The sequence below is a fragment of the Streptomyces sp. NPDC046915 genome (genome assembly GCF_040644935.1).
Classification (GTDB): domain Bacteria; phylum Actinomycetota; class Actinomycetes; order Streptomycetales; family Streptomycetaceae; genus Streptomyces.
The window spans coordinates 226185-274949 of sequence record NZ_JBEYXB010000013.1 but is presented as its reverse complement, the minus strand read 5'-3'; the positions used below and the strand labels follow the sequence as shown (position 1 = coordinate 274949).

The 48765-nt window shown below is 70.9% G+C and carries 44 protein-coding genes and 1 pseudogene (1 of these 45 cut by a window edge); 24 read left to right on the top strand and 21 right to left on the bottom strand.

The window, feature by feature from the left end:
* The 3 genes from ABZ915_RS31295 to glgB form a co-directional block, all read left to right on the top strand.
* A partial coding sequence (locus tag ABZ915_RS31295) for an alpha-glucosidase C-terminal domain-containing protein (RefSeq protein WP_361810171.1) occupies positions 1 to 237 on the top strand: 237 nt, incomplete at its 5' end.
* 85 nt (positions 238 to 322) lie between these two features.
* A complete protein-coding gene (locus tag ABZ915_RS31290; RefSeq protein WP_361810169.1) occupies positions 323 to 1717 on the top strand; it encodes a maltokinase in 1395 nt (464 codons plus the stop codon).
* A 40-nt stretch (positions 1718 to 1757) separates the two neighbouring features.
* Positions 1758 to 4127, top strand: a complete 2370-nt coding sequence (gene glgB, locus ABZ915_RS31285; RefSeq protein WP_361810167.1) for a 1,4-alpha-glucan branching enzyme — start codon at positions 1758 to 1760, stop codon at positions 4125 to 4127.
* Here glgB and ABZ915_RS31280 read toward each other — a convergent pair.
* The 4 genes from ABZ915_RS31280 to ABZ915_RS31265 all read right to left on the bottom strand — a co-directional run bounded on the left by ABZ915_RS31280 (position 4102) and on the right by ABZ915_RS31265 (position 7761).
* A complete protein-coding gene (locus tag ABZ915_RS31280; protein ID WP_361810165.1) occupies positions 4102 to 6342 on the bottom strand; it encodes a UvrD-helicase domain-containing protein in 2241 nt (746 codons plus the stop codon). The two genes, glgB and ABZ915_RS31280, sit on opposite strands and share 26 nt — an antisense overlap.
* Before the next feature lie 168 nt (positions 6343 to 6510).
* Positions 6511 to 6843, bottom strand: coding sequence for a thioredoxin domain-containing protein (locus ABZ915_RS31275; protein ID WP_361810163.1), 333 nt, complete (start codon positions 6841 to 6843; stop codon positions 6511 to 6513).
* A complete protein-coding gene (locus tag ABZ915_RS31270) occupies positions 6840 to 7268 on the bottom strand; it encodes a MerR family transcriptional regulator (protein WP_361810161.1) in 429 nt (142 codons plus the stop codon). The genes ABZ915_RS31275 and ABZ915_RS31270 overlap by 4 nt, the downstream gene beginning before the upstream one ends.
* 43 nt (positions 7269 to 7311) lie before the next feature.
* Positions 7312 to 7761, bottom strand: a complete 450-nt coding sequence (locus tag ABZ915_RS31265; protein ID WP_361810191.1) for an Lrp/AsnC family transcriptional regulator — start codon at positions 7759 to 7761, stop codon at positions 7312 to 7314.
* A 112-nt stretch (positions 7762 to 7873) separates the two neighbouring features.
* On the opposite strand from ABZ915_RS31265, the gene ABZ915_RS31260 reads away from it, so the two are divergent.
* Together ABZ915_RS31260 and ABZ915_RS31255 are read left to right on the top strand one after the other, a co-directional pair.
* Positions 7874 to 8821 carry an NAD-dependent epimerase/dehydratase family protein gene (locus ABZ915_RS31260; protein ID WP_361810159.1) on the top strand — a complete coding sequence of 316 codons (948 nt, stop codon included), beginning with the start codon at positions 7874 to 7876 and terminating at the stop codon, positions 8819 to 8821.
* Between the two features lies 1 nt (position 8822).
* Complete coding sequence (locus ABZ915_RS31255) at positions 8823 to 9710, top strand: aldo/keto reductase (RefSeq protein WP_361810157.1); 888 nt, start codon at positions 8823 to 8825, stop codon at positions 9708 to 9710.
* Here ABZ915_RS31255 and ABZ915_RS31250 read toward each other — a convergent pair.
* Positions 9707 to 10471, bottom strand: coding sequence for a DUF2127 domain-containing protein (locus tag ABZ915_RS31250; RefSeq protein WP_361810155.1), 765 nt, complete (start codon positions 10469 to 10471; stop codon positions 9707 to 9709). The two genes, ABZ915_RS31255 and ABZ915_RS31250, sit on opposite strands and share 4 nt — an antisense overlap.
* Positions 10472 to 10588: 117 nt before the next feature.
* On the bottom strand, positions 10589 to 12265 hold the full coding sequence (locus tag ABZ915_RS31245; RefSeq protein ID WP_361810153.1) for an MFS transporter: 1677 nt from the start codon (positions 12263 to 12265) through the stop codon (positions 10589 to 10591).
* 115 nt (positions 12266 to 12380) lie between these two features.
* Here ABZ915_RS31245 and ABZ915_RS31240 point away from each other — a divergent pair, with 115 nt between their 5' ends.
* Positions 12381 to 12998: a TetR/AcrR family transcriptional regulator gene (locus ABZ915_RS31240; RefSeq protein ID WP_361810151.1), complete on the top strand. Its 618-nt coding sequence runs from the start codon at positions 12381 to 12383 to the stop codon at positions 12996 to 12998.
* A 227-nt stretch (positions 12999 to 13225) separates the two neighbouring features.
* Here ABZ915_RS31240 and ABZ915_RS31235 read toward each other — a convergent pair whose 3' ends face one another.
* Positions 13226 to 14617, bottom strand: a complete 1392-nt coding sequence (locus tag ABZ915_RS31235; protein WP_361810149.1) for a cation:dicarboxylase symporter family transporter — start codon at positions 14615 to 14617, stop codon at positions 13226 to 13228.
* A gap of 153 nt (positions 14618 to 14770) precedes the next feature.
* Between ABZ915_RS31235 and ABZ915_RS31230 the strand changes: the two genes are divergently transcribed.
* The 6 genes from ABZ915_RS31230 (at position 14771) to ABZ915_RS31205 (ending at position 21294) form a co-directional block, all read left to right on the top strand.
* Positions 14771 to 16423, top strand: a complete 1653-nt coding sequence (locus ABZ915_RS31230) for a sensor histidine kinase (protein ID WP_361810147.1) — start codon at positions 14771 to 14773, stop codon at positions 16421 to 16423.
* Positions 16420 to 17121, top strand: coding sequence for a response regulator (locus tag ABZ915_RS31225; protein WP_361810145.1), 702 nt, complete (start codon positions 16420 to 16422; stop codon positions 17119 to 17121). Before ABZ915_RS31230 ends, ABZ915_RS31225 begins: the two co-directional genes overlap by 4 nt.
* Positions 17122 to 17234: 113 nt before the next feature.
* Positions 17235 to 18608 carry an extracellular solute-binding protein gene (locus tag ABZ915_RS31220; protein WP_361810143.1) on the top strand — a complete coding sequence of 458 codons (1374 nt, stop codon included), beginning with the start codon at positions 17235 to 17237 and terminating at the stop codon, positions 18606 to 18608.
* Complete coding sequence (locus ABZ915_RS31215; RefSeq protein ID WP_361810141.1) at positions 18605 to 19477, top strand: sugar ABC transporter permease; 873 nt, start codon at positions 18605 to 18607, stop codon at positions 19475 to 19477. The genes ABZ915_RS31220 and ABZ915_RS31215 overlap by 4 nt, the downstream gene beginning before the upstream one ends.
* A gap of 1 nt (position 19478) precedes the next feature.
* Entirely contained in the window at positions 19479 to 20321 is an 843-nt protein-coding gene (locus ABZ915_RS31210) for a carbohydrate ABC transporter permease (RefSeq protein ID WP_361810139.1), read from the top strand.
* A 253-nt stretch (positions 20322 to 20574) separates the two neighbouring features.
* Positions 20575 to 21294 (top strand): helix-turn-helix transcriptional regulator, encoded by a 720-nt coding sequence (locus ABZ915_RS31205; RefSeq protein ID WP_361810137.1) that lies wholly within the window; start codon positions 20575 to 20577, stop codon positions 21292 to 21294.
* A 192-nt stretch (positions 21295 to 21486) separates the two neighbouring features.
* Here ABZ915_RS31205 and ABZ915_RS31200 read toward each other — a convergent pair whose 3' ends face one another.
* Positions 21487 to 22512, bottom strand: a complete 1026-nt coding sequence (locus ABZ915_RS31200) for an ATP-dependent 6-phosphofructokinase (RefSeq protein ID WP_361810135.1) — start codon at positions 22510 to 22512, stop codon at positions 21487 to 21489.
* A gap of 216 nt (positions 22513 to 22728) precedes the next feature.
* Here ABZ915_RS31200 and pta point away from each other — a divergent pair, with 216 nt between their 5' ends.
* The 5 genes and pseudogenes from pta (at position 22729) to ABZ915_RS31175 (ending at position 28456) form a co-directional block, all read left to right on the top strand.
* Positions 22729 to 24819 carry a phosphate acetyltransferase gene (gene pta, locus ABZ915_RS31195; RefSeq protein ID WP_361810134.1) on the top strand — a complete coding sequence of 697 codons (2091 nt, stop codon included), beginning with the start codon at positions 22729 to 22731 and terminating at the stop codon, positions 24817 to 24819.
* Positions 24816 to 26027: an acetate kinase gene (locus tag ABZ915_RS31190; protein WP_361810132.1), complete on the top strand. Its 1212-nt coding sequence runs from the start codon at positions 24816 to 24818 to the stop codon at positions 26025 to 26027. Before pta ends, ABZ915_RS31190 begins: the two co-directional genes overlap by 4 nt.
* A gap of 101 nt (positions 26028 to 26128) precedes the next feature.
* The gene (pyk, locus tag ABZ915_RS31185; protein ID WP_361810130.1) at positions 26129 to 27553 is read left to right on the top strand and encodes a pyruvate kinase; all 1425 of its coding nucleotides are present in this window, start codon (positions 26129 to 26131) and stop codon (positions 27551 to 27553) included.
* A gap of 626 nt (positions 27554 to 28179) precedes the next feature.
* Positions 28180 to 28314, top strand: a pseudogene (locus tag ABZ915_RS31180) (XRE family transcriptional regulator); the annotation flags it as partial.
* Positions 28286 to 28456, top strand: coding sequence for a DUF397 domain-containing protein (locus ABZ915_RS31175; RefSeq protein ID WP_361810128.1), 171 nt, complete (start codon positions 28286 to 28288; stop codon positions 28454 to 28456). The pseudogene ABZ915_RS31180 and the gene ABZ915_RS31175, both read left to right, overlap by 29 nt.
* A 119-nt stretch (positions 28457 to 28575) precedes the next feature.
* Here the strand turns inward: ABZ915_RS31175 and ABZ915_RS31170 are convergent, their stop codons facing one another.
* The 4 genes from ABZ915_RS31170 to ABZ915_RS31155 form a co-directional block, all read right to left on the bottom strand.
* Complete coding sequence (locus tag ABZ915_RS31170; protein ID WP_361810126.1) at positions 28576 to 29934, bottom strand: hypothetical protein; 1359 nt, start codon at positions 29932 to 29934, stop codon at positions 28576 to 28578.
* Positions 29924 to 30508, bottom strand: coding sequence for a DUF6114 domain-containing protein (locus ABZ915_RS31165; protein WP_361810124.1), 585 nt, complete (start codon positions 30506 to 30508; stop codon positions 29924 to 29926). The genes ABZ915_RS31170 and ABZ915_RS31165 overlap by 11 nt, the downstream gene beginning before the upstream one ends.
* Before the next feature lie 118 nt (positions 30509 to 30626).
* On the bottom strand, positions 30627 to 31259 hold the full coding sequence (locus tag ABZ915_RS31160; protein WP_361810122.1) for a DUF6230 family protein: 633 nt from the start codon (positions 31257 to 31259) through the stop codon (positions 30627 to 30629).
* 637 nt (positions 31260 to 31896) lie between these two features.
* Positions 31897 to 32877, bottom strand: coding sequence for a tetratricopeptide repeat protein (locus tag ABZ915_RS31155; protein ID WP_361810120.1), 981 nt, complete (start codon positions 32875 to 32877; stop codon positions 31897 to 31899).
* 223 nt (positions 32878 to 33100) lie between these two features.
* On the opposite strand from ABZ915_RS31155, the gene ABZ915_RS31150 reads away from it, so the two are divergent.
* Entirely contained in the window at positions 33101 to 33739 is a 639-nt protein-coding gene (locus ABZ915_RS31150) for a TetR/AcrR family transcriptional regulator (RefSeq protein ID WP_361810118.1), read from the top strand.
* An 822-nt stretch (positions 33740 to 34561) separates the two neighbouring features.
* Here ABZ915_RS31150 and ABZ915_RS31145 read toward each other — a convergent pair.
* The 7 genes from ABZ915_RS31145 to ABZ915_RS31115 all read right to left on the bottom strand — a co-directional run bounded on the left by ABZ915_RS31145 (position 34562) and on the right by ABZ915_RS31115 (position 39431).
* A complete protein-coding gene (locus ABZ915_RS31145; protein ID WP_361810116.1) occupies positions 34562 to 36262 on the bottom strand; it encodes a methylmalonyl-CoA mutase family protein in 1701 nt (566 codons plus the stop codon).
* 97 nt (positions 36263 to 36359) lie between these two features.
* Positions 36360 to 36698 carry a DUF3817 domain-containing protein gene (locus tag ABZ915_RS31140; protein ID WP_361810114.1) on the bottom strand — a complete coding sequence of 113 codons (339 nt, stop codon included), beginning with the start codon at positions 36696 to 36698 and terminating at the stop codon, positions 36360 to 36362.
* 88 nt (positions 36699 to 36786) lie between these two features.
* The gene (locus ABZ915_RS31135; RefSeq protein WP_361810112.1) at positions 36787 to 37296 is read right to left on the bottom strand and encodes a MarR family transcriptional regulator; all 510 of its coding nucleotides are present in this window, start codon (positions 37294 to 37296) and stop codon (positions 36787 to 36789) included.
* Between the two features lie 11 nt (positions 37297 to 37307).
* Positions 37308 to 38033, bottom strand: a complete 726-nt coding sequence (locus tag ABZ915_RS31130; protein WP_361810110.1) for a TetR/AcrR family transcriptional regulator — start codon at positions 38031 to 38033, stop codon at positions 37308 to 37310.
* A complete protein-coding gene (locus ABZ915_RS31125; protein ID WP_361810108.1) occupies positions 38030 to 38629 on the bottom strand; it encodes a hypothetical protein in 600 nt (199 codons plus the stop codon). The genes ABZ915_RS31130 and ABZ915_RS31125 overlap by 4 nt, the downstream gene beginning before the upstream one ends.
* A gap of 161 nt (positions 38630 to 38790) precedes the next feature.
* Positions 38791 to 39084, bottom strand: coding sequence for an MTH1187 family thiamine-binding protein (locus ABZ915_RS31120; RefSeq protein WP_361810106.1), 294 nt, complete (start codon positions 39082 to 39084; stop codon positions 38791 to 38793).
* Complete coding sequence (locus tag ABZ915_RS31115) at positions 39081 to 39431, bottom strand: DUF3817 domain-containing protein (RefSeq protein WP_361810104.1); 351 nt, start codon at positions 39429 to 39431, stop codon at positions 39081 to 39083. Before ABZ915_RS31115 ends, ABZ915_RS31120 begins: the two co-directional genes overlap by 4 nt.
* Before the next feature lie 149 nt (positions 39432 to 39580).
* Between ABZ915_RS31115 and ABZ915_RS31110 the strand changes: the two genes are divergently transcribed.
* The 4 genes from ABZ915_RS31110 to ABZ915_RS31095 all read left to right on the top strand — a co-directional run bounded on the left by ABZ915_RS31110 (position 39581) and on the right by ABZ915_RS31095 (position 42237).
* Positions 39581 to 40213, top strand: coding sequence for an AIM24 family protein (locus tag ABZ915_RS31110; protein ID WP_361810189.1), 633 nt, complete (start codon positions 39581 to 39583; stop codon positions 40211 to 40213).
* Position 40214: 1 nt separating this feature from the next.
* Positions 40215 to 40865, top strand: coding sequence for an AIM24 family protein (locus ABZ915_RS31105; protein ID WP_361810102.1), 651 nt, complete (start codon positions 40215 to 40217; stop codon positions 40863 to 40865).
* A complete protein-coding gene (locus ABZ915_RS31100; RefSeq protein ID WP_361810100.1) occupies positions 40862 to 41668 on the top strand; it encodes an AIM24 family protein in 807 nt (268 codons plus the stop codon). Before ABZ915_RS31105 ends, ABZ915_RS31100 begins: the two co-directional genes overlap by 4 nt.
* 92 nt (positions 41669 to 41760) lie before the next feature.
* The gene (locus ABZ915_RS31095; protein WP_361454448.1) at positions 41761 to 42237 is read left to right on the top strand and encodes a MarR family transcriptional regulator; all 477 of its coding nucleotides are present in this window, start codon (positions 41761 to 41763) and stop codon (positions 42235 to 42237) included.
* Between the two features lie 1044 nt (positions 42238 to 43281).
* Here ABZ915_RS31095 and meaB read toward each other — a convergent pair.
* Complete coding sequence (meaB, locus tag ABZ915_RS31090; RefSeq protein ID WP_361810098.1) at positions 43282 to 44238, bottom strand: methylmalonyl Co-A mutase-associated GTPase MeaB; 957 nt, start codon at positions 44236 to 44238, stop codon at positions 43282 to 43284.
* A 39-nt stretch (positions 44239 to 44277) separates the two neighbouring features.
* Positions 44278 to 45480, bottom strand: a complete 1203-nt coding sequence (locus ABZ915_RS31085; RefSeq protein ID WP_361810096.1) for an acetyl-CoA C-acetyltransferase — start codon at positions 45478 to 45480, stop codon at positions 44278 to 44280.
* Between the two features lie 149 nt (positions 45481 to 45629).
* Between ABZ915_RS31085 and mce the strand changes: the two genes are divergently transcribed.
* Both mce and scy read left to right on the top strand, forming a co-directional pair.
* On the top strand, positions 45630 to 46070 hold the full coding sequence (gene mce / locus ABZ915_RS31080; protein WP_361810094.1) for a methylmalonyl-CoA epimerase: 441 nt from the start codon (positions 45630 to 45632) through the stop codon (positions 46068 to 46070).
* A 232-nt stretch (positions 46071 to 46302) separates the two neighbouring features.
* Positions 46303 to 48765 carry the 5' portion of a polarized growth protein Scy gene (gene scy, locus ABZ915_RS31075; RefSeq protein WP_361810092.1) on the top strand. Its footprint extends 1419 nt past the window's final position, so only the first 2463 of its 3882 coding nucleotides appear in the window; it begins with the start codon at positions 46303 to 46305; its stop codon lies off the right edge, out of view.

Here is a 48765-nt window from a genome sequence, read left to right as displayed (position 1 = left end):
TCCAACCCCGCCGTCATCGCCTTCCTCCGGGAGTACGAGGACGACCTCGTCCTCTGCGTCCACAACTTCTCCCGCTTCGCACAGCCCACCGAACTGGACCTCAGCCGGTTCAACGGGCGGCACCCCGTCGAGCTGTTCGGCGGTGTCCGTTTCCCGGCGGTCGGTGATCTGCCGTACCTGCTGACCCTCGCGGGCCACGGCTTCTACTGGTTCCGGCTCCGCAAGGAAGGCGCATAGAAGCCCGGGTGGGGCGGTTTCCGCCGCCCCGCCCGGGGCACGCAGAAGTAATCACCCCGACGCACCGGGGAAAGGACGTGACGCCATGGCGGAAACGGTCACCTCATCCGGCACCACCACAAGTCCCGGCCAGATCCTCGCGTCGCTCGATCCACTGCTGCGCGAGTGGCTGCCGAGGCAGCGCTGGTTCGCGGGCAAGGGACGCCCGGTCACCGGTTTCACACCGGTCGCGGCCACCGAACTGCTGCCCGCCGACACCCGGCTCGGGCTCCACCACCTGCTGGTCCAGGCACACCAGCCGGCCGCGCTGGGCGCCCCGCCCCAGCCCGGCGACTGCTACCAGCTCCTCATAGGCGTGCGTGAGGCGCTGCCGCCCCGGCTGGCGCCCGCGCTGATCGGACATGTGGCTCAGGGCCCGCTCGCCGGACGCACGGTGTACGACGCCCTGTACGACACCCGGCCCGCCGAGGTGCTCCTGGAGGCGCTGCGCTCCCGGGCCCGCATCGGCGGGCTCCGTTTCGAACGGGACCCGCGCCAGGAGATCCGCGAGGGACTCGTGGCCCGGCTGATGACCGCCGAGCAGTCCAACACCTCGGTGGTCTACGGAGATACGTTCATTCTCAAGCTGCTGCGCCGGGTCGTGCCCGGCGTCAACCCCGATCTGGAGATACCCCTCGCGCTGGCCCGGGAGGGCTGCGCCCGGGTGCCCGCGCCGACGGCATGGCTGCACGCCGAGCTGGACGGCGACTCCTACGTCCTGGGCGTGCTCCAGCCGTTCGTGCGGGGCGCGGGCGACGGCTGGGAGCTGGCGCTGCGCGAGCTCGCCAAGGGCGAGGACTTCACCGCCGAGGCGCGGGCGCTGGGGCGGGCCACCGCCGAGGTGCACACCGCCCTCGCCCGCGCCCTGCCCACCGTCACCCTGGGCCACAGCCAGCTGCGGGTCCTCGTCGACGGCATGGTGGAGCGCCTCACGGCCGCCGTCCAGGCGGTGCCCGCGCTCGGGCCGTACGAGACCGGGCTGCGCTCGGCCTTCGAGGCGCTGGACGACCTGGCCGCCGAGGGCCGCGCCTGGACCGCCCAGCGCATCCACGGCGACCTGCACCTCGGCCAGTGCCTGCGCTCGCCCTCCGGGCAGTGGTCGCTGATCGACTTCGAGGGCGAACCGGCCCGGCCGCTGGCCGAGCGGCGCATGCCGCAGCCGCCCGTGCGGGACATCGCCGGAATGCTCCGCTCCTTCGACTACGCGGCTCATTCCGTCGGTCCTGCGGCGCAGGACTGGGCGACGGCCTGCCGGGCCGCCTACTGTTCCGGTTACACCGAGGTCGCGGGCACCGACCCGCGCACCGATCCCGTACTGCTGCGCGCCTACGAGACGGACAAGGCGATCTACGAGGTCGTCTACGAGGCCCGGCACCGACCCGACTGGCTCCCCGTACCCCTCTCGGCGGTCCACCGCCTCGCCACGTCCGACCTGACCTAGGGGGCCGCCGCCCCCTGACCCTCGCCCGGGAGACGCGTCCGTGACGTCCAAGAAGTCAGCGTCCGAGAAGCACAAATCCGCCAAGACCAAGTCCGCCGGCAAGTCCGCCAAGAAGAAGGCGCCCGCGCAGGCCAAGCCGCCGGAGATCGAGACCGAGGTCGCGCCCGCGCCCGCTTCCGCTTCCGTGCCGGCTCCCGCCCCCGCGCCCGAGGTGGAGGTCGCCGTCTCCCCCGCCGTCGACGCCGGTGACCGCGAGCGGCTGCTGCACGGCACCCATCACGATCCGCACGGGGTACTGGGCGCGCACCCGGTGACCGGCGGGGTCGCCTTCCGGGCCTTCCGCCCGTACGCGCGGGCCGTCACCGTCGTCTCCGGCGAGCTGCGGGCCGAACTGCACGACGACGGCGACGGCTTCTTCTCCGGGCTGCTCCCGCTGCGCGAGGTCCCGGCGTACCGGCTGCTGGTGTCGTACGAGGGGAACGTCCACGAGACCGCGGACGCCTACGGCTTCCTGCCCACGCTCGGCGACCTCGACCTGCATCTGCTCGGCGAGGGCCGGCACGAGCAGCTGTGGCAGGCGCTCGGCGCGCACCCGACGACCCACCAGGGGGTGACGGGCACCCGGTTCGCGGTGTGGGCGCCGAACGCGCGGGGCGTGCGGGTGGCGGGGAGCTTCAACTTCTTCGACGGCACCGGCCATCCGATGCGCTCGCTCGGCTCCACCGGGGTGTGGGAGCTGTTCGTGCCGGACCTCGGCGAGGGCGAGCTGTACAAGTTCGAGATCACCCGCCCGGACGGCTCCCGTACCCTGCGCGCCGACCCGATGGCCCGGCGCACCGAGGTGCCGCCCGCCACGTCGTCCATCGTGACGGCCTCGCGCCACGAGTGGGGCGACGAGGAGTGGCTGGCCCGCCGCGCGGACACACCGGTGCACGAGGCGCCGTTCTCGGTGTACGAGGTCCACCTGCCGTCCTGGCGGCCCGGCCTCACCTACCGGCAGCTCGCCGAGCAACTCCCCGCCTACGTCAAGGACCTGGGGTTCACCCACGTCGAGCTGATGCCGGTCGCCGAGCACCCCTTCGGCGGCTCCTGGGGCTACCAGGTCACCGGCTTCTACGCGCCCACGGCCCGCCTGGGCACCCCCGACGACTTCAAGCACCTGGTGGACAGGCTGCACCAGGCGGGGATCGGCGTACTGATGGACTGGGTGCCCGCGCACTTCCCGCGCGACGACTGGGCACTGGCGGAGTTCGACGGCCGGCCGCTGTACGAGCACTCCGACCCGCTGCGTGCCGCGCACCCCGACTGGGGCACGCTGGAGTTCGACTTCGGCCGCCGCGAGGTGCGCAACTTCCTGGTCGCCAACGCCGTGTACTGGTGCGAGGAGTTCCACATCGACGGGCTCCGGGTGGACGCCGTCGCCTCCATGCTCTACCTCGACTACTCGCGCGAGCCGGGCCAGTGGACGCCGAACGAGCACGGCGGCCGGGAGAACCTGGACGCGGTGGCCTTCCTCCAGGAGATGAACGCCACCGTGTACCGGCGCTGCCCGGGTGTGGTGACCGTCGCCGAGGAGTCGACCGCCTGGGACGGTGTCACGCGGCCCACGCACCACAAGGGCCCGAGCGGCTTCGGCGGCCTCGGTTTCGGGCTGAAGTGGAACATGGGCTGGATGCACGACTCGCTGGAGTACGTCGCTCATGAGCCGGTGCACCGGAAGTACCACCACCACGAGATGACCTTCTCGATGGTGTACGCCTACAGCGAGAACTACGTCCTGCCCATCTCCCACGACGAGGTGGTGCACGGCAAGCGGTCGCTGGTGTCGAAGATGCCGGGCGACTGGTGGCAGCAGCGCGCCAACCAGCGCGCCTATCTGGGCTTCATGTGGTCCCACCCCGGCAAGCAGCTGCTGTTCATGGGCCAGGAGTTCGCCCAGGGCGCCGAGTGGTCCGAGGCGCACGGCCCCGACTGGTGGCTGCTCGACCCGGCCTACGGCGCCGAGTCCGACCACCGGGGCATGCGCGACCTGGTCCGCGACCTCAACGCGGTCTACCGGCACACCCCCGCCCTCTGGCAGCGCGACACCGACCCGTCGGGCTTCCAGTGGATCGTCGGGGACGCGGCCGACGACAACGTGGTGGCGTTCCTGCGGTACGACGCCGAGGGCGGTCCGCTGCTCGCCGTGTCCCACTTCGCCCCCGTCGTCCGCCACGAGTTCCGCCTCGGCGTCCCCGACGACATCCCCGCCTGGCACGAGGTCCTCAACACCGACGCGGCCCGCTACGGCGGCGGCGACGTCACCAACCCCGACCCGGTCAAGCCGGAGGCGACCGCCTGGCACGGCCGCCCGGCGAGCATCCGGCTGACCCTGCCACCGCTGGCTACGGTGTGGCTGCGGCCTGCTTGAGTCCCTCGGGCAGGTCACCCGTGTGCAGCACCCCGAGCCGCTGGGTCGCCCGGGTCAGGGCGACGTACAGGTCGCTCGTGCCGTAGTCGCCCGGCTCGACCACCAGGACGGAGTCGAATTCGAGGCCCTTCGCCTGGCGCGGGTCCAGCAGGACGACGGTCCGCGTCAGGTCGGGCTCGGCGCCGGCCGTGACGCCGTCGAGGTGCGCTGCGAGGCGGCGGTGGAGGTCGCGGGGGGCGATCACCGCCAGCCGGCCCTCCGTGGGGGTCAGTTCGGAGACCGCCTTCTCCACGGCGCCGGGGAGGTCGTCCGCCACGTGCCGCACCCAGGGCCGTACCCCGGTCGAGCGTACGGAGCTCGGCGGGGTGAAGTCCGGGTTCTCGGCGCGGACCACCGCCGCGGCGACGTCCATGATCTCGGACGGGGTGCGGTAGTTGACGCCGAGCCGGGTGTGCTCCCAGCGGTCCTCGACGTACGGCTCGAGGATCTCCGCCCAGGAGCCGACGCCCGCCGCCTCCGCGGTCTGCGCCGGGTCGCCGACGAGCGTCATCGAGCGGGTCGGGCTGCGCCGCATCAGCAGCCGCCAGGCCATCGGGGACAGCTCCTGCGCCTCGTCGACGATGATGTGCCCGAACGCCCAGGTCCGGTCGGCCGCCGCGCGCTCGGCGGCGCTGCGGGAGTCGTCCTCCTCGTGCCGCTCGGCGAACCGCTCGGCGTCGATGATGTCGTGCGCGGACAGCACCTCCGAGGACTCCGGGTCGCTGTCCTCCTTGTCCTCGAACTCGTAGGTCCGGGAGGCGTAGGAGACGTCCAGTACGCCCTGCGCGTAGGCGATCTGCGTCTCCCGCTCCCGTTCGGCGCGGGCCCGTGCCACCCGGTCGTCCTCGCCGAGGAGTTCGGCCGCCTCGTCGAGGAGGGGCACGTCCGCCACCGTCCAGGCCCGGGTCACCGGGCGCCGGACGGCGTCGGCGTCGGCCTCGGACACGTATCCGTCGGGCTCGGCGAGGAAGTCGGCGACCAGCCGGCGCGGGGCCACCCGCGGCCACAGCTGGTCGATGGCGGACCAGACCTCGGGGTTCTCGGCGAGTTCGTCGCGGATCTGGGTGATGTCGGAGGCGTCCAGCAGGCTGCTGCCGTCGTACGGGTCGGTGCCCACACGCTCGGCGTACAGCTCGGTGAGCGCGTTGAGGATGTGCCCCTCGAAGTGCTCGCGGGCCACGTTGTGCGGCAGCTTGGCGGCTCGGGTGCGCTCGCGGGCGACGTTCACCAGGCCGTCGTCGAGCATCAGCACCTCGCGGTCGTGCTCGATGGCGATCACCGGGTCGGGCAGCGCCTGCCGGTCCCGTACGACGGCGGCGAGCACGTCGGCCATGTCGGCGCGGCCCTTCACGGCGGCCGCCTCGGGCGTGTCGGTCGCCGTCGCCCTCACCCCGGGGAACAGCTCGCCGACCGTTGCCAGCAGCACACCGGTCTCGCCGAGGGAGGGCAGCACCTCACCGATGTAGCCGAGGAAGGCGGGGTTGGGGCCGACGATCAGGACGGCGCGCCGGGCCAGCAGCTCCCGGTACTCGTAGAGGAGGTAGGCGGCCCGGTGGAGGGCGACGGCCGTCTTGCCGGTGCCGGGGCCGCCCTCGACCACCAGCACCCCGCGGTACGGGGCCCGGATGATCTCGTCCTGCTCGGCCTGGATGGTCTGCACGATGTCGCTCATCCGGCCGGTGCGGGCGGAGTTGAGCGCGGCCAGCAGCACGGCGTCGCCGGTCGGGTCCTCGTGGCCGGTCCTCTCCCGGTCCCCCAGGTCGAGGATCTCGTCGTGCAGGGAGGTGACCCGGCGCCCGTCGGTGGCGATGTGCCGGCGCCGGCGCAGGCCCATCGGGGTGTGGCCGGTGGCCAGGTAGAAGGGGCGGGCGACGTCGGCCCGCCAGTCGATGAGGACGGGGGTGCGCTCGGCGTCGTCCCGGCGCAGCCCGATCCGGCCGATGTGGTGCTTGACCCCCGAGGTCAGGTCGATGCGGCCGAAGCAGAGCGAGCCGTCCACCGCGTTCAGCGCGGCGAGCAGCCCCGAGCGCTCGGCGACCAGGATGTCCCGCTCCAGCCGGGCCTGCATGGGCTTGTCGCCCTGGGCGAGGGCGTCCGTGACGGAGTCCTCGGTGTCGCCGCGAAGGGCGTCCACGCGCGCGTACAGTCCATCGATGAATTCCTGCTCATGGCGCAATTCATCGTCTGGAAATTCGGTGTTTGACAATTCCGCTCCCGCCCGGATATACTGTGCTCACTGAACTTCTCCGCGATCTCATTCAATCGAAGTCGCGAACCATTGAATATACGCAGAGAAATCCCCCGAGCGCAATTGCTCGGGGGATTTGTTCTTGTCCGCGCGGGATTACAGCACGTCGGACAGCTTCTCCAGGAGCCGGCGCTTCGGCCGGGCGCCCACCATCGACTTCACCGGCTCGCCGCCCCGGAAGACCATCAGGGTCGGCGTCGACAGCACGCCGTACGCGATCGTGGTCTGCGGATTCCGGTCGACGTCCAGCTGGACGATCCTCAGCCGGTCACCCTCCTCGAAGGCGATGTCCTTCAGCACCGGCGCCAGCTGCCGGCACGGCCCGCACCAGTCGGCCGTGAACTGTACGAGCACGGGAAGTTCGGCGCCGATCACCTCCGCCTCGAAATCCGCGTCCGTCACCTCGTCCAGGCCGCTCACCTTGGTCACCGTATCCGCCCTCCCAGTTCGCACCCGGGTTCCGGACCCCCCGGAACCAGCGCCTCGGCGGCCAGCTCGCCCATGACCTGCTCGGCCCGCGCCAGCTGCCCGGCGACCGTCGCCCGCACCGCCGTCAGCTCGCCGACGAGCTCGTCGAGCTCGGCCAGCTTGCGCCGGTAGACCGCCAGCGACGCCGGGCACGAGTCGCCCTCCGGGTGACCGGCCCTGAGGCACTCCACGAACGGACGTGTCTCCTCCAGGTCGAACCCGAAGTCCTGGAGCGTCCGGATCTGCGTGAGCAGCCGCAGGTCGTGCTCGTCATAGGTGCGGTGACCGAGGTCGTCACGGCGCGCGGGCAGCAGCCCGCGCGACTCGTAGTACCGCAGCGTGCGCGTGGTGGTCCCGGCCCGTGCGGCCAGTTCGCCGATTCGCATACCCGTGACCGTAGGCCTTGACGCCGACGTCAACGCAAGCCCCTCACCGCGGCGGCAGCAGCGGCTTGTGCCGCACCGGGGAGGACAGCACGATCGACGTCGTCGTGCGCCCGAGCGCCGAGGTCTGCTCGAGGATCTCCTCCAGGTGGACGGTGTCGGTGACGGCGGCCTTGAGGATCCAGCAGTCCTCACCGACGACGTGGTGCGCCTCGGTGATCTCCGGCCGGTCGAGCAGTTCCAGGGTGCGGGGGTGCGTGAGGGTGTAGCCGCCGTGCGGGTTGACCCGGATGAACGCCTGGATGCCGTAGCCGAGACGGGCGGGGGTGACCCGGGCGCCGTACCCGCCGATCACGTCCGCCGCCTCCAGCCGGCGCACCCGCTCGGCCACCGCCGCCGGGCTGAGGCTGACCCGCCGCCCCAGCTCGCTGAGCTTGATCCGCCCGTCGGTCTGGAGAAGCTGGAGGATCTGCCGGTCCACCGCGTCGAACACCACCGGCGTTTCGTGGGCGACGGCACGCAGATGCCGTTGTTCTTTCGGTGCGGCGGCGGAATCTTCCATGTCTTCCCCTTCAGACCACGCGGACGAGCCGGGAAAATTATGGTCCATGCGAGACGTCGGAGAGACAGCCGGAGAGACAAGAGAAGCGATACCAGACGTGCTGGTGATCGGCGGCAGCCGCTATTTCGGCAAGCGGCTGATCGCGCGGCTGCTGGCCGCCGGGGACCGGGTGACCGTGCTCAATCGCGGTTCCTCGGCGCCGGCGCCCGGCGTGGTGCACCTGTCCGCCGACCGGGACGACGAGGCGGCGCTGACCGAGGTGCTCGGCGGGCGCACCTTCGACGTGGTGGTGGACCAGGTCTGCTACACCCCGCGCCAGGCGGCGATCGCCCGCCGGGTCTTCGCGGGCCGTACCCGCCGCTACGTGATGACGTCGACGGTCGAGGTGTACGAGCGGGAGGACTCCGCGACGCCGGTGCCGGAGACCGCGGTCGATCCGCGCACGGTGGCCGTCGACCTGGGGCTGCCCTGGTCGGACCCGGAGTTCCTCGACGCCCACTACGGCGAGGGCAAGCGGCAGGCGGAGGCGGTGTTCGCGGCCGGCGGGGACTTCCCGTACGCGTCCGTGCGGGTCGCCCACGTCCTGGGCGGGGACGACGACTTCACCGGGCGGACGGCGTACTACGCCGAGCGGATCCGCGCCGGCGCCCCCATCCCCGTACCGCCGGTCAGCCGGCCGGCGACGTACATCCACGTGGAGGAGATCGCCGACTTCCTGTTCTGGGCGGTGGGCGAGGACTTCACCGGGCCGGTGAACGCGGCCTCGCACACGCCGCTGAGCACTCGGGAGCTGTGCGCGGCGGTGGCCGCACACGTGCCGGGCGGCCGGACGGTCTTCCGTACCGCCGAGGCAGGCGAGGAGGTCTCCCCGTTCTCCTTCTCCCGCTCCTACGGCATGGACAACTCCCGGGCCACCCGGCTCGGTTTCACCTTCGGCGACGCCCGGGACTGGCTCCCGAAGGCCGTGGCCGAGACCCTCGGAAGGAACGACTGACATGAAGTCGCGTCTTGTCGGCGCCGTGCCCGTGAGTGCCATCGGCCTCGGAGCGATGCCGTTGTCCGTCGAAGGCCGTCCGGGCGAGGCCCGCGCGCTCGCCACGGTGCACGCCGCGCTGGACGCGGGCGTGACGCTGCTGGACACGGCGGACTCCTACCACCTGCCCGGCGACGACCCCGGCCACAACGAGTTCCTCCTCGCCCGCGCCCTCGCCGCGTACGGCGGGGACACCGACGGCGTCCTGGTCACCACGAAGGGTGGCCGCGGCAGACCCGCCGACGGCAGCTGGACGGTGACCGGCACCCCGCGGCACCTGAAGGCGGCCGCCGAGGCCTCGCTGAAGCGGCTGGGCGTCGAGGCGATCGGCCTCTACCAGCTCCACAAACCGGACCCCGCGGTGCCCTTCGAGGACTCGGTGGGCGCCCTGCGCGAGCTGCTCGACGAGGGCAAGATCCGCCTCGCCGGGATCTCGAACACGGATGTGCGGCAGATCCGCACGGCCCACGCGATCCTCGGTGACCGCCTGGTCTCCGTCCAGAACCGCTACTCCCCCGCCGTCCGCGACAGCGAGCCGGAACTCCGGCTCTGCGCCGAACTCGGCCTGGCGTTCCTCCCTTGGAGCCCGCTCGGCGGCGTCTCCCGCAGCGTCCTGGACGGACCGTCGGAGCCGGCGGCCGACCGCTTCGCCGCCTTCCACGCCGTGGCCCGGGAACGTGGGGTGAGCCCCCAGCAGATCACTCTGGCGTGGCTGCTGGCGAAGTCCCCGGCGATGGTGCCGATCCCGGGCGCGAGCCGCCCGGAGACGATCCGGGACTCGGCCGCCGCGGCCGACCTGGTCCTGAGCGGCGAGGAGCTGGCACGGCTGGACGGGGCCGAGACGTCCTAGACCCCGAGTCCGGCCGACTCCTCCACCTCCATCAGCGACGCGCTGTGCCGTTCCTCGTCGAAGGCCTTGCGGCCGCCGCGGAGGCCGAACAGGCGCTTGGCGAGGGCGATGTAGAGGACGGCGAGGATGTTGAGGACCAGCGTGGCGATCTTCAGGTAGCTGACCTTCTCGGTGAGTTCGTAGATCTCCAGGGGGAGGAAGGCGGCCGTGGCGACCACCGTGAGGTACTCCGCCCAGCGCTTGGCGTACCAGAGGCCGACCGCCTCGACCAGTTCGATCAGGGCGTAGGCCAGCAGCAGGGCCGCGACCAGGAGCAGCGTGGAGTGCTTGTAGCCGAAGGCCTTCTGGATGGAGCCGACGACCGGGGAGTGGTCGAGGTCGTAGTGGAAGTGCCGGAAGACCGGGCGGACGACGTCCAGGTTCTCGTTGAAGAGCCGGCGTACCGCGTCCTGGCTGTTGCTGAACCTCCACACCGCCACCGCGACCAGCACGATGAACACCCCGCGCACGGCCCGCTCGATCGCCAGGAAGCGGAGGATGAACAGGTCCCGCAGGACCTTCCCGCGCGGTACCAGCGGGGCGTCGGCGGCCGGTCCGGTGCCGTGCGGCTCGCCGAGCACGAAGTCGCCGCAGCGCAGGCAGCGCCAGACGTCCCCGAGCGCGGTCTGCGCGTGCAGCCGCACCCGCAGCCGCGGGTCGTCCGGCGCGTACGTCACATGGCCCTTGCGGGCGCAGGTCCGCCGGTCCCAGTCGATCTTCATTTCCCCCGTGCCTCCATACGTACACGCACAGCCGGCGAACACACGAACGTGCCGCTCCGGTTGGTCCGGACACGGCACGTTAGTGGATGCGGCCGACAGGCGGCCGGGAGGGGCCGGTCAGCGAGCCGCCTGATCCACCAGCTCCTTCTCCTGCTCGGGCTCCTCCGTCACCGCCGGGGCTTCCCTGCGCGGCAGCAGCACCGCCACCAGCACCGTACCGATGCCCAGGATCACCGCGCCGACCAGGCTGGTGTGGGCGACGGCGTCGGAGAACGAGGACCCGACCGCGTCGGCCATTCCCCGAGCGCCGGCGGAGAGCTGGGCGGCCTGCTGCTTCAGCTGGGCGGCCTGCTGCGGGTCGCCGGCCTGCGCGGCCTGCGCCGCGGCCTGCCGGGCCTTGTCCCCGATGCCCTGGGCGACCGCGTAGCCGGCGCCGACCGAGTCCCGGGCGGTGTCCAGGGCGCTCGCCGGGAGCCTGCTGCCGGCCGTGGCGTCGGTGAGGTGGTCGCCGTACGACGTGGACAGCAGCGAGCCGAGGATCGCGATGCCGAGCGAGCCGCCGAGTTCGAGCGAGGTGTCGTTCACCGCGCCGCCGACGCCGAGTTCCGACTCCGGGAAGGCCCCCATGATCGCGTCCGTGCAGGGCGACAGGGCGAGGCCGATGGCCAGGCCGAGGATGATCAGGGGTGCGACGAAGTCGCCGTACGTCGAGGACGCGTCCACCCGGGTCAGCAGGGCCAGGGCGGTCGTGCCGCCGACCATGCCCGCGGTGACCGTCCACTTCATGCCGACGCGCGGGGTCAGCCAGCCGGTGAGGGCCGAGCCGGCGAACACGGCACCGGCGAGCGGCAGCATGCGTACGCCGGTGCCGAGGGCGTCGTAGCCGAGGACGAACTGAAGGTGCTGGGTGAGGTAGTAGAAGGCGCCGAAGACGGCCAGGAAGAAGAGGGCCACGGCGAGATTGGAGCCCGCGAACCGGCGGTGCGCGAAGCGGCGTACGTCGAGGATCGGGCGGGGGTGGCGCAGCTCCCAGGCGACGAAGGCGAGCAGACCCACGCCGGCGACCACCGCGGCCGTCACCGCCTTGACGCCCCAGCCGAAGTGCGGACCCTCGATGATCATGTAGATCAGCGAGCCGGTCCAGATGACCGACAGCAGTCCGCCGACGTAGTCGATCCGGTCGTGGTGACCGGCCTTGGACGGCGGTACGAGGACGAGGGCGCCGACGATCGCGACGGCGGCGACCGGCACGTTGATCAGGAACGTGGACGACCAGCCGTGGTCCTTCAGCAGCGCGCCCGCGACCACCGGACCGGCGGCGATGGCGAGCCCGGCCGTCGCGGTCCACAGGGTGATGGCCTTGGCCCGCTCGGCGCGCGGGAAGGTCGCGGCGAGCAGGGAGAGGGTGGCGGGCATGATCAGCGCGGCGCCCACGCCCATCACGGCACGGGCGGTGATGACGGCCGTGGCGCTGTCGGCGAGGTAGCCGGAGACCGCGCCGCCGCCGAACACGAGGAGGCCGAGGAGGAGCGCGCCCCGGCGGCTGTACTTGTCGCCGATCGCGCCGAGCAGCAGCATCAGCGCGGCGTACGGGACGGTGTAGCCGTCGATCACCCACTGGAGGTCGGCGCCGGAAAGGCCGAGGTCGCTGGTCATGTCCGGTGCCGCGACCGTGAGGGCGGTGTTGGCCATCACGATGACCAGCAGGCTCAGGCAGAGCACGAGCAGTGCCCACCAGCGCCGGGCGTAGGGCCGGTCCATCCTTTCGACCGGTTCGGTCATGACGAGTCGCATGGGCAGGGGTCGCCTTCCTCGCAGCACGGGATTTGCACAGCGGTGTGTAATTGCACAACCATGTGCAATGTACGCCGTTGCACAGCGCTGTGCAACTCGGTGGAGGGAGGGCAGAATGGCTGCCATGACCATGGGTAACACCAGCCGCGCCGACGCCAACCGGCGCCGCATCCTCGACGTCGCCCTCGCCGAGCTGCTGCGCGACCCCGACGCCTCCATGGACCAGATCGCGCGCGCCGCGGGGGTCGTACGGCGGACGGTGTACGGGCATTTCCCGAGCCGCGAGGCGCTGATCGGCACGCTCGTCGACGGCGCGGTCCAGTCGCTGGCGGCCGCCCACGCGGCGGGCCGGGCGGGGGTCGACGACCCGGCGGAGGCGGTGGCCCGGTCCGTGCTCGCCGTCTGGGAGATCGCCGACCGCTACCGCCTGCTGGTCGCGCTCGCCCAGCGCACGGTCACCGTGCAGGGCATCCGCGACCGCCTCGCCCCGGTCCGCGCGTCCTGCGCCGAACTACTCCAGCGCGGCCTGGACGAGGGCACCTTCAGCTCACCGCTGCCCGCGGCGGCGCTGGCGTACGTGCACGAGCAGATGCTGTTCGCGGTGACCGAGGCGGTGAACGACGGCCTCCTGACAGCACAGGAGGCGGGCCGCTCCGCCGCGGTCAGTGTCCTGAACGCGGCGGGCGTGCCCGCCTCCACCGCCACCGCGCTGGTGGCGAAGCTGAGCGACTAGGGCCTGTTGCGAAAGTCCCTCCCCCAGCCTTCGGCCGGGAGGTGCCCCCAGCCCGGCGACGCCGCGCCCGCCCTCCGGGCGGACGACGGGACTTTCGCAACAGGCCCTAGAACGCGAAAGCCTCCGGACGGCTGAGCTTACGGGGGAGTCTCAGCCGCCCGGAGGCGTGTGGTCCGAGCGCCCGGCCCGGGTTCAGGCGGGGCCGGACGCTCGGGGTATGGCGGGGCTCAGGCCTTTGCCAGTTCCTTGTCGTCGCCCTGGCGCGGCTCGGGCAGATCCGCGGCCGGCGCGGACGCGCCCTCGTCCAGCAGGGTCGTCTCGTCGAACGGGAGCTCACCGGCGAGCACCTGCCGGACGCGGTCCCGGTCGATCTCCTTCGTCCAGGTGCCGATCAGGACGGTGGCGACGGCGTTGCCCGCGAAGTTCGTCAGGGCGCGGGCCTCGCTCATGAAGCGGTCGATGCCGACGATCAGGCCGACGCCGTCGACCAGCGCGGGCTTGTGCGACTGGAGACCGCCGGCCAGCGTGGCCAGACCGGCGCCGCTGACGCCCGCCGCGCCCTTGGAGGCGAGCAGCAGGAACAGCAGCAGCGGGATCTGCTCGCCGACGGACATCGGCGTGCCCAGGGCGTCCGCGATGTACAGCGACGCCATGGTCATGTAGATCATCGTGCCGTCGAGGTTGAAGGAGTAGCCGGTCGGGACGGTGATGCCGACCACCGGCTTGCTGACGCCCAGGTGCTCCATCTTCGCGATCAGCCGCGGCAGCGCGGACTCGGAGGAGGAGGTGGACAGGATCAGCAGGAACTCCCGGCCCAGGTACTTGAACAGCGAGAAGATGTTCAGGCCGGTGATGACTCGCAGCAGCGTACCGAGCACGACGAAGACGAACAGGACACAGGTCGCGTAGAAGCCGAGCATCAGCACGGCGAGGCTCTTCAGCGCGTCCACACCGGCCGAGCCGACCACCGCGGCGATGGCGCCGAAGGCACCGATCGGGGCGGCCCACATCACCATGGCGAGGATGCGGAAGACCAGCCGCTGGATGTGCTCGACACCGCGCAGCACGGGCTGCCCGACCGGGCCCATCGCCTGGAGCGCGAAACCGGCGAGCAGCGCGACCAGCAGGGTCTGGAGGACCTGGCCCTCGGTGAAGGCGGAGACGAAGGTCACCGGGATGATCGAGAGCACGAAGTCCACCGGCGGCAGCGCGTCGGCGGACACCTGGTCGTGCCCGGACGCCTTGATCGCGTTGGTGATGTGCAGCCCGTCGCCCGGGTGCAGCACGTTGCCGACGACGAGACCGATGGTCAGCGCGACCAGCGACATCACCGTGAAGTAGCCGAGCGCGATACCGCCGACCGCACCGACCTTGGCGGCCTTACGGACCGACCCGATCCCGAGCACGATGGTGCAGAAGATGATCGGCGAGATCATCATCTTGATCAGGTTCACGAAGCCCGTACCCAGTGGCTTGAGTTCGACCCCGGTGTCGGGCCAGATCAAGCCCACCGCGATACCGAGGGCCACCGCGACGATCACGGCTATGTAGAGGTAATGGGTGCGGTCCCGCTTCGCGGCGGGTGCGGCAGGTGCCGTACGGGGAGTGCTGGCGGCCACGGCTGCCCTCCTTGACGTCTTCGTCGGCTAACACCGGCGTGCGGCTCACGTCCGGGCGTTAAAGGGGAATGCCAGTGACTATCTCCCGCCATGTGAGGGCGGTCACCCTTCCGTTCATTTAGTTCACACTTAACTCAGAGGCAGACTGACGACATGCGATTTCCAGCCATCCCGAGGCCCCGCAGCCTGGCCGGCCAGCTGTTCGCCATGCAGGCCGTGCTCATAGCGGTGGTCGTGGCCGGATACGCACTGTTCACCTACGTCAGCGACCAGCGGCAGGCCGAGGAGGCGGCGACCCGCCAGGCGACGGCCGTGGCCCGCTCGATCGCGGACACCCCCTCCGTACGGGACGCGGTCCACACGCCGAACCCGTCGGCGCACCTCCAGCCGTACGCCCTCCAGGTCATGCGCGACACCGGGGTCGACTTCGTCACGATCATGACTCCGGACGGGATCCGCTGGACCCACCCCGACCACAATCAGATCGGCAAGCGTTACCTGGGCCACATCGAGGACGCCCAGCAGGGCCGCACCCGCTCCGAGACCTTCACCGGCACCCTCGGCGCCTCCGTCCGCACGGTGACGCCGGTGAAGGAGAACGGCCACGTCATCGCACTCGTCAGCGCCGGCATCCGGGTCGAGGCGATCAGCCGCCGCGTCCAGGAGCAGGTCACGGCCCTGTTCGGCGTCGCCATCGGAGCCCTGCTGCTGGGCGCGGTCGGCACGTACGTCGTCAACGCCCGTCTGCGCCGCCACACCCACGGCATGAACGCGACCGAGCTCAGCCATATGCACGACTACCACCAGGCCACGCTGCACGCGGTGCGGGAGGGGCTGCTGATGCTGGACGGGCAGTACCGGGTGGCGCTGATCAACGACGGCGGGCGGGAGCTGCTCGGGGTCGGCCCGGAGGACGAGGTGGTGGGCCGGTCGGCCGCCGACCTCGGCCTGCCCGCGCCGCTGACCGGCGCTCTGCTGGCCTCGGAGCCGAGGGTGGACGAGGTGCACCTGACGGCGGACCGGGTGCTGGTGGTGAACACCTCCCCGGTGTCGGGCGGGGAGCGCCGGGGCACCGTGGTCACCCTGCGCGACGTGACCGAACTCCAGTCGCTGATGGGCGAGTTGGACTCCGAGCGCGGTTTCACGCAGGCGCTCCGCTCGCAGGCCCACGAGGCCGCGAACCGCCTCCACACGGTGGTCTCCCTGATCGAGCTGGGGCGTGCGGAGGAGGCGGTCGACTTCGCGACGGCGGAACTGGAACTCGCGCAGGCGCTGACCGACCAGGTGGTGGCGGCGGTGAGCGAGCCGGTACTGGCCGCGCTGCTGCTGGGCAAGACGGCGCAGGCGAACGAGCGGGGCGTGGAACTCCTGGTGTCGCCGGAGAGCCGGCTGGACGACGGGGTGCTCCCGGACGACCTCTCGGCCAGGGACCTGGTGACCATCCTCGGCAACCTGATCGACAACGCGGTGGACGCGGCGCAGGGCACCGCCAGGGCACGGGTGACGGTGACGGCGTCCACCGGCGACACGGAGGAGCCCTCGCGGACCCTGGTGCTGCGGGTAGCGGACACCGGGACCGGCGTGGATCCCGCCCACGCCGGCCTGGTGTTCCAGCGGGGGTTCTCCACCAAGCCGGCGGGACCTGGCGGGCGTGGGCTCGGTCTGGCGCTGGTGCGGCAGGCCGTGCACCGGCTGCACGGCACCCTGTCCGTGGCGGAGGCCGACGGCGGCGGGGCCCAGTTCGAGGTACGGCTGCCGTTGCGCAAGGCGGTCGGGCCGACCCCGGTGTCTGGAGGCGACGCATGACGAACGAGCAGCACATCCGCGTACTGGTGGTGGAGGACGACCCCGTGGCGGCGGACGCGCACGTCATGTACGTCGGCCGGGTGCCGGGTTTCACGGCCGTCGGCAAGGCGCACAGCGGGGCGGAGGCGCGACGGATCCTGGACCGTACGCCGGTCGATCTGCTGTTGCTCGACCTGCACCTGCCGGATGTGCACGGGCTTCAGCTCGCCCGGTCGCTGCGGGCGGCCGGGCATCACGCGGACGTGATCGCGGTGACGTCGGCGCGGGACCTGGCGGTGGTGCGGGAGGGCGTCTCGCTCGGGGTCGTCCAGTACGTCCTGAAGCCGTTCACCTTCGCCACACTGCGCGACCGGCTGGTCCGGTACGCCGAGTTCCACGCCGCGGTCGGCGAGGCGAGCGGCCAGGACGAGGTGGACCGGGCACTGGGGGCCCTGCGCGCCCCGGGTCCCGCGGCCCTCCCGAAGGGGCTGAGCGGGCCGACCCTGGAACGCGTGACCGGCGCCCTGCGCGAGGCTGCCGAAGGACTCACCGCAGCGGGCGTCGCGGAGGCCGTGGGGATCTCCCGGATCACCGCCCGGCGCTATCTGGAGCACCTGGTGGAGGGTGGCCGGGCGGAGCGGAAACCGGTGTACGGGCAGGTGGGGAGACCGGAGTTGGTCTACCGGTGGGTGAGCGGGGTGGAGCAGCGCAGACCGTGAGGCGGGGCGACGGCGCTCACCGCTGCCGCGACCATTGACCTGACTAGACCATTCCTCTTACCGTCGCACGGCAGCAGTCTCCGCGCCACAACCACGTGCGTCCGCAGGAGGTCATGCCCGTGCGCCCCACCGCCGTCTTACCCCTCCTCCTCACCGCAGCCCTCGCCGCGACCGCCCTCACCGCCTGCGGCGACGGTTCCGGCAGCGATCCGAACACGCTGAAGGTCTCCTTCAAACAGTCGACGGACAACTCCATCAAGGTGACGGACACCTACCTCGCCGACATCAAGAAGCAGTTCGAGAAGCGGTACCCCGGCAAGAAGGTCCAGCTCGTCCCCATCAAGGCCCCGGACTCGGAGTACTACACCAAGCTCCAGCAGATGCTCCGCTCCCCCAGAACCGCCCCGGACCTGGTCTACGAGGACACCTTCCTCATCAACTCGGACATCACCAGCGGGTACTTGAAGCCCCTCGACGCGTACCTCGCCAAGTGGAAGGACTGGAGCCAGTTCATCGACACGGCGAAGTCCGCGGCCAGGGGCGAGGACGGGAAGACGTACGGCGTCCCGGACGGCACGGACACCCGGGGACTCTGGTTCGACAGGGAGATCTTCAAGAGGGCCGGGCTGCCCGCCGACTGGCAGCCGAGGACCTGGGACGACGTCCTCACCGCCGCCCGCGCCATCAAGCGGAAGGTCCCCGGCGTCACCCCGCTCAACGTCTACACCGGCAAGCCCGCCGGCGAGACCGCCACCATGCAGGGCTTCGAGATGCTGCTCTACGGCACGGGCGACGGCAGCACGGACCCCCTGTACGACAAGGTCACCAAGAAGTGGGTCTCGGGAAGCCAGGGCTTCAAGGACGCCCTCACCTTCGTCGAGACCGTCTACAAGGAGAAGCTCGGCCCCGACGTCTCCGACGCCCTCGACCCCAACTTCAACACCGCGGTCCGTGGCGAACTCCTCCCCCAGGGCAAGCTCGGCATCGACCTGGACGGCTCCTGGCTCCCGCAGGACTGGCTCCCCGGCAGCGGCCACGCATGGCCCGGCTGGTCGAAGCGGCTGGGCCTCGCCACCATGCCCACCCAGCACGGCCAGGCCCCGGGCAAGGTGAGCATGTCCGGCGGCTGGACCTGGTCGGTCCCGGCCAAGGCGGCCCACCCCGACCTGGCCTTCGACTTCATCCGGACGATGCAGACGAAGGCCAACGCCCAGAAGTGGTACATCGCCAACTCCGGTATCGCGGTACGCAAGGACGTGGCGAACGACCCCTCGTACGCCACCGCCCAGCCCGGCATCAAGTTCTTCACCGACCTGGTCGCCAGCACCCACTACCGGCCCGCCTACCCCGCGTACCCGAAGGTCTCCACCGCCATCCAGGAGGCGATGGAGAGCGTGACCACCGGTGACGCCTCCGTCGACAAGGCGGCGAGCGCGTACGACGACGAACTGAAGCAGGTCACCGACGGCCAAGTGGTCCAGAAGTGACCCCGGGACATCCCAGGAGGGTGCTGCTCCGCGCCCTTCCCCTCACTCCCGCCGTCGCCCTCCTGCTCCTCTTCCTCGCCGCCCCCATCGCCTACTGCGTCTACATCGCCTTCACCGACCTCCAGCTCACCGGCCAGGCCCACTCCTCCTTCGTGGGCTTCGACAACTTCCGTACGGCCTTCCAGGACGCGGCCTTCCGCAACGCGGTGTGGCTGACGCTCGTCTTCACGGTCCTGTCGTCCCTCGTCGGGCAGAACACCCTGGGCCTGGCGCTGGCCGGGCTGATGCAGCGGGCGTCGAAGCCCGTCCGTACCCTCACCGGCGGGGTCGTGATCACGGCGTGGGTGCTGCCGGAGGTGGTCGCGGGGTTCCTGCTCTATGCCTTCTTCCGGCGCGAAGGCACCTTGAACGCCATCCTGGACGGGCTCCATCTCCCGCGCCAGAACTGGCTGTTCACGCTTCCGATCCTGGCGGTGTCGTTCGCGAACGTGTGGCGCGGCACGGCCTTCTCGATGCTGGTGTACTCGGCGGCGCTGAACGAGATCCCGAAGGAGATCACGGAGGCCGCCGAGGTCGACGGCGCGGGCGGTCTGCGCCGCCTGTGGCACATCACGCTCCCGATGATCCGCCGCTCGATCGCCACGAACCTCATGCTCAACACCCTCCAGACCCTCTCCGTCTTCGGTCTGATCTGGGTGATGACGAGGGGCGGCCCGGGGGACAAGAGCCAGACGCTCCCCCTGTTCATGTACGAGCAGGCGTTCCAGAAGAGCATGATCGGCTACGGCACGGCGGTGGCGCTGCTGCTCCTGGTCGTCGGCTCGCTGTTCTCCGTCGTGTATCTGCGTCTGCTGCGGGCGGAGGTCTGAGATGGCCCTGGGCCGCGCCCTCCGTCACCGTACGTCCCGCCGCCTGGCCGCCGACGCCGGACTCCTCTTCTGCGCCGCCGCCTTCGCGCTCCCCCTGGCCTGGGTGGTCCTGTCCTCGCTGGACGCTCACGCGGATCTCCGGGTGAAGGTCCCGGACGCTGTGACGCTCGGCAACTTCGACGCCGTGCTGAAGCCGGACATCACCTTCACCCCGCTGCTGAACAGCCTGGTCCTGTGCGGCGGCGGAACGCTGCTGACGGTGGTGTGCGCGGCGCTCGCGGCGTACCCGCTGTCGCGCTTCCGGTCGCGGCTCAACCGCCCGTTCCTGCTGACGATCCTCTTCGCGACGAGCCTGCCGATCACGGCGATCATGGTTCCGGTGTACGCGCTGTTCGTGCGGGTGAACCTCATCGACACCACGCAGGGCACGGTCCTGTTCTTCGCCGCGTCCCAACTGCCCTTCGCGATATGGCTGATGAAGAACTTCATGGACGGGGTCCCGAAGGAGCTGGAGGAGGCCGCCTGGACGGACGGGGCGGGCACCCTCCAGTCGCTGGTGCGGGTCGTGCTGCCGCTGATGGGTCCCGGTGTCGCGGTGGTGACCGTCTTCTCCTTCGTGATGATGTGGGGGAACTTCTTCGTCCCGTTCATGCTGCTGCTGACGCCCGATCAGATGCCCGCCTCGGTCAGCATCAACGAGTTCTTCGGCAACCGCGGGATGGTGGTGTACGGGCAGCTGGCCGCGTTCTCCGTCGTCTACTCGACGCCGGTGATCGTGCTGTACGTGTCGGTGGCCCGGCGGCTGGGCGGGGGGTTCGCGCTGGGCGGAGCGGTCAAGGGGTGAGGAAGGGGGAGGGTACGGATCGAGCCGCCGTTTTCGCCTCCCCGGACCGCTCTTCCGCCCCCGCTGCGCCCCCCTCACCTCGTGTCCGGCCCGCGCCCCGCACCCGCATATGCCGCTCCACCTTGCCATTCCGGCCACCCGCCCCCGGAACGTACGGTTCCGGCCACCTCGCCCTCGTCCGGAACCGTACCTTCCTACAATCTGTGATCCTGGCCGAACAGTCCGTAGTCATCCCCTGCTCCGGCCCCCTAGTTTGAGCCGCGTGCGCCGACCGCCCTCAGTTCGACCGGATCAGCCAGGACCGCCTTTCGACGCCCCCGCCGCCCGACGGCTGCGTACCGCCCTCGGCATGGTGCCCGAGCAAGTCGCCTACGGCATGCGCGCCTCGTACGGGCTGCCGTACGTCTCCCCGGACCTCGTCGTCGCCTGGGAGCGCGGGGTCGTCTCGCCCAGCAACACCGAGCTCACCGCGCTCGCGGCGGTGCTGTGGTGCTCGCCGGGCGAGCTCATCGGCAGGCCGCAGACGCTGCGGGAGCACCGGACCGCCCGGGGGCTGGCCGCCGAGGACGTGGCCCTCGCCGTCGGTCTCGAGTTCCTCGCGTACCTGCGGATGGAGGAGAACGACGAGTGGCGCGGCACGGACCGGCAGTCGGCCGTCCTCGCCGACCTGCTGGAACTGTCGCTGCCCGACTTCGTCACCGTGACGGGCCGGGACCCCAGGCTGGCCGAGCTGCTCCGCAACGCCGTCACCACCCGCTGGCAGGCCTACGTCCGGCCGGTGGCCCGCCTGGTACCGCTGGACCGGCGGCTGCTGGAGGTGGCGCTCAAGGAGTTGCACCGGGGGTACCAGGGGCTGATGGCGGCCACACTCAGCTGGGGCGGCGGCGACGCGGACGCCGGCGACGGCGGGCAGGACTTCGTCGAGCGGATCGTCGAGCACTTCTGGACGGCGGTCCGGCGACAGACCGCCTGAGCGCTCCGCTGGATGTGCCGTGTTGTACCGTCGTCCGACTGCGGCGCCGTCGTGGCTGGTCGCGCCCGCGCGGCGGAGCCGCATGTCGACACAGCCCCGCGCCCCTTCGGGGCGCTGCCGGACCGTAGCGGACTTCGCCGAGCCCGCTCGGAAGACCGACCCCTGGAAGCCCGCCCGCTGGAAGGCCGACCCCTAGAAGACCGACTCCGCCTCGTCCATGCGGTCCTTCGGTACCGTCTTCAGCTCGGTCACGGCCTCCGCGAGCGGCACCATCACGATGTCGGTGCCGCGCAGCGCGGTCATCCTGCCGAAGTCGCCGCGGTGCGCGGCCTCCACCGCGTGCCAGCCGAAGCGGGTGGCGAGGACACGGTCGTACGCGGTCGGGACGCCGCCGCGCTGGACGTGGCCGAGGATGACCGGCTTGGCCTCCTTGCCGAGCCGGCGCTCCAGCTCGTACGCCAGGGCGGTGCCGATGCCCTGGAAACGCTCGTGGCCGAACTGGTCGATCTCGCCCTTGCGGTAGTCCATGGTGCCCTCGGCGGGGTGGGCGCCCTCGGCGACGCAGACGACCGCGAACTTCTTGCCGCGGGCGAACCGCTCCTCGACCATCTTGACCAGGTCGGCGGGGTCGAAGGGGCGCTCGGGCAGGCAGATGCCGTGGGCGCCGGCGGCCATGCCGGACTCCAGGGCGATCCAGCCGGCGTGCCGGCCCATGACCTCCACCACCATCACCCGCTGGTGGGACTCGGCGGTGGTCTTCAGCCGGTCCATCGCCTCGGTGGCGACGCCGACCGCGGTGTCGAAGCCGAAGGTGCGGTCCGTCGACGAGATGTCGTTGTCGATCGTCTTCGGGACGCCGACGACCGGCAGCCCCGCGTCGGACAGCATGCGCGCCGCGGTCAGCGTGCCCTCGCCGCCGATCGGGATCAGCGCGTCGATGCCGAACTCCTCGACCATGTCGGCGGCTCCGTCGCAGGCCTCGCGCAGCCGGTCCCGTTCGAGGCGGGAGGAGCCGAGGATGGTGCCGCCGCGGGCCAGGATGCCGCTGACGGCGTCCAGGTCGAGGGTGCGGTAGTGACGGTCGAGCAGGCCCCGGTAGCCGTCTTCAAAGCCGATCACCTCGTCGCCGTACTGCGCGACCGCTCGGTGCACGACCGACCGGATCACGGCGTTCAGGCCGGGGCAGTCGCCGCCTGCGGTGAGAACTCCGATGCGCATCGTGCTGTGTCTCCTGCTCGCTGTGGGTACCGGTGAGCCAGTCCGATTGTTTCATGTCCCCACAGGCACTGGTGCTCCCGTCCCGACCCGGTGGTGACAGGGGCACTGACGGGCGCCTTAGCCAGCTTCAGGGGTACTGTCAAGAGGGTTCTGCTCACCTCGGTGGGCGATTTTTCTGGCCCGAGACGGACCACGAGACCGAGAGGGAGAGCACACGTGACGCGCAGCGTGTACGTGACCGGGATCGATCGCGGCGACGGCCGCCAGGTCGTCGAGCTGGGGATGATGGAACTCCTTACCCGGCAGGTCGACCGGGTCGGTGTGTTCCGTCCCCTCGTCCACGACGGGCCCGATCGTCTGTTCGAGCTACTGCGCTCACGTTACCGGCTGTCGCAGGACCCGGCGACCGTCTACGGCATGGACTACCACGAGGCGTCCGCGTTCCAGGCCGAGCAGGGCACGGACGAGCTGGTGTCCGCCCTCGTGGACCGTTTCCACCTGGTCGCCCGGGAGTACGACGTCGTCCTCGTCCTCGGCACCGACTTCGCCGACACCCAGCTCCCGGACGAACTGTCCCTGAACGCCCGGATGGCGAACGAGTTCGGCGCGTCCGTGATCCCGGTGGTGGGCGGGCGCAAGCAGACGGCCGAGTCCGTGCTCGCGGAGACCCGGAACGCCTACCGGGCGTACGCGGGGCTGGGCTGCGACGTGCTGGCCATGGTCGCCAACCGGGTGGCCCGCGAGGACCGGGACGAGATCGCCGAGCGGCTCGACTCCCGGCTGCCGGTGCCCTGCTACGTGGTGCCGGACGAGCCCGCGCTGTCCGCCCCGACGGTCGCCCAGATCGGCCAGGCCCTCGGCGCCAAGGTGCTGCTAGGGGACGACTCGGGGCTGGCCCGGGACGCGCTGGGCTTCGTCTTCGGCGGCGCGATGCTGCCGAACTTCCTCGGCGCCCTGACCCCGGGCTGTCTGGTGGTCACCCCGGGCGACCGGGCCGATCTGGTCGTCGGCTCGCTGGCCGCGCACAGCGCCGGCACACCGCCGATAGCCGGGATGCTGCTCACCCTCGACGAGGTGCCGAGCGACGAGATCCTCACGCTGGCCGCCCGCCTCGCCCCCGGCACCCCGGTGCTGTCCGTGGCCGGCAACAGCTTCCCCACCGCGGAGCAGCTGTTCTCGCTGGAAGGCAAGCTGAACGCGGCCACCCCGCGCAAGGCGGAGACCGCGCTCGGCCTGTTCGAGCGGTACGCCGACACCGCCGGCCTGGCCAAGCGCGTCTCCGCGCCGAGCAGCGACCGGCTCACCCCGATGATGTTCGAGCACAAGCTCCTGGAGCAGGCCCGTTCCGAGAAGCGGAGGGTCGTCCTCCCCGAGGGCACCGAGGAGCGCGTGCTGCACGCGGCCGAGGTGCTGCTGCGCCGGGGCGTGTGCGACCTGACGCTGCTCGGGCCCGTCGAGCAGATCCGGAAGAAGGCCGCCGATCTCGGCATGGACCTGGGCGACGCCCAGCTGATCGACCCGGCCACCTCCGAACTGCGCGACGCCTTCGCCGAGAAGTACTCCCTGCTGCGCGCCCACAAGGGCGTGACGGTGGAGCTGGCCTACGACGTCGTCTCCGACGTCAACTACTTCGGCACGCTGATGGTCGAGGAGGGGCTCGCCGACGGCATGGTGTCGGGGTCCGTGCACTCGACCGCCGCCACGATCAGGCCCGCCTTCGAGATCATCAAGACGAAGCCCGAGTCGTCGATCGTCTCGTCCGTGTTCTTCATGTGTCTCACGGACAAGGTGCTGGTCTACGGGGACTGCGCGGTCAACCCGGATCCGAACGCCGAGCAGCTGGCCGACATCGCCATCCAGTCGGCGGCCACCGCCCAGCAGTTCGGCGTGGAGCCGCGGATCGCGATGCTGTCGTACTCGACCGGTACGTCCGGTTCGGGCGCCGATGTCGACAAGGTGCGCGAGGCGACCGAGCTGGCCCGCACGCGCCGGTCCGATCTGAAGATCGAGGGGCCGATCCAGTACGACGCCGCCGTGGAGCCGTCGGTCGCGGCCACCAAGCTGCCGGGCTCCGAGGTCGCGGGGCAGGCCAGCGTGCTGATCTTCCCCGACCTCAACACCGGCAACAACACCTACAAGGCCGTGCAGCGCTCGGCCGGCGCGATCGCCGTCGGCCCGGTCCTCCAGGGTCTGCGCAAGCCGGTCAACGACCTGTCCCGTGGCGCGCTCGTGCAGGACATCGTCAACACCGTCGCCATCACGGCGATCCAGGCCCAGAACCCCAGCGAGAAGGCGTCCGAGCTGTGAGCAGCCCCACCCGTGTCCTCGTCCTCAACTCCGGCTCCTCGTCGGTGAAGTACCAGCTGCTCGACATGCGGGACAGCAGCCGGCTGGCGGTGGGGCTGGTCGAGCGCATCGGCGAGCAGACCTCCCGGCTCAAGCACACCTGCCTCGCCTCGGACGACACCCGGGAGCAGAACGGCCCGATCGCCGACCACGACGCCGCCCTCAAGGCGGTGGCCGAGGAGCTGGCCAGGGACGGCCTGGGCCTGGACTCGCCCGAACTGGCCGCGATCGGGCACCGGGTGGTGCACGGCGGCATGTTCTTCACCGAGCCGACCGTCGTCGACGACGCGGTGCTCACCGAGATCGAGCGGCTGATCCCGGTCGCGCCGCTGCACAACCCGGCCAACCTCACCGGTATCCGTACGGCCATGGCGATGCGCCCGGATCTGCCGCAGATCGCCGTCTTCGACACGGCGTTCCACACCACGATGCCGGAGTCCGCGGCACGCTACGCGATCGACCCGAAGATCGCGGACCGGCACCGGATCCGGCGGTACGGCTTCCACGGCACCTCGCACGCGTACGTCTCCCGGGCCACCGCGCGGCTGCTGGGCAAGGATCCCTCCGAGGTCAACGTGATCGTGCTGCACCTGGGCAACGGCGCCTCGGCCTCCGCGGTCGAGAAGGGCCGGTGCGTGGACACCTCCATGGGGCTGACGCCTCTGGAGGGGCTCGTGATGGGCACCCGGTCGGGCGACCTGGATCCGGCGGTCATCTTCCATTTGGCACGTGTTGGCGGAATGTCCATGGACGAGATCGACACTCTTCTCAACAAGAGGAGCGGTCTGTTCGGCCTGTGCGGGGACAACGACATGCGGGAGATCCGTCGGCGGATCGACGAGGGGGACGAAGAGGCGCGGCTCGCCTTCGACATCTACATTCACCGCTTGAAGAAGTACATCGGCGCCTATTACGCGGTGCTCGGACAGGTCGACGCGGTCGCCTTCACAGCGGGAGTCGGGGAAAACGCGAGCCCGGTGCGGGAGGCTGCCGTCGCGGGCCTGGAGGAGCTGGGCCTGGCGGTGGACGGCGAGCTGAACGCCGTACGGGACGATCGGCCGCGGCTGATCTCGCCCGCACACGCGCGTGTGGCCGTCGCCGTGGTGCCGACCGACGAGGAACTGGAGATCGCGACACAGACCTACGCACTGGTGGGACACAACCGCTGAGCAAATACACGGGAGTAACACGGCTGAGCGCATAGCCGCCCATTTGTATTTTCCGCCAGACGGAATATTCCGTAGCGAAACAAACCGATAGGATCGCCCCCATGCGCCGTTCGAAAATCGTCTGCACTCTCGGCCCCGCGGTCGACTCCCACGAGATGCTCGTCTCCATGATCGAGGCCGGCATGAACGTGGCCCGGTTCAACTTCAGCCATGGCACGCACGCCGAGCACCAGGCGCGGTACGACCGCGTCCGGGCCGCCTCCAAGGAGACCGGCCGGGCCATCGGTGTCCTCGCCGACCTCCAGGGCCCGAAGATCCGTCTGGAGACCTTCGCCGAGGGTCCGGTCGAGCTCGAGCGCGGCGACGAGTTCGTGATCACCACCGAGGACGTCCCGGGCGACAAGCAGATCTGCGGGACCACCTACAAGGGCCTGCCGGGTGACGTCGACCGCGGTGACCAGGTCCTGATCAACGACGGCAACGTCGAGCTGAAGGTCCTGGACGTCGAGGGCCCCCGGGTGCGGACGATCGTCATCGAGGGCGGCGTGGTCTCCGACCACAAGGGCATCAACCTGCCCGGCGCGGCCGTGAACGTGCCCGCGCTGAGCGAGAAGGACATCGAGGACCTGCGGTTCGCGCTGCGCATGGGCTGCGACCTGGTCGCGCTGTCCTTCGTGCGGGACGCCAAGGACGTCCAGGACGTCCACAAGGTGATGGACGAGGAGGGCCGCCGCGTCCCGGTCATCGCCAAGGTGGAGAAGCCGCAGGCGGTCGAGAACATGGAGGACGTCGTGATGGCGTTCGACGGCGTGATGGTCGCCCGTGGTGACCTCGCCGTCGAGTATCCGCTGGAGAAGGTCCCCATGGTGCAGAAGCGCCTGATCGACCTGTGCCGGCGCAACGCCAAGCCGGTGATCGTGGCGACCCAGATGATGGAGTCGATGATCACCAACTCCCGGCCGACCCGCGCCGAGGCCTCCGACGTGGCCAACGCGATCCTGGACGGCGCCGACGCGGTCATGCTGTCGGCCGAGTCGAGCGTGGGCGCGTACCCGATCGAGACCGTGAAGACGATGTCGAAGATCGTCGCCGCGGCCGAGCAGGAGCTGCTCTCCAAGGGCCTCCAGCCGCTGGTCCCGGGCAAGAAGCCCAAGACGCAGGGTGGTTCGGTGGCCCGTGCGGCCTGCGAGATCGCCGACTTCCTCGGCGGCCGGGGCCTGGTGGCCTTCACCCAGTCGGGCGACACCGCCCGCCGCCTCTCGCGCTACCGCGCGGCCCAGCCGATCATCGCCTTCACCACCGACGAGGGCACCCGCAACCAGCTGTCGCTCAGCTGGGGCGTGGAGTCCCACGTCGTGCCGTTCGTGAACAGCACCGACGAGATGGTCGACCTGGTGGACCAGGAGATCACCAAGACCAACCGCTTCAACCCGGGCGAGATCGTCATCATCACCGCGGGCTCGCCTCCCGGCGTTCCGGGGACGACGAACATGCTGCGGGTGCACCACCTGGGCGGCGGCAACTGACCGGGCCTGTACGACACTGAGGGCGCCTCCTTCTACAGGGGGCGCCCTCAGCTTCTTTCGCCGGTTGCATGGACGATGCGGTGGCGCGATTGGCGTTATGGGCCACACCCCACCTCGCCGACCTGCGCTTCTGTCGTCCGCCCCTGGCCTATATCACGAGGTCCTGCGACATAGGCGTGTGGTCGCATCCAGACAAAACCGGACGACGGATCGGATGGTCACAGCGACTGGCAGATCCGTCCCACGCCTGCTCGACGTGACCCGCGACTATGCCGTCCTCCCATGGGCCAGATGTGCCAATCACCGAGTGCTGCGAACCTCCGCCGACCACCCGGCGCAGTTCCTCGTCCCGCACCGGCAGGGCCGGACATAGGAGCGCTCGGTACTCAGGATGTGGCCGTGGACAGCCTTGAGACCTTCCTCCAATCAGGCACGGACATCCATCCCGTGATCGGCCGGGTCGAAGCATCCCCCGGTCACGGCCGACCATCGATGCGCAGAACCTTCCCAGAGAGTGGCAAGCCGAGCAGGCGACGGACGTCCTCCCCCAGTTCGACTGGCTCCACACCGTCCGACCCGTCCGCCAGATCCAGGACCGCGACTTACGTGGAGCTCAGCTACTCATTGCGCTCGTACAGGAGTACCGGAGGTCGCACGATCTGCTCAGAGCCGTCGCATTGTCACCAGACACGTCCCTCGCCATGATCAAGGCAGCGGCAGAGGATTACCGAAATGGCAAGCAACCGGATCGACTTGAGTGACGCTCTCTGGTTCAAGAGCAGCTACAGCAACGCAAGCGGCGGCAACTGCCTCGAAGTCGCCGACAACATCCCCGGCCTGGTCCCCGTCCGGGACTCCAAGGTGCCCCAAGGTCCTGCCATCGTCCTCGGCGACGCTGCCTGAGCCCCCTTCGTCACGTCGCTCAAGAAGTGAAATAGGACGGGCCGCCGCCGAACCCAACGGCCGCCCACGCGAAACGCTCGGCTGGGAAACCCCAGCCGAGCGTCCGCATGAACGGCTGCTCAGTCGGTCGTGTACACGTGCATCCCGGGCACGTGCAGGTTGCCACCGAACTGACCGGCCTGCGTCACCTTCGCGTTGGTGAAGTAGATGAGCGGGATGTTCAGCGGAGGCGGGTTGTCCGGGCTGAACGTGATGGGGATCAGGCCGAAGAGGTTGCCGGAGATGCTCTCGGTGTACATCGTGGTGGCGCCGCCGGTGATGGTGGACGTCGAGCCCTTGGCCGCCTGCACGTGGTAGGTCTTGCCGGACTGCTTGTCGTTCACCGTCTGGTGCAGGTCTCCGATGTCGGTGCCGCCGGAGATGACGTACTTCAGGACCTTCTTCTTCGTCCCGTTGGCCGTCTTCACCTCGACGATGCCCTTGTAGTCGGCGCCCTTCAGCGTCAGCGAGCTGGCGCTCAGGTACCAGGGGTCGTCCGCCACCGGCACCTTGTTGTCGACGCCGCTCTCGTCGTCCGTGGCGGCCGGGCAGTCGTCGGCTGAGGTGGTGGAGCTCGCCGAGGGGCTGGGCGAGGAGGTGGCCGTGCCGGCCGCGTCCCCGGCCGCCTTGGTGGCGTCGCCCGCCGCCTTGGTCGCCGTGTCGGTGGTGTCCTTGACGGTGTCCTCGACCGTCTTGGTGGTCTTGTCGACCGTCTTCTTGACGGTGTCGGTGGAGCTGGAGTCCTTGCTGTCACCGGAGGACGAGGACGACGAGGTCGAGGGGGACGCCGACGGGGTGGGGCTCGCGCTCGGGCTCGCGGAGGAGCCGGATCCGCCCGTCAGGACGTCGCCGATCGTGTCGCCGATCGTGTCGAGCAGGTTGCCGCTGCTCTGGGACGCCGACGGGGTCGGGGTCGCGGTGTCACCGGACGACGAGGTGCCCTTGGAGTCCGAGGACCCGGAGGAGGCGGTCGCCGTGGGCGAGGGCGTCGCCTTGTCGCCGGAACCTGAATCCGACGAACCCGGTGAATCCGACGAAGAGGTCTTGCCCGACGTGTCCTTGGAGTCGGCGGACGCCGAGGGGGACGGCGTGCTCTCGCTCTTGTCCGAGGACCCGCTCTCGCTCGCCGAGGCGGACGGCGACGGCGACGCGGAGGAGCCGGAGTCGTCCAGGGCCTTGACGCAGTCCTTGTACTCGTCGGCCGTCAGGCTCTTCGACGCCGACGGGGACGGCGAGGAGCCGTTGTCGGCGAGGGCGAGGCTGGACGTGAATCCCATGCCCATGATGACCGCGGTCGGCATCGCCACGGTGGCTATCGCCTTGCCGGCCGGCATGTGGAACCTGGTGAACAGCGGCTTCTTGGGTGCCGCGTGGCGCGGCCCGGTTCTCACACGGGACTCGTCCACCTCAGTCCCGTGGGTCACCTCGTCAGCCGGCACTGTGCCTCCCGTTCGCCCCGTTGGCCGGGCTCGTTCCTGACAGGTCGTTCTCCCCCAGCGACTTGGGCGTCTGAGGGGGAACGCCGTTGCTGACCCCGTACGCGTCCGCGGCGGGCGGCACGGCCTCGGGGGCGTCGTTCGGCCCCGCGGCACGCTCCTCGACGGGCTGCGGCGCGGGCGGTACGCCCGGCGCCCACGCGACTGCCATGGCCCCGCCGATCAGCGCGAACAGGAAGCCGACGAGGAAGCCGCCGATGTTGGAGACGGGGAGGGACACCAGCCCCAGCAGGATCGCCGCGACACCCGCGAAGACCCGTACGTGCTTCTGGAACCAGAGGCTGATGCCCAGTACGACCAGCAGCACGCCGATGATCAGGGACCCGGCCCCCGCCGTGGTGGACATCGCCAGCGTGAGATGGCCCAGCTGAAGGTGCGCGTAAGGGAAGTATGCGATGGGGAGTCCGCCGAGCAGGACGAACAGGCCCGCCCAGAACGGCCTCGCGCCCCGCCAGGCGCGGAACTGCTGCCTCCTGCGGGTGAACTGTCCGGATGCGGCAGGAGTCTCGGCGCTCATGGAAAACAGCTCCCTGGTGCGGCGTTGCTGTGGTGGTGATGTGTGCCACGCGTGAAAACGCGGCCGGAGTGGGGACGGGCGGGGGCGCCCAGAGGCTCCCCCGCCCGTCAGCGAGCGCTTAGTAGCACTCGTGCGTACCCGTCGACAGCGACATGTGCAGCCCGCTGAGCTTGAAGGTTCCGGCAGTGGTCGCCCACGCCGTCTGCTTCACGTTCGTCAGCGTGGCCGAGTCGGCCTGCTGAGCGAAGCCGAACGGGTTGGCCTGCTCGCCGTTGCCCTTCATGCCCGGACCCTTGGAGGCGTCCTTGGCGGCCACACCGATGTCGATGTTGTTGAACGTGGCGTCCGCGCTCAGGTCGGCAACATCGATGTAGAGGTTGTCGGCCTCGACCGGCTTGTCGCCGCCCGCCTTCAGGATCAGGCTGACCGATCCGAAGATCGGGATGTCGGGGGTGACCACCGACTGGCACATGTTGTTGATCGTCGCCGACTTGAACGACGAGACGGCGACGGGGTGAGCCGTCTTCTTGCCGTCGAGCGTGTAGCCGTTGTCCAGCGCGCCGTACTGCGCGAAGCCGGTGCCCTCGAGCTTGTCGGCGGTCACCTTGAACGACTGGCCGGAAACGCTGAACGACGCGGCGAGAGCGCCCTGCGCGAGGGCGACACCTATCGCGGCCGTAGCGGCGACGCTGGGCACCATGACCACAGCGAACCGCTTCCATCTGGTCCCGCCACGCACCTGGGACTCCATATTTCCTCCTTCTCGGACGTACATCTCCTGGCCCTCGCTCGCCGCCTAGTCGGCGGCTCAGCCGGGCAGGGATGGGAGAAGTGCTACGTCCTCGGGAAGGGGAGCGCCCGATCTCGGAGGCACGAACCGCGCCCGAATCACCGGCGATCACCCCCGAGCGACAACCACTGGTCGCGCCTGACACGCATCACGCACAACCTTGCTGGACAGGCTTCGCCGTACGGCGAAGACCCCCCTGTCCTAGAGCCGGCGCCACTGCCGCCGACTCTGCTCGGTGGGGACCCAGATTGCCCCGTCGACCCGACCGGCTGTCGGGGTACGGGAATGGACCGAGCGTCGCCGATCGTGGTGCATTCTCGCCGCCCGCACAAGGGGCTTCGTTACTGACTAGTAACGGCCGGATAACCGAAGAACGACCTGACGGTCTCGGAGTGCGACGCTCGGTTGCATCCAAGGGCAGAACAAAACTATTGATCCTTGGACGGAACCAGACAGATCAACGCCGGGGTTTTACTCCGAGTAACAGCGGCCGCGATTACCAAGATTTGGTAAAGCGCGGCCGCCCTGACGCCGCACTGGCGAATCTTTCACGCCGGCATCACAAGCCCGGAAGGTTTAGCGACTGGTCAACAGCCGCTCAGAACAGGGCGCGAGCCAGCGCCCGGCGCGCCCCCACGACCCGCGGGTCCTCCGAGCCGACCACCTCGAAGAGCTCGAGCAGCCGGCGCCGGACGGCATCCCGGTCGTCACCCACCGTGCGCTGCACGGTCTCGATCAGCCGCCCGAACGCGTCCTCGACGTGTCCGCCCACCAGATCGAGGTCGGCGGCCGTGATCTGCGCCGCGACGTCGGCCGGCTTGTCGGCCGCGTCCCTGCGCACCTGCTGCGGGTCCACGCCCTGCACCCGCTCGAGCAACTCGGCCTGCGCCAGGCCCAGTTTGGCCTCGGTGTTGCCCGGGTCGTCGCTCAGTACGTTCTTGTACGCCTGGATGGCGCCGCCCAGATCCCCGGCGTCCAGGGCCTGTACGGCGGCCTCCAGCAGCGCGTCGTACGGCCCCTCCGGCATCCGGGCCTCCGCCGGCTCGCCGACGCCGGGCTGGGCGTCCGGGTCGACGGCCAGGCCGGTCAGGCCGAAGCGCTGCTCGGCGACCTGCACCAGCTGGTCGAGGGTCTGCCGGATCTGCTCCTCGCCGGCGGCGCCCTGGAAGAGCGGCAGCGCCTGCCCCGCGACGACCGCGAAGACGGCCGGGATGCCCTGCACCCCGAACTGCTGCATCAACATCTGGTTGGCGTCTACGTCGATCTTGGCGAGCAGGATGCGACCGTCGTACTCGACGGCCAGCCGCTCCAGGACGGGACTCAGCTGCTTGCAGGGCTGACACCACTCGGCCCAGAAGTCGATGACGACCGGGACCTCGGCGGACCGCTGGAGGACGTCGCGTTCGAAGGTGGCCTCGTCGACATCGATGACGAGATCGGCCGGTGAGACGGCACCGGTGCCGCCGCCCTGCCGGGCGGCCTCGGCGCGCGCCTGCTCCGCCTTGGCCTTGGCCTCCTGGGCCGCCTTCACCGCGGCGAGGTCGACGACGCCGCTCATGGACATGTTCCGTGGCTGCATGCGTCTATCCTCCCCCGTTCCCGCGCGTGTGTGAAAAAGCGTTGTGCTGGGCTGCGGCGCCGGGTCCCCACCCCACGCCATGTGGTCGTCGCCCGTGCGGTCCCACGAGCTGTCGCAAGCTTTCGCTACGAGTCGTAGCGTAATGCCATCGCGGGTGCGGGCGACACCCCGCCCCGGTGATCTCCCTCACGGCCTCACAGGAACCGCCGGTTATGGTCGGGGGATGCAGAGCCGCACCCCCGCCGGTCGTCCCGGCCGCCCGCGCAGCGCCGCCGCGGACACCGCGATCCTGGCCGCGACCCGGGAGGCGCTGGTCGAACTGGGCTGGTCCAGGCTCACCTTGGGAGACGTGGCGATGCGGGCGGGGGTTGCGAAAACGACTCTCTATCGCCGCTGGGCGGGCAAGAACGAACTCGTCGTCGACGCGGTGGCCGAACTCTTCGACGAGCTCGAACTCCCCGACCGCGGCAGCCTCGCCGCCGACATCGAGGGCGTGGTCCTCCAGTTCGCGGCCATCCTGGCCCGCCCCGAGGCGAAGAGCGGTCTGATGGCGGCGGTCGCGGAGTCGACGCGGGACGACGCCCTGCGCGAACGCGTCCGCGCCTCGATCGTGGACCGCCAGAAACGCCTCGTCCTCGAAGGCCGCGCCCGCGCCCAGGCCCGCGGCGAACTCCCCCCGGAACCCGACCCCGCCGAAGCCGCCCGCACCGCCGACCTCATCTTCGACGTCGTCGCCGGCGCGGTGGTCCACCGCACCCTGGTGAGCGGCAAACCGGCGAACGAGGAATGGGTACAGAGCTTCACCCGCCTACTACTCCACGGCCTGACCTCACCCACCACCACCGCGGACCTCGGCCAGTAGCCGCGAGACACCCGCACCGCACCTCGGACCACCCCCGGAAGCGGGACCGTGCCCGGGGCCGAGAAGTCCCCCGCCGGGAATGGGCCCTGGGCGCAGCCCCCAGAGAGGCGGGCCGAGGCGCCCCGGCAGCGGGACGAGGGGACAGCATCCGCGGGAGCCGGGACTGGGGGTGGCAACCCCGGGGACGGCGGCGACGGGACGACAGCCCCCTGGAGACGGGGCCGGGGCCGGCAGCCCGAGGAGGCCGGGGGCGCAGCCCCCTGGGGCGAGGACGAAGGCGCGGCCACCCCGGAGCGGGGCCGAGGGCGACAGCCCCCGGAAGTAAGCGTGCCGAGACGGCAACCCCTCAAGACGGGGCCGGGGCCAGCAGCCCCAGGAGGGCCGAGGGGCGCAGCCCCAGGGCCAGGGCTGAAGAGACGGCGACCCCAGAGCGGGGCCGGGGGCGGCAGCCCCCAGGGGGGCCGGGGGGCGCAGCCCCCAGGGGGGCCGGGGGGCGCAGCCCCCAGGGGGGCCGGGGGGCGCAGCCCCCAGGGGGGCCGGGGGGCGCAGCCCCCAGGAGCAGCTGTGAAGAGACGGCAACCCCAGAGCGGGGCCGAGGGCGACAGCCCCGGAGCGGGGCCGGGGGGCGCAGCCCCCAGGAGCAGCTGTGAAGAGACGGCGACCCCAGAGCGGGGCCGGGGGCGGCAGCCCCGGAGCGGGGTCGAGGGGCGGCAGCCCCGGGGGCCCGGGAGCCGTAGCCCCCGGGGCGGGGTTGAAGGGGCGGCAGCCCCTGGGGATGGGACGGGTAGGGGCGGCGGGGGCGAGGAAAGGCCGGGCGGGGGGCTAGAAGCCCGCCGGTTCCGTGTACACGCCCCACTCGTCGCGGAGCACCCCGCAGATCTCCCCCAGCGTCGCCTCCGCGCGCACCGCGTCCAGCATGGGCTCGATCATGTTGGCTCCGGAGCGCGCCGCGGCCAGCATGCCGTCCAGAGCCGCACGCACGCGTGCCTCGTCCCGCGCCGCCTTGCGCGCCCCGAGCACCCGGACCTGCTCCCGCTCCACCTCGTGGCTGACCCGCAGGATCTCCAGGTCCCCGGTGACCGACCCGTGGTGGACGTTGACGCCCACCACCCTCTTGTCGCCCTTCTCCAGCGCCTGCTGGTAGCGGAAGGCGGACTCGGCGATCTCGCCGGTGAACCAGCCGTCCTCGATACCGCGCAGGATGCCGGAGGTGATCGGCCCGATCGGGTGCTGCCCGTCGGGGTGGGCCCGCAGACCCCGCTCCTTGATCTGGTCGAAGATCTTCTCGGCGTCCGCCTCGATCCGGTCCGTCAGCTGCTCGACGTACCAGGAACCGCCCAGCGGGTCGGCCACGTTGGCGACGCCCGTCTCCTCCATCAGCACCTGCTGCGTCCGCAGCGCGATCTCCGCGGCCTGCTCGGACGGCAGGGCGAGGGTCTCGTCCAGGGCGTTGGTGTGCAGCGAGTTGGTCCCGCCGAGCACCGCCGCCAGCGCCTCCACGGCCGTACGCACCACGTTGTTGTACGGCTGCTGGGCCGTCAGCGACACCCCGGCGGTCTGCGTGTGGAACCGCAGCCACTGCGCCTTCTCGCTCCTCGCCCCGTACACGTCCCGCATCCACCGCGCCCAGATCCGCCGCGCGGCGCGGAACTTGGCGATCTCCTCGAAGAAGTCGACGTGCGCGTCGAAGAAGAAGGAGAGACCGGGGGCGAACACGTCCACGTCCAGGCCTCGCGACAACCCCAGTTCGACGTACCCGAAGCCGTCCGCGAGCGTGTACGCCAGCTCCTGCGCGGCCGTCGAACCGGCCTCCCTGATGTGGTAGCCGGAGACGGACAGCGGCTTGTACGCGGGGATGCCCGCCGCGCAGTGCTCCATCAGGTCGCCGATCAGCCGCAGATGCGGCTCGGGCTGGAAGAGCCACTCCTTCTGGGCGATGTACTCCTTGAAGATGTCGGTCTGGAGCGTGCCGTTGAGGACCGACAGGTCCACACCCTGACGCTCGGCCGCGACCAGGTACATGCAGAAGACCGGCACGGCCGGCCCGCTGATGGTCATCGACGTCGTCACGTCGCCCAGCGGGATGTCCTTGAACAGGACCTCCATGTCGGCCGCCGAGTCGATGGCCACCCCGCAGTGCCCGACCTCGCCCAGCGAGCGCGGGTCGTCGGAGTCGCGTCCCATGAGCGTCGGCATGTCGAAGGCGACGGACAGTCCGCCACCGCCGGCGGCCAGGATCATCTTGTAGCGCTCGTTGGTCTGCTCGGCGTTGCCGAACCCGGCGAACTGCCGGATGGTCCACGTACGCCCGCGGTAGCCGGTCGGATACAGGCCGCGTGTGAAGGGGTACTCACCCGGCCAGCCGATCCGCTCGAAGCCGTCGTACGTGTCCCCCGGCCGGGGTCCGTACGCAGGCTCCACCGGATCGCCGGAGAGCGTCGTGAAGTCTGCGTCGCGCTTGCGCGCGGCGTCGTAGCGGGCCTGCCAGCGACGGCGGCCTTCCTCGATGGCGTCAGCGTCCATGCCTTCAAATTTACTAGGACGTCCTAGTAAATGTCGACGGCTGACCGCCGCGCGGCGCTCGCGCGGCGGTGGAAGCTCGGGATCCGCCCGGCGGACCTTACGCCTTGGCGACGGCCGGAGCCTGGTCCGCGGCCCGGGACTCCAGCTCGTGGCTGATCTTCCGCTCGACGAAGAACGCGGCGGTCGGGATCGTCCCCGCGAGCAGCACCCACAGCTGCTTGCCGACCGGCCACTTGGCCTTGGAGCCCAGGTCGAAGGCGAAGACGAGGTAGACGACGTACAGCCAGCCGTGGGCGATGGCGACGACCCGGGTGAAGTCGGCGGCGCCGTCGATGTGAAGCCCGTACTTCGCGATCATGCTCAGGCACAGCAGCACCAGCAGGACACCGGTGGTGTAGGCCATGACGCGGTAGCGGGTCAGCACGCTCTTTTTCATGCCGTCGAGCGTAACCGTCCGTTCCGGGAGATCTTGTCCCGGGTCGCCCTCGGCCCGGTCCTCACCGAAACTCAGTCCTCGTCGAAGCTCAGTCCTCGTCGAAGTCGTGCGCCGCGATCCTGAGCGGGCGCAGCATCGCGAAGACCTCCGCGCACTCCTCGGCGTCGTACGCCCCGAGACCGAAGTCCATCGCCATCAGGTCCCGGGTGGCCGCGTCGACCACCTCGCGGCCCTTGGCGGTGATGCTGGCGAGCGTGCCGCGCCCGTCGTTCGGATTGGGCCGCTTGGCCACCAGGCCGGACTTCACCAGCCGGTCGATGGTGTTCGTCACGGAGGTGGGATGCACCATGAGCCGCTCACCGATCTTGGACATCGCCAGTTCCCCGGCCTTGGAGAAGGTGAGCAGCACCAGCGCCTCGTACCGCGCGAAGGTCAGCCCGTACGGCTTGACCACCGCGTCGACCTCGGCCAGCAGGATCTGGTGCGCCCGCATGATCGAGGTGATCGCCGCCATCGACGGCACGTTTCCCCACCGCTGCTTCCAGAGCTCGTCGGCGCGGGCGATGGGGTCGAAGGGAAGGCTGAGAGGCTTCGGCACGCCTCCAGACCCTACCCGCCGGTCACATTCCGGTCAGCTCCGTCTCGACTTTCGGTCACCCACGCCTTCCGGCCCGTCCGGCGCAGATGGTGGCGGACCGCCCGCTGGGCGACGGGCCCGAGGTCCTCCAGGGCGGCCACGAGCGCGCCGAGCTGCTCCAGGGCGTCGAGGGCCGCGTGGGCGCCCGCCTCGTCCACGCCCTCGTACAGCTCGATGCCGACGAAGGACGCGGCGACCGCGCGGGCCAGGTTCGCGGGGTCGGTGAACTCACCGAACGGGGTCGCCGCGAGCACCTTTCCGAGTACCTGCTCGATCTCCGCGATCCACAGGTCGAGGCCCGCCCTCGTGGCCGGGCCGAGGGCCTCGTGCGTCTGCGCGCCGGCCAGCAGCTGGCCGAGCAGGGCGACGTGGCCGCCGGCCCGCTCCTGTGCGTGGATCTCCCGGCCCACGGCCAGGAGTTCGGAGAGGGAGGACACGGACGCGAGCCGGGTACGGTGCCGGGCCACCGCGTTCTCCGCGCCGTACCGGCAGGCCGCCGCGAGGAGTTCGTCCACCGAGCCGAAGTGGTAGAAGACCAGCGCCTGATTGACCCCGGCCACCGCCGCGACCGTACGGGCGGACGTCTTGGCGATCCCCTGCTCGGTGAGGACGCGCAGGGCGCCCTCCAGGAGCTTGGTCCTGGTCTCCTGGGACTTGCCCTGGGGCTTTCCCTGGGCCTTCGCCTGCTCCGGGCTCACGACCGGTTGCCCAGGGTGGTGCGCAGGACGCACGGGTTGCCGACGGGCAGGGCCCGGGTGCGCCGGCAGCGGCGGGCGGCCGGGGTGCAGGACAGGGGCGCCTTGAAGAGGGCGAGGAAGACACCGACGACGAGGAGCAGCGGGCACAGGAAGGCCGCGGCGGCGCCGAGCGGACCGAAGACACCGAAGAAGGGGAGGGCGGGCCCGAGGCTCAGACCGGTGCCGCAGACGGTGAGCACCAGCGCGCGGACCGCGAGCTCGGCCAGCCAGTTCCGGCGTGCTCGCTCCGGGGTGATGCCGCGCTCGATCCACAGCCTCAGCCGGTCCAGGGACCAGGCCGTCGCCCAGCCCCTCAGGGGGCGCACCAGCAGCCGGCCGGCGAGCGCGCCGGGGGCGCTCCGGCGGGGCCGGTGGTCGTAGCCGGCGAGGAAGCGGAAGCCGTCGGCGTCGGGGACACAGCGCCAGTCGTCGATGAAGGTGAAGCGGGCCTCCCAGCGTCGCCGCTGGGACGGTTCCTGGGTGCGTTCCCTGAGCTCGGCGAGCCCGGCCCGTATTCGCGTCTCCACATGGAGCGCTTGCAGCGCTTGGAGCGCCATCGATGTGTCCCCCTGTCGGTCGGCCGGTCCGGCCGTTTGAGCGACCGCTCAACCACCTGCCCAACGGAAGTTACACCTCTTTGAGCAGTCGCTCAAAGAGGTGTACAGGCCGGCGAACACGAGAAAACCCCGGCGCTGGGCCGGGGTTGGGGAACGCGGGGCTAGCCGGCCAGGTGCCGCTCGACCGTCTCCACCTTGGAGGTGAGGCCGTCGGTCACACCGGGACGGATGTCGGCCTTCAGCACCAGCGACACACGCGGGGCGCGTTCCTCGACGACGGCGACGGCACGCCTGACGACGGCCATGACCTCGTCCCATTCGCCCTCGATCGAGGTGAACATCGCGTCGGTGCGGTTGGGCAGGCCCGACTCACGGACCACGCGGACGGCCTCGGCGACGTACTCCCCCACGTCCTCGCCGACGCCCATGGGCGTCACGGAGAAGGCGACGATCATGCGTTCACGACTCCTTCCTTGCGGGCGCGGGCGGCGATGACCGCATCCTCGGCCTCGCGGCGGAGCCTGCGCTCGGCGATGAAGCCGCCGCCGGGGATGATCGAGTAGGAGAAGTACACGGCGGCCGTGCCCTTGGACCACTTGGTGCGGTTCCAGGCGTCGAGCCAGAAGATCACGTAGAGGACGAACAGCACGCCGTGGATCGGGCCCAGCACCGGGGCGACGTCGAAGCCGGAGGCGACCGTGTACTTGATCACCGTGCAGGTCGCGAGCACGATCCAGGAGATGCCCTCCGGCACGGAGACCAGGCGCAGGCGGCGGATGGCGGAGGCTGTCTTGAGGTCCACGGGTCACCTTCGGTGGGAGAGTCGCTGACGACGCGGTCGCCTTGTGAACGGAAGCACAAACGTCGGCCCATTGTGACAAACGACCGCCCCGCCCTCGCGAGAGGGGTCTGTCCGTCGCCCCTGTGCGCCGCTACCTTCACCCCGTGGCGATGTTCCGACTTCAAGGAAGCAAGGTGCTCGCCGTCGACATGACCGGTGATGCCGTCAAGGCGAAGAACGGCTCCATGGTCGCGTACGACGGGCAGATGGCCTTCAAGAAGCTGAGCGGGGGCGGTGAGGGTCTGCGGGGGATGGTGACCCGGCGCCTCACCGGTGAGCAGATGACCGTGATGGAGGTGAAGGGCCACGGGACGTGCTGGTTCGCCGACCGGGCCTCGGAGATCAATCTCGTCGCCCTCCAGGGGGACAAGCTGTACGTGGAGTCGAGCAACCTGCTCGCCACCGACGCCGGGCTCAGGACCGGGACGACCTTCACGGGGCTGCGCGGCGCCTCCCAGGGCAACGGGCTGTTCACGACGACCGTCGAGGGGCACGGGCAGGCGGCGATCATGTCCGACGGGCCGGCGGTCGTGCTCCGCGTCAGCCCCCAGTACCCGCTGATCGTCGACCCGGGCGCCTACATCGCCCATCAGGGCAACGTCCGGCAGTCCTTCCAGTCGGGTGTGACCTTCCGCACTTTCCTGGGCGAGGGCGGCGGCGAGGCCTTCCAGATCCGGTTCGAGGGGGACGGGCTGGTGTACGTGCAGCCGAGTGAGCGGAACACGATCGCGGGGGACGTGTGAGATGGCGCTCCGCGAGATCAACTCCAAGATGGTCGAGGCCACCGTCGCGCCCGGACAGCGGCTGTTCAGTCAGCGCGGCGCGATGCTCGCCTACAAGGGCGACGTCTCCTTCACGCCCAACATCCAGGGCGGGCAGGGCGGGCTCATGTCGATGCTCGGGCGGCGCGTCGCCGGCGAGGCCACGCCCCTCATGACCGTGGAGGGCAGCGGCACCGTCTTCTTCGGGCACGGCGGCCACCACGTCCACGTGATCAACCTCTCCGGGGACACCCTCTATGTGGAGGCGGACCGGCTGCTGGCCTTCGAGGGCACGCTGCGGCAGGGGACGATGTTCATGGGCTCACAGGGCGGGGTCATGGGCATGGTCCGGGGGCAGGTCACCGGGCAGGGCCTGTTCACGACGACCCTCCAGGGACACGGGGCGGTGGCGGTGATGGCGCACGGCGGGGTCTTCGAGGTCCCGATCACACCGCAGCGGCCCGTCCACGTCGACCCGCAGGCGTACGTCGCCCACCACGGTGACGTACGCAACAAGCTGTCCACCGCCCTGGGCTGGCGCGACATGGTGGGGCGCGGCTCCGGCGAGGCGTTCCAGCTGGAGCTCAGCGGCAACGGCACGGTGTTCGTCCAGGCCTCGGAGGAGAAGCTGTGAGCGGGTACGGAACTCCCGGCGGGCCCGTGGTGTACGACCCCATGACGCTGCCCGTCGACGACAACGTCAACAAGTACACCTTCTGCGTGGAGCTCAAGAGCGCGGAGTGGTTCCTCCAGAAGGGGAAGATGATCGCCTACTACGGGGCGATCGAGTTCAGCGGGATCGGGCACGGGCGACTCGACCGACTTGTCCGTACGTCGTTTCATTCGCCTCTGCACGCGAGCGACTGGGTCGTGGCGTCGGGGTCGGGCAGGATGCTGCTCGCCGACCGGGCCTTCGATGTCAATTCGTACGACCTGGACGACGGCAACCTGACCATTCGCTCGGGCAACTTGCTAGCTTTTCAGCCAAGTCTTGCTCTCAAGCAGTCGATTGTGCCGGGTTTTCTGACACTCATCGGAACCGGAAAGTTCGTGGCCGCATCTAACGGACCGGTGGTGTTCATGGAGCCCCCCATCCGGGTGGACCCGCAGGCGCTCGTCGGCTGGGCCGACTGCCCGTCGCCGTGTCACCACTACGACCATGGGTACCTCACGGGCGTAATGGGCGGTCTACGTGCGATGACAGGGCTCGGCGGGGCCTCTGGGGAGGAGCACCAGTTCGAGTTCGTGGGGGCCGGGACGGTGCTGCTCCAGTCCACCGAGACGCTGATGGCGGAGCAGGCGGCGGGGGCGGTTCCGCAGGAGCCGGGCGTGCCCGGTGGTGGCGCGGGGGCACCGGGTGGACACGGAGCGCAACCGTCGGCGGCACCGCGCCTTCCCGGACAGCTGGGGGACCTCCAGCGTCGCTTCGGGCTGTGAGCGGTAGTCTGCGGAGTGTGACGTCGAACGCGTGCGCACAGTCACACCACCCTCACTAGTTCGCATTTCAACATTTTAGGTAGACTTCATTCATGGAGACCGAGACGGCCACGCGCTGGCTGACCGATGCGGAGCAGTGCGCCTGGCGCACACACCTGGAGGTCAACAGGCTGTTGACGTATCAGCTCGAGAAGGACCTTCAGCCGTTCGGCTTGACGATGAACGACTACGAGATCCTGGTGAATCTCTCCGAGTCCGACGACGTACGGATGCGGATGAGCGACCTCGCGTCGGCGACCTTGCAGTCCAAGAGCCGGCTCTCGCACCAGATCACCCGTATGGAGAACGCGAACCTGGTCCGCCGCGAGAACTGCGAGTCGGACCGCCGCGGGCTCTATGCCGTCCTGACCGAGCACGGCATGGAGACGATGAAGAAGGTCGCCCCACATCATGTGGCGTCCGTCAGGAAGCACTTCATCGACCTGCTGTCGCCGGAGGCCCTGACGGAACTGGACAAGGCCCTGAAGCCCATCGCCGACCACCTGCGAGGCCAACGGGGACGCCCCTGACCTGACCGGGGCGGCACAAGCGGCAGGCGGGTGTTCAGGTCTCGCCTGCCGCTCGTGCCGCCCGACACCGCCGCCGGGAAGCCCGCCGGCCCAGCTTTCCAGGGGCCGGGCTCCCGAGACGGGGTACGGCGACCGAAGCCCAAGAGGCACACAGGGGCTGCGCCCCGGCAGGACCCCGGGCGCAGCCCCAGACGGCGCGCAGGCCCCCGGGCCACGGGCCGGGGCGGGCCCCCGAGACGGGGTGCAGGAGCGGCGGAGCCCCGCCAGGACCAGGTACACAGCCCTGAACGGGGTGCAGGGGCCCAGCCTGGACAGGGCCAGTGGGCGCAGCCCCGCGGGGCCCTGGGGGCGGCAGCCCCCGTACGGGATACAGGGACGCAGCCCCGAACGGGGAGCACGGGCGCAGCCCGCCGGAGATCGTGGGGGCGGCAACCCCCGGCGGGGTGTAGGGGCGCAGCCCCGCGAAGACTCGGGCACGCAACCCCGAACGGGGAGCACGGGCGCAGCCCTGCGGGGGTCCTGGGGGCGGCAGCCCCCGGCGGGGTTCAGACGCGCAGCCCCGCAGGGGTCCTGGGGCGGCAACGCCCGGCAGGGTGCAGGGGCGCAGCCCCGCAGAGCCCTGGGGGCCGCAACCCCCGGCGAGGTGCAGAGGCGCAGCCCCGCGAAGGTTCAGGCACGCAACCCCGAACGAGGAGCACGGGCGCAGCCCTGCAGGGGCCCTGGGGGCGGCAACCCCCGGGCGGGGTTCAGACGCGCAGCCCCGTGGGGGTCCTGGGGCGGCAACCCCCGGCAGGGTGCAGGGGCGCAGCCCCGCAGAGCCCTGGGGGCCGCAACCCCCGGCGAGGTGCAGAGGCGCAGCCCCGCGAAGGTTCAGGCACGCAACCCCGGACGAGGGGCATGGGCGCAGCCCCGCGGGGGTCCTGGGGGCGGCAGCCCCCGGTGGGGTGCAGGGGCGGAGCCCCGTGGGGGGTTCAGGGGGTGAAGGGGCGGAGCCCCTGGGGATGGGAAGGGCAGGGGCGGCGGGGGCGGGGAAGCTGTGGTGGGTCAGCCTGCCGTCAGGCCCGTCACCAGTTCGTCCGCCGCGCGGTAGGGGTCCAGTTCGCCGGTGACGATCCGCTCCGCGAGAGCGCTGAGGCGGCGGTCCCCGTGAAGGTCGGCGATGCGTTCGCGCAGGGCGGTGACCGCGATGGTCTCCACCTCGCGGGCCGCACGGGCGAGACGGCGCTCGGACAGCACGCCGCGCTCCTCCATCCAGGCCCGGTGCTTCTCCAGGGCCTCCACGACCTCGTCGACGCCCTCGGCGCGCGCGGCGACCGTCTTGACGATCGGCGGGCGCCAGTCGCCGGGGCCGCGGGACTCGCCCAGGCCCAGCATGTGGTTCAGTTCGCGGGCCGTGGCGTCCGCACCGTCACGGTCGGCCTTGTTGACGACGTACACGTCACCGATCTCCAGGATGCCCGCCTTGGCCGCCTGGATGCCGTCGCCCATGCCCGGGGCCAGCAGGACCACCGAGGTGTCCGCCTGCGAGGCGATCTCCACCTCCGACTGACCCACGCCGACCGTCTCCACCAGGATCACGTCGCAGCCCGCCGCGTCCAGCACGCGGATCGCCTGCGGGGCCGCCCAGGCCAGGCCGCCCAGGTGCCCCCGGGTGGCCATCGAGCGGATGTACACGCCCGGGTCGGAGGCGTGATCCGACATACGGACCCGGTCGCCGAGCAGGGCGCCGCCCGAGAAGGGCGAGGAGGGGTCCACCGCGAGGACCCCCACCCGTTTGCCCTGTTTGCGGTACGCGGTCACCAGCGCCGAGGTGGACGTCGACTTGCCGACGCCCGGGGAGCCGGTGAGGCCGACCACGTACGCGTTCCCGGTCAGCGGCGCCAGGGCCGCCATGACCTCCCTGAGCTGCGGAGACGCCCCCTCCACCAGGGAGATCAGCCGGGCCACGGCCCGCGGCCGGCCTTCCCTGGCCTGGGCCACCAGAGAGGAGACGTCCTGCATCACAGCTCCGTTCGCGAAAGGGACCTACAGATAATGCGCTCAGGCCTTGGGCACGCGCACGATCAGCGCGTCCCCCTGCCCGCCACCGCCGCACAGCGCCGCCGCGCCGACCCCGCCACCCCGGCGCTTCAGCTCCAGGGCCAGGTGCAGGACCAGACGGGCGCCCGACATGCCGATCGGGTGACCGAGGGCGATGGCGCCACCGTTGACGTTCACCTTTTCCGTGGACACCCCGAGGTCCTTCATTGACTGGACCGCGACGGCGGCGAAGGCCTCGTTGATCTCGATGAGGTCGAGGTCGGAGACCTCCAGGCCGTCCTTCTTCAGCGCGTGCAGGATCGCGTTGGAGGGCTGGGACTGGAGGGAGTTGTCCGGGCCCGCCACATTGCCGTGCGCGCCGATCTCGGCGATCCAGTCCAGGCCCAGCTCCTGCGCCTTGGCCTTGCTCATGACGACCACGGCCGCGGCACCGTCGGAGATCTGCGAGGCGGAGCCCGCGGTGATCGTGCCGTCCTTGGAGAAGGCCGGGCGCAGCTTGCCCAGGGACTCCGCCGTGGTGTCGCCGCGGATGCCCTCGTCCTTGCTGAAGACGACCGGCTCGCCCTTGCGCTGCGGGATCTCGACCGGGGTGATCTCGGCCTCGAAGACGCCGTTCTTCTGCGCTGCGGCGGCCCGCTGGTGGGACAGGGCGGCGATCTCGTCCTGCTCGGGGCGCTTGATGCCGAGGCGCGTGTTGTGCTTCTCCGTGGACTCGCCCATGGCGATGCCCTCGAAGGAGTCGGTCAGGCCGTCGTACGCCATGGCGTCGAGCATCTCGACGGCGCCGTACTTGAAGCCCTCCCGGGACTTGGGCAGCAGGTGGGGGGCGTTGGTCATGGACTCCTGGCCGCCCGCGACGACGATGTCGAACTCGCCGGCCCGGATCAGCTGGTCCGCGAGGGCGATCGCGTCGAGGCCGGACAGGCACACCTTGTTGACGGTGAGCGCCGGGACGCTCATCGGGATGCCCGCCTTGACCGCGGCCTGCCGCGCCGGGATCTGGCCCGCTCCGGCCTGGAGCACCTGGCCCATGATCACGTACTGCACCTGGTCGCCGCCGATCCCCGCACGGTCGAGGGCGGCCTTGATCGCGAAGCCGCCCAGATCGGCCCCGGAGAATGACTTGAGCGAGCCGAGCAGCCGTCCCATCGGGGTACGTGCACCCGCGACGATGACGGAGGTCGTGCTGTTCGATGCTGACATGAGGTGGGATCCCCTTCCAGCTGCACAAAGCTGAGGAGTGAACGAGGGTTTACTTCGAATGTACTGACCGGTACTACGCCCCGTCACCCGGCCGTCGGTGTGATCGCGCGCACGTTGCGTAACCACCCGAGGCGCGCTGCACTAACACCATGCTGACGCGAATCGACCACATCGGGATCGCCTGCCACGACCTCGACGCGACCGTCGAGTTCTACCGGGCCACGTACGGCTTCGAGGTGTTCCACACCGAAGTCAACGAGGAGCAGGGCGTACGCGAGGCCATGCTCAAGATCAACGAGACGTCCGACGGCGGCGCCTCGTACCTCCAGCTGCTGGAGCCGACCCGCGAGGACTCCGCGGTCGGCAAGTGGCTGGCGAAGAACGGCGAGGGCGTCCACCACATCGCCTTCGGTACGGCGGATGTCGACGGCGACGCCGCGGACATCCGCGGGAAGGGCGTACGCGTTCTGTACGAGGAGCCACGACGTGGCTCCATGGGGTCGCGAATCACCTTCCTGCACCCCAAGGATTGCCATGGCGTACTGACAGAACTCGTCACATCCGCGCCCGTTGAGTCACCTGAGCACTGACCCTCGTACTTAGAGGCCGGTAGGGTTGGGGGCGGTCGTCCCGAAACTGGGGGCGACCGGGTCCTGCCGTTCAAGGGCAGGACCGCCGGGGTCCGGGTTTCGGGGGACGAGCGTCGGGGCAGCAGCCCATGCTCCGCCGTTGATCTGACACCATTCCCCGGGGGCCCCGTTCGGCGGATGGACGGAGCTCGTTTGAACAGGCACGCGACCAGGGGACGGATGGGACCGCGCAGTGCGGGGCTACGAGAGCCAGGAGCGAGAGCCGGCGGCTGACGTCGACCACCTCTCTCGGTTCGAGGCCGAGATGAAGCGGCTGAAGACCGAGCGGGAAAAGGCGATCCAGCACGCCGAGGACCTCGGCTACCAGGTCGAGGTGCTGCGCGCCAAGTTGCACGAGGCGCGGCGCACCATCATGTCCCGGCCCGACTTCGCCGGCGGCGACCTCGGCTATCAGGCCGAGCAGTTGCTGCGCAATGCCCAGATCCAGGCCGATCAGCTGCGCCAGGACGCCGAACGGGAGCTGAGCCAGGCCCGCGCCCAGACCCAGCGCATCCTCCAGGAGCACGCCGAGCAGGCCGCCCGGCTCCAGGCCGAGCTGCACGCCGAGGCCGTGGCCCGCCGCCAGCAGCTGGACCAGGAGCTCGCCGAGCGGCGCCAGACGGTCGAGTCGCACGTCAACGAGAACGTGGCGTGGGCCGAGCAGCTGCGCGCCCGCACCGAGTCCCAGGCCCGCCGGCTCCTCGACGAGTCCCGCGCCGAGGCCGAGCAGTCCATGGCCGCCGCCCGCAGCGAGGCCGAACGGCTGACCGCGGAGGCCCGGCAGCGGCTCCAGAGCGACGCCGAGGCGGCCCGCGCGGAGGCCGAGCAGCTGCTGCGCCGCGCCCGCACGGACGCCGAGCGGCTGCTGAACGCCGCCTCCACCCAGGCGCAGGAGGCCACCGACCACGCCGAGCAGCTGCGCAGCTCCACCGCGACGGAGTCCGACACGGCCCGCCGCCAGGCCGGCGAGCTGAGCCGGGCCGCCGAGCAGCGCATGACCGAGGCGGACGACGCCCTGCGCAAGGCGCAGACCGAGGCCGAGAAGCTGGTCACGGAGGCCAAGGAGGCCGCGGCCAAGGCGCTCTCCAGCGCCGAGTCCACCAACGAGCAGCGCACGCGCACGGCGAAGGAGCAGGTCGCCCGGCTGGTCGAGGAGGCCACCAAGGAGGCCGAGAACACCAGGACCGAGGCCGAGCAGCGGGTCGCGGACGCCCGCGCCGAGGCCGAGAAGATCGTCGCGGAGGCCACCGAGAAGGCCCGTACGCTCACCGCCGAGGAGAGCGCGACCCAGCTGTCCAAGGCGGCCAAGACCGCCGAGGACGTGCTGAACAAGGCGGCCGAGGAAGCCCGGAACACCACCAAGGCCGCGGCCGAGGAGGCCGAGCGGATCCGCCGCGAGGCCGAGGCCGAGGCGGACCGGCTGCGCGGCGAGGCGCACGACATCTCCGAGCAGCTCAAGGGTGCGGCGAAGGACGACACCAAGGAGTACCGCGCCAAGACGGTCGAGCTCCAGGAGGAGGCCCGCCGGCTGCGCGGCGAGGCCGAGCAGCTGCGCTCCGACGCGGTCGCCGAGGGCGAGCGCATCCGCGCCGAGGCCCGGCGTGAGGCCGTGGCGCAGATCGAGGAGGCGGCCAGGTCCGCCGAGGAGCTGCTGGCCAAGGCGAAGGCGGACGCGGACGAGCTCCGGCAGAAGGCCACGACGGACAGCGAGAAGGTCCGCACGGAGGCCATCGAGCGGGCGACGACGCTGCGCCGGCAGGCCGAGGAGACCCTGGAGCGCACCCGCGCGGAGGCCGAGCGCAACCGCGAGGAAGCGGTGGAGCTCGCCGAGACCATCACCTCGAACGCCGAGCAGGCCGCGCGCGAGCTGCGCGACGAGGCCGAGCGGGCGGCCGAGGCCCGACGGGCGGAGGCCGCCGAGGAGCTGGCCCGGCTGCACGGGGAGGCTCAGGCGCGGCTCGCGTCCGCCGAGCAGGCCCTGACGGACGCCCGCGAGGAGGCCGCGCGGATCCGCCGGGAGACCGGCGAGGAGACCGAGCGGCTGCGCGCGGAGGCCGCCGAGCGGATCCGTACGCTCCAGCAGCAGGCGGAGACGGAGGCCGAGCGGCTGCGTGACGAGGCCGCGTCGGACGCGTCCGCGTCCCGGGCGGAGGGCGAGGCCATCGCCGTACGCCTGAGGTCGGAGGCCGCGGCCGAGGCGGAGCGGCTGAAGTCGGAGGCCCAGGACACCGCCGACCGGGTGCGGGCGGAGGCGCAGGCCGCCGCCGAGCGGCTGGCCACGGAGGCGTCCGAGACGCTGGCAGCCGCCCAGGAGGAGGCCGCCCGCCGTCGCCGCGAGGCCGAGGAACTGCTCGGTGCCGCGCGCGGCGAGGCCGACCAGGAGCGTGAGCGGGCCCGCGAGCAGAGCGAGGAGCTGCTGGCCTCCGCGCGCCGGCGCGTGGAGGACGCACAGGCCGAGGCGGTCCGGCTGGTGGAGGAGGCCGACCGGCGCGCCACCGAGATGGTGTCGGCGGCCGAGCTCCACGCCCAGCAGGTGCGGGACTCCGTCGCCGGGCTGCACGAGCAGGCGCAGGAGGAGATCACCGGCCTGCGCTCCGCCGCGGAGCACGCGGCGGACCGTACCCGGCGGGAGGCCGAGGAGGAGGCGGACCGGGTC

Bases quoted from the DNA above. Each gene is read 5' to 3' on its own strand.
- ABZ915_RS31290 (WP_361810169.1), top strand. From the start codon at position 323: ATGGCGGAAACGGTCACCTCATCCGGCACCACCACAAGTCCCGGCCAG.
- ABZ915_RS31270 (WP_361810161.1), bottom strand. From the start codon at position 7,268: ATGCGAATCGGCGAACTGGCCGCACGGGCCGGGACCACCACGCGCACG.
- ABZ915_RS31260 (WP_361810159.1), top strand. From the start codon at position 7,874: ATGCGAGACGTCGGAGAGACAGCCGGAGAGACAAGAGAAGCGATACCA.
- ABZ915_RS31255 (WP_361810157.1), top strand. From the start codon at position 8,823: ATGAAGTCGCGTCTTGTCGGCGCCGTGCCCGTGAGTGCCATCGGCCTC.
- ABZ915_RS31250 (WP_361810155.1), bottom strand. From the start codon at position 10,471: ATGAAGATCGACTGGGACCGGCGGACCTGCGCCCGCAAGGGCCATGTG.
- ABZ915_RS31245 (WP_361810153.1), bottom strand. From the start codon at position 12,265: ATGCGACTCGTCATGACCGAACCGGTCGAAAGGATGGACCGGCCCTAC.
- ABZ915_RS31240 (WP_361810151.1), top strand. From the start codon at position 12,381: ATGGCTGCCATGACCATGGGTAACACCAGCCGCGCCGACGCCAACCGG.
- ABZ915_RS31230 (WP_361810147.1), top strand. From the start codon at position 14,771: ATGCGATTTCCAGCCATCCCGAGGCCCCGCAGCCTGGCCGGCCAGCTG.
- ABZ915_RS31225 (WP_361810145.1), top strand. From the start codon at position 16,420: ATGACGAACGAGCAGCACATCCGCGTACTGGTGGTGGAGGACGACCCC.
- ABZ915_RS31220 (WP_361810143.1), top strand. From the start codon at position 17,235: ATGCCCGTGCGCCCCACCGCCGTCTTACCCCTCCTCCTCACCGCAGCC.
- ABZ915_RS31210 (WP_361810139.1), top strand. From the start codon at position 19,479: ATGGCCCTGGGCCGCGCCCTCCGTCACCGTACGTCCCGCCGCCTGGCC.
- ABZ915_RS31200 (WP_361810135.1), bottom strand. From the start codon at position 22,512: ATGCGCATCGGAGTTCTCACCGCAGGCGGCGACTGCCCCGGCCTGAAC.
- pyk (WP_361810130.1), top strand. From the start codon at position 26,129: ATGCGCCGTTCGAAAATCGTCTGCACTCTCGGCCCCGCGGTCGACTCC.
- ABZ915_RS31175 (WP_361810128.1), top strand. From the start codon at position 28,286: ATGGCAAGCAACCGGATCGACTTGAGTGACGCTCTCTGGTTCAAGAGC.
- ABZ915_RS31165 (WP_361810124.1), bottom strand. From the start codon at position 30,508: ATGAGCGCCGAGACTCCTGCCGCATCCGGACAGTTCACCCGCAGGAGG.
- ABZ915_RS31160 (WP_361810122.1), bottom strand. From the start codon at position 31,259: ATGGAGTCCCAGGTGCGTGGCGGGACCAGATGGAAGCGGTTCGCTGTG.
- ABZ915_RS31155 (WP_361810120.1), bottom strand. From the start codon at position 32,877: ATGCAGCCACGGAACATGTCCATGAGCGGCGTCGTCGACCTCGCCGCG.
- ABZ915_RS31150 (WP_361810118.1), top strand. From the start codon at position 33,101: ATGCAGAGCCGCACCCCCGCCGGTCGTCCCGGCCGCCCGCGCAGCGCC.
- ABZ915_RS31145 (WP_361810116.1), bottom strand. From the start codon at position 36,262: ATGGACGCTGACGCCATCGAGGAAGGCCGCCGTCGCTGGCAGGCCCGC.
- ABZ915_RS31140 (WP_361810114.1), bottom strand. From the start codon at position 36,698: ATGAAAAAGAGCGTGCTGACCCGCTACCGCGTCATGGCCTACACCACC.
- ABZ915_RS31125 (WP_361810108.1), bottom strand. From the start codon at position 38,629: ATGGCGCTCCAAGCGCTGCAAGCGCTCCATGTGGAGACGCGAATACGG.
- ABZ915_RS31120 (WP_361810106.1), bottom strand. From the start codon at position 39,084: ATGATCGTCGCCTTCTCCGTGACGCCCATGGGCGTCGGCGAGGACGTG.
- ABZ915_RS31110 (WP_361810189.1), top strand. From the start codon at position 39,581: ATGTTCCGACTTCAAGGAAGCAAGGTGCTCGCCGTCGACATGACCGGT.
- ABZ915_RS31105 (WP_361810102.1), top strand. From the start codon at position 40,215: ATGGCGCTCCGCGAGATCAACTCCAAGATGGTCGAGGCCACCGTCGCG.
- ABZ915_RS31095 (WP_361454448.1), top strand. From the start codon at position 41,761: ATGGAGACCGAGACGGCCACGCGCTGGCTGACCGATGCGGAGCAGTGC.
- meaB (WP_361810098.1), bottom strand. From the start codon at position 44,238: ATGCAGGACGTCTCCTCTCTGGTGGCCCAGGCCAGGGAAGGCCGGCCG.
- ABZ915_RS31085 (WP_361810096.1), bottom strand. From the start codon at position 45,480: ATGTCAGCATCGAACAGCACGACCTCCGTCATCGTCGCGGGTGCACGT.
- mce (WP_361810094.1), top strand. From the start codon at position 45,630: ATGCTGACGCGAATCGACCACATCGGGATCGCCTGCCACGACCTCGAC.